The following is a 53,238-nucleotide window of genomic DNA, read 5'->3' as shown; positions in this document are numbered from 1 at the left end:
GCAGCCTGATCGACACCAAATCCCCGGATCTGCGTGCCCTGCGCCTGCTGTCGTTCTCGTTCATTGCGGTGCTGCTGGTCTTCAGCGCCATATCCGGCAAGCAGCCGCACTATGTCGTGCCGGCACTACCATTCGCGACCATTCTGCTGGGCTACTTCATGGCCGAGATTTCAGTCGCCAGGCTGAGGGCTACGGCCTTTGTCATGCTTGCCCTTTTCGCCATCGGCCACGCCGCCGCCTCGGCAACCGTGTTCAAACGCTACGATCTCACGCCGCTGGCGAGCTTCATCGACGAACGAAAGGACGCGGACTGGGCCGTCGCTTACGACTATCAGGGCGAGGTCGGTTTCCTTGGGCGAATAGAGAAGCCATTCGAGAACGCCGACAAGCCTGAGGAATGGCTCAAGTCTCATCCCGGCGGCTACGTCATCGAAAAGCAATCGAAAGATCCGGGCACATCCGAACAGATCGCCTTCCGGCAGCCGGTGGAACGCGGCTATCTGGTCGTCCTGAAGGGACAGCACTGAACGTTTCGCCGGACGCCTATCCCAGCGGCTTCTCGAAGATCAGCGCCGGCAACCCCGAACCGCCGCCGCAATCGGCTGTGCTGCCGACCGGCAAAAATCCCTTCGAACGGTAGAAGGCGATGGCCGGCACGTTGGCCTCTTCCACCTCGACGCGCAACCTGTTCGCCTCGGGAAAGCTGGCTTCGACCTCGTCCAGCAAGGCCTGGCCGATGCCTTGCCGCTGGCAGGCCGGCAGTACATAGAGCTGGTTCAGCAGCACGATCTTCGCATCCGTCGTTGCGGCGGCAAAAGCCATGCCGCCGATACGCTTGCCGTCATCGGCGACCAGGAATTCCGAGTTCGGCCTTGTCAGCCGCGCCTTGAGCGAGGCGATCGAATGCCAGTCGTCGGTAATTTCGGTCACCCGCTGGGCGCCATAGATCGTGTCGTAGGTTGCGTGCCAGGTTTCGACCAGCAGCGCGCGGACGGCGGCAAGGTCACGTTCGCTGGCGGTGCGGACGAACATTGTTCTATTCGATACCGAGCTTGGCCTTGACCAGATCGTTGACCGCCTGCGGGTTGGCCTTGCCGCCGGTGGCTTTCATCACCTGGCCGACGAACCAGCCGGCCATGGTCGGCTTGGCGCGAGCCTGCTCGACCTTGTCGGGGTTGGCGGCGATCACCTCGTCGACCGCTTTCTCGATGGCGCCGGTGTCGGTGACCTGCTTCATGCCGCGGCTTTCGACCAACTGGCGCGGATCGCCGCCCTCGTTCCAGACGATCTCGAACAGATCCTTGGCGATCTTGCCGGAGATGGTGCCTTCCTTGATCAGGTCGATCACGGCACCGAGCTGCTCCGGTGTTACAGGAGCATTTTCAATGCCCTTGCCGGCCTTGTTAAGCTGGCCGAGCAGGTCATTGATGACCCAGTTGGCGGCAAGCTTGCCGTCGCGGCCCGAGGCCACCTGCTCGAAATAGTCGGCGATCGGCTTTTCCGACACCAGGATCGAGGCGTCGTATGTCGACAGGCCAAGTGAGGAGATCAGGCGCGCCTTCTTGTCGTCGGGCAGTTCCGGCAACTCCTTGGCCAGCGCGTCGACATAGGCCTGGTCGAACTCCAGCGGCAAAAGGTCGGGATCGGGGAAGTAGCGGTAGTCATGCGCCTCTTCCTTGCTGCGCATCGAGCGCGTCTCGCCTTTGACGGCGTCGAACAGCCTGGTTTCCTGATCGATCTTGCCGCCATCCTCGAGGATGGCGATCTGGCGGCGCGCCTCGAACTCGATGGCCTGGCCGATGAAGCGGATCGAGTTGACGTTCTTGATCTCACAGCGCGTACCGAATTCGCCGCCGGGCCTGCGAACGGAGACGTTGACGTCGGCGCGCATCGAGCCTTCGTCCATGTTGCCGTCGCAAGTGCCGAGATAGCGCACGATGGTGCGCAGCTTGGTGACATACGCCTTGGCCTCGTCGGCGGAGCGCATGTCCGGCTTGGAGACAATCTCCATCAGCGCCACGCCGGAGCGGTTGAGATCGACATAGGACATGGTCGGATGCTGGTCGTGCATCGACTTGCCGGCGTCCTGCTCCAGGTGCAGGCGCTCGATGCCGATCTCGATGTCCTCGAACTCGCCCTGCCGGTCGGGACCGACCGAAATGACGATCGTGCCTTCGCCGACGATCGGCTGCTTGAACTGCGATATCTGGTAACCCTGCGGCAGGTCGGGATAGAAATAGTTTTTCCGGTCGAACACCGACTTGTGGTTGATCTGCGCCTTCAATCCGAGGCCGGTGCGGATCGCCTGCTTGACGCATTCCTCATTGATGACCGGCAGCATGCCGGGCATGGCCGCGTCGACCAGACTGACATTGGCATTGGGCGCCGCGCCGAAAGTCGTCGACGCCCCGGAAAACAGCTTTGCTTCCGAGGTCACCTGCGCATGAACCTCGAGGCCGATGATGACCTCCCAATCGCCGGTGGCGCCGGGGATAAAACGTTTGGCGTCGGGCGTGCGGGTATCGATAAGGGTCATGGTGGCCTGCGCTTTTGGCTCGCGAAAACTGCGATTTTCGCGAATTTGGGTAATCGGTCTTCGCTAGTGCAAACCGCTTCGCGAGACAAGCGCCCAAAGCAGCGCAGAGCAGCGGGCTGGCTTTTCAGCCGCTTTCGGCCGCTCGGCACCGATAGAATGAACGCCGCCGGCCGGTATTCCGGTCGGCGGTCCTTTCGTCAGGTCAGGCCGTTGCGATATAGGCCCTGATTTCGTCGGCCTCGCGCTCGACATCCTCGATGCGGCGCTTGACCACGTCGCCGATCGACACGATGCCGTCGAGCAGCCCATCCTTTTCCACCGGCAGATGGCGGAAACGGCCTTTGGTCATGATCTCCATCACCTCGTTGACCGTGTGGTTCTCGTTGCAGATCTTCACTTTCGGCGTCATCGCCGAGCGTACCGTTATATCAAGTGCGGCAGCGCCTTCCCTGGCAACGACCCGCACGATGTCACGCTCGGAAAGGATGCCGACGATCTTGCGATCGCCATTGGTGATGACCAGTGCACCGATCTTGTGGTCGGCCAGGATTCGAATGGCTTCGCTGAGCTTTACATTCGGCCCGAGCGTGAACACGTCATGGCCTTTTCTCTCGAGAATTGCCTTAACCGTCATGGCGTCCTCCTCCTCCTGCTTGGCTAGCCAGCTCCCGCCCTGACCGGCTTCACATAAGAGTGAACATCGTGCGCCGTGATCGGTTGCTTTTCAAGTGTGCCAGTGGGGTGGGCCAGTGGGGTGCCCCAATAGAGTGCGCTAGTCGGGGGTGCGCTGGTCGTCGGGGATCTCCCATTCAGGCGCCCGCCAGCGCCGGTCGAACCAGCGCAACCCGAAGAAGCCGGCGACGAGGCCGCCAATGTGCGCTTCCCAGGCGATCTGGCCGGGTTCTCCGAGCCCGAGACCGTAAAGGCCGGTGGCGAGATTGATGACCATCCAGGCGCCGAGAAAATTGACGACGCCGCGCATGCGCAAAACGATTGCGATCGGCAGCACGGGACCGGCAAATGCCGCCCTGCCGGAGGAGCGGTCGGTACGGAACCCGAAGCGAGCCGCCGCACCCATCATGCCCGATATCGCCCCGGAAGCGCCGACCAGCGGTGCTTCGCCATATGGATGGACCGCCCAGAACAGCACCACCGCGGCCAGCCCGGTGGCGGCGAAAAACAAGGCGAACCAGAACCAGCCGAGACGGTTGGCCAGCGGCGACCCGAAGGCGGCCAGCGCAACCATGTTGATGGCAATGTGGGCAACGCCACCATGCATGAAGGCATAGGTGAAAGGACGGGTGAAGAGGAACCAGTCGAAACCGTATTGGCGGGTGTAGAGGACCGGAATGAAGGCGCCGTCGGTGAGCAATGTTATCTGCTGCTCTTCGGTCAGCACATATTGCTGCAGCAGGAAGACGGCAACGCAGATGCCGATCACCGCCAGCACCGCCGGTGGCAGGTTGAACACCGGCTCGCGGCGCGGCGGCGGCGCCTCCTCGGTCTGTTCGGTCTCCAAGGGGCCGGCCGGTTCGCTCATATGCTCTGATCCAGGGATTTGCGTGTCGCGAGCATCTAGGCCATGCCCGGACAAATCACAAACTACGAATCACAAAGCGCGAATCACAAACCGCGAATCAAAAAGAAGCCGTCCAAGGTTTCCCTTGAACGGCTGGTCGAGCCCCCTGCTCCCCTAAAACTATTGACCGAAGTGCTGTTGGTCGTCGCGAAACGACCGCTTCTGGAGTGGTTTTGGTGTGCCATGGCGAGCCTGTGCGCGCAACGTAAACCATTTGTTAACCTTAACGTCCCCGACCCGTGAACAAGTCTTAACGACGCTGGCACGCATCCTGCTCCGGAACGCATGTAGGTCATCGGAGGGCGCCCTTTCTGTTCACCGATGGGACCATCAGACGGCAGAATGCGCGGAGTTTCATAGCATGAACCAGAACGGATCAATCGCGCTGTTCCATTATTGGAATCGCCTGCGTGGTGGACGTCCTGCCCCAAAGCGTTCGGAGGTCGAACCGGCCGACATCAAGGCGCTTTTGGCCGACACCTTCATCCTGGAAAGGGATACGCGCGGCGAAGCGGTGTTCCGGCTTGCCGGCACCAGGCTTTGCGCCGGCTACGGCCGCGAGCTCAAGGGGTTTTCGTTCCCCTCGCTATGGCGTGAGAAGGACCAGCGGCTGGTGTCGCGCCTCATTCACGGCGTTTTCGAGCAGAAATCCGTGGTGTCGATCACTTATGAGGGATTCAGCCGCAACGGCCGTTCCAACCACTTCGAACTGCTTGCGCTGCCGCTCGATGGCGGCGTCGAGAACCCGCGCTGCCTCGGCGTCATCAGCGCCGTGGAAAAGCCGTTCTGGCTGGGCGCCGACCCGATCACCGATGCGCTGATCGATGCCATCCGCGTCATCGATCCCGACAAGGACCCGATGTTCCTGAAAAACCGGCCGGAAATATCCGTTCCGTCGTTGGCTCCCGAACTCGAAGCGCCGGAGACCATCTCGGCGCTCGGTCGGTCGCGCCGTATCCGCCACCTCGTCGTGTTCGACGGCGGGCGCGAGCAATAGTCTCCAAGCCGGCGCTAATCTTAACTATCGGGGGCCCACTTTTCCCCTTTGTTAACCTGCTTGGCTGTAGTTTTTGCCGAGATTCCACGCACGACGCGGGAATGCCAACGGGGTGTAGGCAGTCATGAGGTCAGCGGCGGTCGAATACGCACCGTCCCGCGCCGAAAGGCGTAACTTTCAGCGCGTCCGGGTCAAGATCTACGGGCGCTTCATGCTGGAGGACCGCACCGAGCACCCTTGCCAGGTCGTCGACATGTCGCCGGGCAATGTCGCGTTGCGCACCGAGCGCGTCGGCATGCCGGGCGAAAAAATCATTGCCTATATCGATCATATCGGCCGCATCGAGGGCGTGGTGACGCGCACCTCGCAGGACGGCTTCGCCATGACCGTCATTGCCTCGGATCGCAAGAAGGACAAGCTTGCCGCGCAGTTGACCTGGCTCGCCAACAAGCATGAACTCGACCTGCCGGAAGACCGTCGCCACGAACGCGTGGCGCCGCGCAACCCGACAAGCGTCCTGCAACTCACCGACGGGCGCCAGTATCAGTGCCGCATCATCGACCTGTCGCTGTCGGGCGCGGCGGTCGAGATCGACGTCAAGCCGGCGCTCGGCATCCAGGTCATGCTGGGCACCATGCGTGGCCAGGTGGTGCGTCATTTCGAGGATGGCGTCGCCATCGAATTCGCCGTCATCCAGCGCCCGGAAACGCTCGATTCCGAGTTCAACGCCCCGCGCGCCTGAACGATCGGCAACAGGCAGCAAAAACGAACCGGCCCTGCGCGGCCGGTTTTTTGTTGCCGGCGTTCCGCCTGCCTCTCCAGCTTGTAGCGGCACGCAGCAAATCCACGGCTCCACCCGGAAATCCGCGCCCCGACACCGCGGTTTTACGCCGAGACCTGAACGATTTTATATTAAAATAGGTCAAATTTTACGCGTATTCTATTGAGCTTTTACTCAATGTCTACTTCGGGTTTTTGCGTCAAATAAATCCAGCGCTGTCATTGTCTCCTCAAACGGGGAGACTGACCAATGGCGAAGATTTGGGGCAAGCTGTTGCTCTTGGCAATGGCGATGCAGCTTTCCGCTTGGGGAACGGCGCAAGCAGCAGGACCGGCCTACATGCACACTGGCGGCCGCACGACACAGCCGGTCGGTCACTACGAATTCTGCCAGAAGCTGCCGCAGGAGTGCGCTCAGCGCACGCCGAAGCAGGCACCGGTCGAACTGACCCGCAAGCTGTGGGCGGCGATCGTCGACGTCAACAATTCGGTCAACACCCGGATCGTGCCGCGCACCGATATGGAAATTTGGGGTAAGGAAGAGGTCTGGTCCTATCCCGACAGCGGCTTCGGCGACTGCGAGGACTATGCGCTGGAGAAGCGCCGCGAATTGATGGCGCTCGGCGTTCCCGCCGGCAATCTCTTGATGACCGTGGCGCGCCAACAAAATGGCGACGGCCACGCGGTGCTGACCGTGCGCACCAGCCTCGGCGAGTTCATCCTCGACAATCTGGAGTCCAAGGTGCTGTCCTGGACCGACACCGACTATACATACCTGAAGCGCCAGTCCGACCAGAATTCCGGCGTGTGGGTGACGATCAACGACGGTCGCGCCGACGCGGTTGCCAGCGTCCGCTAGGACGCCATCACAGAGGTCAAGCACATCGAATAATGCGACGTGCCTAACGAGAAAGCCCGGTCGAGTCCCCACCCTCCCCGTCCCCAACGACCGGGTTTTAAGGAGCCGGCCCCGTCCCCGGGCCGGCTCCACCATTTCTGGACCATGATCCCGAACCGGAGGACCGCGTCAGCGAAAGCGAGAAACGATTTTTTCTGCGCTGACCTGCCGTTCGGAAAAGATCATCGTCAAACAGGAATAGAGTTCAGGCCTCTTTCAGCCCGGCCTTGAAGCGCTTGCCGTTGGCGACATATTGCGCGGCCGAGGCGCGCAGCTTGGCGACCGCGGCATCGTCCAGCGTCCTGATCACCCGCGCGGGGGAGCCGACGATCAGGCAATTGTCGGGGAACTCCTTGCCTTCGGTGACCAGTGCGCCGGCGCCGACCAGGCAATTCCTGCCGATCCTGGCGCCGTTGAGCACGATGGCGCCCATGCCGATCAGGCTGTTGTCGCCGATCGTGCAGCCATGCAGCAAGGCGCGGTGGCCGATCGTGCAGCCCTGCCCGATCCTCAGGGGAAAACCGGGATCGGTGTGCATCACCGTGTGTTCCTGGACATTGCTGTCGGCACCGACGACGATCGCCTCGTTGTCGCCGCGGATGACTGCGCCAAACCAGAAGCCGGCATTGCGGCCGACGCTGATGTCGCCGATCAAGGTCGCATCGGGCGCAATCCAGTTGCTGCCGGCATCCTCGAAGCGGGGCGCTTTTCCGTCGATTGCATAGGTCGGCATTTGCAGTCTCCGATTCGTCGCAGGCCGGGACAAACCCTAGAACAATCCGAGGAAAACCGCGTGCCGGTTTTCCCCCGCAATTGCCTCAAGGCAAATACCGCGCCAGCGATTCCACCGAAAGCTGAAGCGCACCGGGAGAGCCAATGCCCCAGGAGGCAATGGCGATCAGCACGATGCCCAGCGCCAGCGCCCAGGCGATCACCGTGCAGCCGCAGGACACCAGCATCAGCATCGAAATACGGCCTTCGCGCCGCGCATCGAGCGCATCGTTGGCGAGCATGAACGGACCGGCGCAAGCGGTCGCGGCCAGCGAGCGCAGGATGTACGCCGGCGACACATAAGGCTCGGCAAAGGCAAGCCGGCGGCCCGCCGCCAGTTCCATCACGGACCCGGTAAGCCCGCAGGCAGTGAGGCCGACGGCAGAAGCGAAGAGAACGGGCAGCAGCAGGCTCATCTTTACCTTCCGTTTACCATGAGATCGCACAGTCGCGTCCAGCGCAGCAAGAGCCGTGCCACGGCATGTGTGCCGCCCAGGGACAGACGGCGGCGACGATGGGGATTGCGATGAAGCAGGCAGCGACCGCCGAAGGGTTCAACGTCGTCGATTCCGTGCTGATGAAGCGGGTGTTCTATGCCTTTGCCGCACTGGCGCTGCTGTCGCTGGCGATCAGCCTTGGCGGAAAATGGTTCGGCCGCTCGATCGCCATGGCCGGCTACACCGACGACACCACAGTCCACAGGGTGGTGATTGGCAACAATGTCATTGCCGTGCCGGCCAACGCCATCCGCTTCCTGCAGGCGCGGCGCGACGGCATCGCTTCGCGCCTCGACCTTTATCTGCGCTATCCCCAGATGGACGGCTACAGCGAAGCCGCACGCGAGGATTTCAACCACACGGGCACGGCCAAGAACATCATCTTCCTGTCGTTCGAACCGCAGATGATGTCGCGCGACATGAGCGGCCGTTTCGCGCCGATCTATAGCGCGCTGATCAGCCAGCCCGGCGCGCCCGGCCCCGGCGGCACGACGATTTACGGCTTTAGCGAAAAATCAGGCTATCTCAACGAGGTGCTTGCGGTCGCCGACCGGGCCGGCAAGGACCCGTTCGTCGTCCGCTGCCTGAGCGGACCGAGCGCCGAGGAATCGCTGGCGCCCTGCGAGCGGGACATTCAGGTCGGCGACAGCCTCAGCCTGACCTACCGCTTTCCCCGGGAGTTGCTGGGCAACTGGCCAGCGCTTGACGCCGCTATCGTCGCCGAGGCCACGCGCGTCCTGAAGACGGGGCGCTAGCCTGCCTCTGTTCGGGCGAAGCGAAGCGGCGCAGAAGTTTACGAACGTTGGCGGGACAGCACCCCCCTCTGTCCTGCCGGACATCTCCCCCGCAAGGGGGGAAATTACGCCCCCATCACTGCTTTCGCCAATTATCGAGGTTGCAGAAGAAGAGCCGAGGAACTGCCGATCTCCCCCCTTGCGGGGGAGATGTCCGGCAGGACAGAGGGGGGTGGGAAGGATCGCCGAGGCTTGCTCTTCATCTCCCCACTTCGTTGGAGATAGGCAACTCCGATCCCCAGTTCCGCGATCAGGCCAGATCGATGTCGAGGATCGCCATCGAGAAATTATAGTCGCCGTCGTCTTCGTCCTTGAAGACGATGCCGAGGAACTCGTCGCCGACATAGACCTCGGCCGAATCTTCCTTGCGCGGCCGCGCCTTCACCTCGAGTTTGGGATTCTGGAAGACGCGCTTGAAATAGGCGTCCAGCTTTCTGATTTCGTCCGGCTTCAAAAGTCTTCTCCGATCGTCGGGCTTGCTCGTTGGAACGCGCTTCTGGCACGTCGACAATGGCGATGTAAAGGCAAGCCGGCTGGATAGAACGCGAACCCTGGGGCCGGATGATTTCAGGTCGAATCCAAATCGCCTCTAAATCAAGGAGGTAGAGCATGATGTCGTCCGAAAACCGCCTCACACTTTTCGGCATCATGCTCCAGGGGCAACGGCGCCGGCAACCGGACTCAGTCCGGCACGCCGGGTGTTGCAAATCAGATGTCGAAGCTGACGACCTGGTCCATCGATTGCGACGGCAAAAGCTGGTCCATCTGGCGCGAAGGCTGGTCGCAGCCGGTCTCGCCGACGACGCGGGCCGGTACGCCGGCAACCGTCTTGTTGTGCGGCACCGGCGACAGCACGACCGAGCCTGCCGCGATCTTCGAGCAATGGCCGATCTCGATATTGCCGAGAATCTTGGCGCCGGCGCCGATCAGTACGCCGTAACGGATCTTGGGGTGACGGTCGCCGCCGGCTTTGCCGGTGCCGCCCAGCGTCACGCCATGCAGGATCGACACATCGTCCTCGATCACCGCCGTCTCGCCGACGACGAGGCCGGTGGCGTGGTCGATGAAGATGCCCTTGCCGATGCGGGCGGCCGGGTTGATGTCGGTCTGGAACACCGAGGACGAGCGGCTCTGCAGATAGAGCGCGAAATCCTTGCGGCCCTGATTCCACAGCCAATGTGCCAGCCTGTGCGTCTGGATCGCATGGAAACCCTTGAAATAGAGCACCGGCATGATGAAGCGGTCGCAGGCCGGATCGCGGTCGTAATAGGCCTGGATGTCGACACGCACGATCGACGACCATTCCTTGTCGTCGGCCAGCATCGACTTGAACGTCTGGCGGATGAGGTCGGAGCCGATGTCCTGATGCGCGAGCCGCTCGGCGAGCCGATGGATGACAGCTTCCTCCAGGCTCTCCTGGTTGAGGATGGTCGAATAGAGGAACGCCGCCAGAAGCGGGTCGCGGTTGACCGCTTCCATCGCCTCGTCGCGGACCGAACGCCAGATCGGATCGACCGGCTGGACCATTGTGGGGCGGGAAATGCTGATGCTGTTCATCGACGTCTTGTCCTGCGTCCTGGCCGCTTGCCTATTCTCCGGCGGCACATATAAGCCAGATCATAGCACGATTGAACTCAATTTTCCTTAGTGCTCGGTGAAATGGATTTGGTTCACGGAAATTCAAGCCGCCATGGAAAACGAACCCTTGATCGACGCTCCGCTGAAACGCGCGCTCTCCGCGCTCTATCAAGCTCCGGATCGCCACTATCACAACCTCGCCCATATCGAGGCGTTGCTGGCGCTGGCGGACGAATATCGAGCATCGCTGCATGATTCCGGCGCCGTCGAAGCCGCAATCTGGTTCCATGACGCCATATATGACAGCCGCGCCAAGGACAACGAGGCCAGGAGTGCAGCACTTGCGCAGGACAAACTTGCCGCCCGCACCGATCCGGAGCGCCTCGGCCGCATCGCGGCGATGATCGTCGCCACTGCCACGCATGAACTGCCCAGCCTTCAACCACGGGGCCTTGCCGATGAGAACGCCCTCCACGACGCAGCGCTTTTCCTCGACATGGACCTGGCGATACTGGGTGCGTCAGCCGACGCTTTCGACGCCTATGAACAAGCGGTCCGACGCGAATATGGCTGGGTCGAGGAGCCTATGTGGCGCGCCGGCCGCGGCGCGATTCTCAAGACTTTCCTCGCGCGCCAGCATATTTTTCACACGCAGGAATTCCGCCACAGGTTCGAGCCCCAGGCCAGGCAAAACCTGGCGCGGTCTCTAGAAACGCTCAAATCCTAATCCGGAAATGTCCCCATGCGCTGCGCATAGGCTTTGAAACCGGCGCGCCTGTAGACCGATTGCGCGGCCGGATGGTCGTATGTGTCGGTATGAAGCCAGACCCTTTGCGGCGCCCGCGACCAGATGGCGCGAAGCGCCTGGTCGAGCAGGAACGGGCCGAGCCTGCGACCCTGGAAGGCGGGAACCAGCCCGAAATGAACCAGCTCGACCTCAGGCTGGCCGACGCCGTTGAATTCGCACAGGCCAGCGGCCTCGCCCTCGACGCGCAGCACATGGATATGTGTCGAGGGCAGCGCCAGCAGGCGCTCGAGGTCTTCCGCCGGCATGCGCAGCCGCTGGTCCCACTGCACCGGCTCGCCGACAGCGCGGTAGAGGTCGATGTAAGCGGCGCTGTCCAGCCTTTCCAGCGCCACCGTGGTCGCTGCTGCAGGGCTGACGCGTGCAGGCGCCAAATCGCGCGGGCGCATGTCCATATAGGTGACGAGAAGGTCAACCAAAGCGGCACCGCCTCCGGCTGCAAGCCAGACGAAGATCGATCACCTGAAGGCGCCAACGGACTTGGTCGCCGCCCAAACAAAGAACAGGCCGATCACCAACGACAGCCCGTTGAGGAGGATACCGACGATGCCGAGGACATGATTGTCGTTTGAACGTCCCAGTGCCATCAAGCCAAAAACCACGCCGGTGATGTGCGCCAGCGGCGCCGCAACGAGAAACACCACCAGAAAAACCCCGCCGAGGACGTTTTGAGCGGCCAGCGACGCCTCGCCTGGCATCAACGCCAGCGTGACCACCGCCGCAAAATCCATTGCGAACGCCAGCAGGGCCAGGATCACCGAGCGTTTGCCCAAGCTGCTCCGCCCCACCACGCCGGGCATTGCTATCGTGCTTCTTCCCCATCCGGCCATTACTCGTCCCCGATCAGGTGAAAGCGCCTATCGTCGATGCCATTGCCACAAGCAGCAGGAAGCCAACCGCCAGGGAGCCGCCGTTGAGCAGGATGCCGACGACCCCAAGCACGCGGCTATCGTTCGAACGCACCAGCGCCATCAGCCCGAAAATCAATCCGGCAATATGCGCCAACGGCCCTGCCAGCAGGAAAACCGCCATGAAGAAACCCGTGGCGATGTTCTGGGCACGCTCGGATGCGTGGGTCGGCAGCGCCACCATTGTGGTCAGCGCTATCACACCGGCACCGAAGGCGAGCAGCGCCAGGATGACGGAACGCTTGCCGAACTTGCTTGTCACGACGGGGCCCGGCAGAGCGTCGGCGCTTCTTCCCCATTGTGCCATTGTTTGCCACCCCTCGCCGGCCGCCCAATCCATATCGCCCGAAAATCGCTTACCGGTTAAAGCGGATTCTCGGCATAAAACTCCAAAACCCGCTGCTTGAAGGTCTTGTCGCCCACCGCCAGCATATGGTCACGGCCGTCGATGTGAAATGACTTGGCATTCGGCATCAGCGCGGCGAGCTCGTCGGGCGAGCCGCCGATATCGTCTGTCGTCCCGACCGCAATCAGCGTCGGTTGGGCGATGCGCGTCATGTCGTGTTCGCTGAGCAGTTCGCGCGACGTGGCGATGCAGGCAGCCAATGCCCGGCGGTCGCTGCGCGTCTGATCGGCAAAGGCGCGAAAGGAGCGACCGCGCGGATGGCTGGTGGCGGCCGGATCGTCGGCCAGCAGCGCCTCGGCGATCGGATCCCAGTCGCCGACGCCGTCGACCATGCCGATGCCGAGGCCGCCGAAGACCAGCGTCGCCACCTTGTCGGGATCGGACAGCGCCAGGAACGCCGCGATGCGCGCGCCCATCGAATAGCCCATGACATGCGCGCGGCCGATGCCGAGATGGTCGAGCAGGGCCGCCGCGTCCGAAGCCATTTTGGCCGGGGTGTAGTCGGCCTCGTCATAGCTTTTCGACGACGAGCCGTGGCCGCGATTGTCGAAGGCGATGGCGCGATAGCCGGCATCGTTCAGCGTCTTGAACCAGCCGGGCGATACCCAGTTGACATAGTGGCTGGAGGCAAAGCCGTGGATCATCAGCACCGGATCGCCCGCCCCCGACGCCGGCAGGCGGTCGAGGAAGGCGAAGTCGAACCCGTCATGGGAGAAGAATTGCATCGGGAGCGGCTCAGCCGGCGCCGGGCGTGGGCGCGTTGCCCTTGTCCGATGGCGGCATGCCGGGGCCGTACACCGTGCCGACGGCCGGATGGCGCAGCAGATCGCCATGGTCGATGCCGTTTTTGGCGGCGGTGCCGGCCTTGAGCTCCAGCACGAAGCGCACTGGCACACCCGGCGAGATGACTGCATCGGACAATGGAGTGCCGTGCTTGACGGCCCGGACCTTGCCGTCCTGTCCAACAAAGATCAGGTCGAGCGGCATCGGCGTGTTGTGCATCCAGAAGCCGACCTGCTTCTGCATCTCGAAGACGAACAGCATGCCATGATTGTCGGCCATATCCTGGCGATACATCAGGCCGGCCTCGCGTTCCGAGTCGGTGTCGGCGACTTCGATCGAAAAGGATTTATCGCCGCCTTTCGTCGCCACGACCAAGGGTGTCGGATCGACGGGAAGGATCATCGCCTGACCGCCGGCGATCGTCTGCTGGGATGCGGTCGGCTGCCCGGAATAGAAGTAAGCGCCTGCGGCTACCGCAACGATGACGCAGAGCGCGCCCGCTGTCAGCCAGTTCCTGTACGCCATTGGAAATCCTCGACCAAAGACCATGATCCCTAAAAGTGGTCTCAGGTATTCGGATAAGATCGTGGTGAAACCAAGAAAGAGCCGTCCTGATTTCCTCAGGAGGGCTCGCGTCCTAATGCGCGACCGGCAAGGTGCCCATATCGGGGTGAATCTCGGCAGCCATGAGGCCCTTGTCACCGCGTCCGAAACGCACCAGCACGACCTGTCCGGGCCTGAGCTCGGTGATGCCATAGCGGCGCAGCGTCTCCATATGGACGAAGATATCCTCGGTGCCCTCGCCGCGCGTCAGAAAGCCGAAGCCCTTGGTGCGGTTGAACCACTTGACCAGCGCCCGCTCGAGCCCGCTTTCCGGCGTCACCGCCACATGGGTGCGCTGTTCCTGCATCTCGGCCGGATGGACCGCCGTAGTGGTGTCCATGGACAGCACCCGGAACGCCTGCAAACCACGGTCGCCGTGCTTGACAAGGCACACGACACGCGCGCCCTCCAATGCAGTCTGAAAACCGTCCTTTCGAAGGCAGGTGACATGGAGGAGGATGTCGCCCGAAGAACCGTCATCGGGAAGTATGAAACCGTAGCCCTTGGCCACGTCGAACCATTTGATGGCGCCGGCGATTTCGACAAGGTCGGCGCTATCGCCGCCACTGTCACTCTTCAGGGCGTCGTCAAGGTTCTCATCCCGCCTCGTGAAAGAGGCCTTATCCCCCATAAGAACGCCCCCTTTTTTTCAAGAAAACCGCAAGTGATTCTTGACATTAGATTAACACCGCCGCTTCCGGGGTGTGCAAGACCTGCCGTGCCTTTTTTCGCGGTTGAATACAGGAATAGCTGACTTGTTGTTTGCCGGCGTCGCTGCCGACAGCAATGACGATCCATCAAGGCGGTCAACCGGTCGGCAATTTGCAAGGGATTTCGCCGAAATCGGCAACCACTTGTGTCCGGCGCTTTTGTCAGAGCCATCTGATTTTTCCAAAACCGGTGACCACTTTCAGTCCGATGCTCGTTGCCCTTCGGCGGGGTGGACCTTATGTTGCCTCGCAACCCAAACATCCCCGAGGAAATCCCATGCGCTACCTCCACACAATGGTCCGTGTCGCCGACGTCGATGTCTCGCTCGATTTCTACTGCAACAAGCTCGGCCTTAAGGAAGTGCGCCGCTACGAAAACGAGCAGGGCCGATTCACGCTGATCTTCCTCGCCGCCTCCGAGGATGTAGAAAGCGGCATCACTGAGAAGGCGCCGCTGATCGAACTGACCTACAATTGGGACCCGGAGGAGTACAAGGGCGGACGCAATTTCGGCCACCTCGCCTATGAGGTCGACGACATCTACGCCACCTGTCAGCATCTGATGGACAATGGCGTCATCATCAACCGGCCGCCGCGCGACGGCAACATGGCCTTCGTCAAGTCGCCGGACGGCATCTCCTTCGAACTGCTGCAGAAGGGCCCGGCCAAGCCCAAGGCTGAGCCGTGGGCATCGATGCCGAACACCGGCACCTGGTAGCGATCACGCCATCTTGAGCGAGGCGGCCGCGCCGACAAGCCGGCCCCTTTGCCATTTCGAGCAACGGCACCTATTTACCTGCCTGTCGCGCCAGCCAAGCAAAGCCAGTGCCTCACCCAGGAGAATTCATTTATGCCGACCAGCCGTGCCGATGTCTCCACCGCGTATGCCAGCCGCTATTTGCAGCAGTTGTGCAAGCACTGGGCGCACAAATTTCCCGTCGAGTTCGATCCGAACCACGGCACCATCGATCTGTCACTCGGCCGCACGGTTCTCGATGCCGATGCGGCAGCGCTGCATATCACGGTGTCGACGGATGAAAGCGGATCGCTGGAGCGCATGGAGAGCGTCGTTGCCGATCACATCAAGCGCTTTGCCTTCCGCGAGGAACTGACTTTCGAGTGGAAGCAGGCTCCGGCGACCTGATCTGCTGTCAGCCGCAACGCCGAACGCCGGAAGCTGCCAGCCCCGGACAACGTTATGGCGTCACTTGGTTGCGACGCCATCTGAACCGTCGGAACGACGGATCGCTCAGAACTTGTAGTTCAGGCCGATCTTGATCGTATGGGCGTCGATCTTCACCTTTGCGTCGTTGCCCTCGATATCTGTCAAACGGACCTTGCCGAAGTCGAAGTACTGGTATTCCAGCTTCGTGGTCCATTTGTCGGCGAAGGCCCATTCGACACCGCCACCGATCGTATAGCCAAAGCGGCCTCCGCTCCTCGATGCGCTGCTGTCCAGGTCGGGCACCCCGTCAAAATCGAAAGTATCGCCATAACTCAATTTGTAGTGAGTCGCCGCCGCGCCGCCCTTGGCGTAGATCAGCAGCCTGTCGGTGGCGTAGCCCAGACGTGCCGTCAGATCGCCATAGACGCCCAGTTTCGCCGATCCGAAATTGTCCGGCTCTTCGACGATAGTCCTGTCGCCGTCGAGGCCGAGATAGCCCAGATCGGCTTCGACGCCATAGACAAATGCTCCGAACTGCCAGTTGTAACCGGCCTGAACGCCGCCGAGGAAGCCGTCGGTATCGACGTCATGGGTCTGACCAAGCTCCTCGTCGAAGAAGGAATCCGTCTGGTCGACCGCGTCACCGCGTCCCCAGCCATAGCCGGCGTTGATGCCGACATAGCCACCCGACCAGACAAACCCTGCCGGTACGGTCTCAATCACGTCGGCGGCGAACGCCGCGCCGCAAGCCGAAATCAGGAAAGTGGATGCGAGAAGCAGACCTTTCATGAAACTCCCCAATGCGTCGGAAAGAGCATAGCACAGACATGCAGTATTGATTAAGCTGCCCAGGCCGGATAATCGAAAATTGTTGCATAAAAACAACTGTTTAGCCGAGACTTAATTAGCATCGCAACCGCAACGCAGATTTAAGCGATTCAAAGCGAACGCGCCATCTGCAGCAGCGCCAGCACCGACCGCCAGTTGCGCGCGGTGCCTGGCACTTTCAGCACGCGCGGGATCAGCCCGGCGAACACCGATTTGCCCAGCCCGTCTGGCGCCTTGAGGTAGAGCACGTCGCCCTTGACCTCGAAGCTTTCCGGGCCGGTGCATTTTTCGGCAAGCCTGGCGATCTCGTCCGCCGTCGGCTGGCGCTCCAGCGTGTAGGCGTGAAGCTTGGTCGGATCGCCGGCGACTTCCGGATAAGGATTCTCCTTCACCAACCGTTCGAACCAGGAGAGATCGCGCACCATGATGCGCGAGTGAAAGCCCCATTTTTTCTCGAACGCCGTTTCGATTTGTTTCGCCAGCGTGGCGGCGTCGCCCTTCCTGGCCCGGAACACGACATTGCCGCTCTGTACATAGCTGGCGACGTCGGTGAAACCTAGCGCCTCGAATAACGCCCGCAACTCCGCCGTCTTGACGATGCGGTTGCCGCCGACATTGATGCCGGAAAACAGCGCGACGAAGACAGTGCCGCTCATATGATGAACCCCGCCAGGGTCTCGTTGTCGGTGATGTCCTGATAGTGCACGCCCTCGGCCTCGAAATTCGCCCTCAGCAAATCGAAGTTTCGCCGGTCTTTGGTTTCGATGCCAATAAGCACAGAGCCGAAATTGCGTGCCGATTTCTTCAGATATTCGAAGCGGGCGATATCGTCGTCGGGACCGAGCAGTTCGAGGAAGTCCCGCAGCGCGCCCGGCCGCTGCGGAAAGCGGATGATAAAATATTTCTTCAGCCCCTCGAAGCGCAGCGCCCGCTCCTTCACGTCGGGCAGCCGCTCGAAATCGAAATTGCCGCCCGACACCACCGCGACGATGGTCTTGCCGCGGATTTCCTTGCGCGAAAAATCCTTCAACGCGTCGATCGCCAAGGCACCGGCCGGCTCCAGCACCACACCTTCGATGTTGAGCATCTCGATCATGGTGGCGCAGAGCCGGTTCTCGGGGATCAGCCGCACCGCCTGAGCGGCGAACTCCTTGAGGTGGCGCAACGGCTCGCGGCCGATCTCGGCCACCGCCGCGCCGTCGACGAAATTGTCGACATTGGCGAGCCGGACGCGCTTGCCGCTGGCGAGGCTCTGATGCAGGCTCGGCGCACCGGCCGGTTCGCAAAAGACGTAGCGGGCGTCACGTTGCTGATCGGCGAAATAGTGCGTCACCCCCGCGGCCAGGCCACCGCCGCCGACCGGCAGCATGATGATGTCGGGCATGCGCGCGCCCGGCATCTGGTCGGCAATCTCATAGGCGACCGTCGCCTGCCCCTCGATAATATCCTTGTGGTCGAAGGGCGGCACCATATGCGCGCCGGAACTTTCGGTGAATTCGAAGGCGGCGCGGTAGCAGTCGTCGAAGAAGTCGCCGACCAGCCTGATCTCGACGAAATCGCCGCCGAACAGCCGCGTCTTGTCGATCTTTTGCTGCGGCGTCGTCACCGGCATGAAGACCACGCCCTTCTTGCCGAAATGGCGGCAGACGAAGGCAAAGCCCTGCGCATGGTTGCCGGCCGAGGCGCAGACGAACAGCTCGGCCTCGTTGCCGGCGGCAAGCGCCTTGCGGAAAAAGTTGAAGGCGCCGCGGATCTTGTAGGAGCGCACCGGCGAAAGATCCTCGCGCTTCAACAGCACCCGAGCCCCCGTCTTCTTCGACAGATAGTCGTTTTCCTGCAGCGGCGTTTCGGGAAAGATCTCGCGGATCGCGGCTGCGGCGGTGGCGACACGGGAGGAGAAACTGTTCATGGCGCCGTCACCTCTGGATCGAATGGTTCGAAGGCGAAGCCTATTGCACAATTCGCCGTTTGCAGCCACCGATGCGGCGCGGCCGCTTTGACGCGCCAGCAGGAATCCATTGGAGCCATCTTCATGCCTGTTTCGGCTGTCGCCCTGAAGACCATAGACCTTCCTGAATTCGGCGAACCAACAGTGATGCCGCTAGTTCAGCGGCGGACCTACGAAGCGCGCATCGAGGCTCTGCTGGCGCGCGGCGCCGAGGCCGGGCTCGACGCCTTTGCCGTCTATGGCGACCGCGAGCACGCGGCCAATGTCGCCTATCTCAGTGGTTACGATCCGCGTTTCGAGGAGACGCTGCTGGTCATCGTTCCCGGCAGCCAGCCAAAACTTCTCGTCGGCAATGAGGGTTGGGGCTATGCCGAAATCTGCGACGGGCCTTACCAGCGCGTCCTCTACCAGACCTTCTCGCTGCCGGCGCAGCCACGCGACCGCTCGGCCTCTCTATCCGACACGCTTGCCGCCTGCGGCCTGAAAGCCGGCCAGAAGATCGGCGCCATCGGCTGGAAGCCGTTCGGCCCCGGCGATGGCGGCTTTGGCGAGACGACGCTCGACCTGCCGTCCTTCATCGCCGGTACGCTGCGCACACTGGCCGGCGACAGAGGCGCGGTGGTCAACGCCGCCAACCTGTTGATGAACCCATCCGACGGCCTACGCGCCATCAACGAGGCAGACCAATTGGCGTCCTTCGAATTCGCCGCGACCTTTTCCTCGCAGGGCCTGCGCAATGTGCTTGGGAATATTGAGCCCGGCATGAGCGAATTGCAGGCCGCGCGGCTGATGGGGATCAACGGCCTGCCCCTGTGCTGCCACCCGATGCTGTCCGCCGGCAGGCGTGCGCCCTACGGCTTGCCTAGCCCGCGCCTCGACATCATCAAGCGCGGCGATCCCGTCACCATGGCCTATGGCATCCAGGGCTCGCTCAACGCCCGCGCCGGCTTCCTGGTCGAGAGCGCGGCCGAACTGCCGCGCGAGATCGACGACTATATCGACAAGCTGGTCGCGCCCTATTTCGCCGCCGTCGTCGACTGGTACGAGACCATCGGCATCGGGGCTGCCGGCGGAGCGCTTTGGAAAGCCGTGCATGACCGCATAGGGGACCCGTTCTTCGGCGTCTCGCTCAATCCCGGCCATCTCGTCCATATCGACGAATGGATGCATTCGCCGGTGTTTTCCGGCTCGGACATCAAACTGCGGTCCGGCATGGCGCTGCAGGTCGACATCATTCCGGCGACCGGAACCAGCTATTTCACCACCAACATCGAGGACGGTATCGCGCTTGCCGATGAGGCGTTGCGCGAGGAGATCGCGGCCCGCTATCCCGAGGCATGGCGCCGCATCGAGGCGCGCCGCGCCTTCATGGGCGATGTGCTCGGCATCAGGCTCAAGCCCGAGGTATTGCCCTTCTCCAACATCCCTGCGTTCCTGCCGCCATTCTGGCTTTCGCGCAACAGTGCGATGACCGTGGCTCGACGCTGACCACATTTCGGCTGGACACGACTTACTTCTGCCGCACTCTCACTGTCCGGGAGGTGCCGCGGGGGTATATGGGCCTTTTGGCCGGAGTGGAATTTTTGACGTGCGTTTGAAGACGATTTGCATTCTTGCACTTGCCCTGTTGATCGCCGGCTGCGGCGGCCGCAAAACCGAGGAACTGCTCGGCAGCGCCGTCATGTCCACGCCGGTGACCGAAATCTCGGGCAATCACTCGATCTTCATTGCCACCACACGCAAGAAATCCGACGATCCCAACAAAGTTTTCGACGGCGAACGCTCGGCGACGCTGAACTACGCCCGCGTCACCGTCACCGTTCCCGGCACCCACCAGACCGGCCAGATCGAGCGCCGCTCGCGCGGCAAGTCGAACGACCCGGCGAAATACTTCATGGCTTCCGAGGTCGTCGGCTACGATGCGCAGCCTCAATTCTCAAGCGCGCTCAACGCCGACATCGCCGCGCGCGGCGGCCGCGTCATGGTCTTCGTGCATGGCTACAACACCGGCTTCGACGACGCGGTCTACCGCCTGACCCAGATCGTCCACGATTCCGGCTATCCCGGCACGCCGGTGCTGTTTTCCTGGGCATCGGGCGCCAGAACCACCGACTATGTCTATGACAAGGAAAGCGCCAGCGCCGCCCGCGATCAGCTGGAGGTGACATTGCGCATGCTGCAGCAGTCCGGCGCGCGGCGCATCGACATCGTCGCCCACTCGCTCGGAACCTGGGTGACCATGGAAACGCTTCGCCAGATGGCCATCACCGGCGACCGCGATCTCGGCGGCAAGCTCGGCGATGTCGTGCTGGCCTCTCCCGACATCGACGTCGACGTCTTCAAGAGCCAGATGCGCCGCTACGGCAAGCCGGACAAGCCGTTCATCCTGCTGCTCTCCGACGACGACCGGGCGCTGCGGCTCTCAGGCCTGATTGCCGGCTCGCGGCCACGCGTCGGCGACTACAAGGATGCCGCCGACCTCGCCGCTTATGGCGTCACCGTGGTCGACCTTTCCAAGGTCAAGGGAGGCGACAGCTTCAACCACACCAAGTTCGCCGACAATCCCGAACTGGTGAAGATGATCGGCCAGCGGCTGCGCGAGGATGACGGCTTTGCCAGCGACCAGACGGTGACCGACCGCATCAGCGCGCTCGGACAATAAGGCTGTCGCCTTGCGGCGACCGTCGCCGCGTGAGGTCGCGAATGCCGACCGGCCCGCTCACTTTCAACTGGACCGGACCGGTCTCTGCCTCTACGACATTGAAATCGGCGCCAATGCGCCAGCGGGAGCCCGCGTGAACGAGCGATGGAAGACTGTCCTGGTCCTTGCGTTCGCGCTCGCTGCCGCCGGCTGCGCCGGCCCGAACACCCATGACCTGTTGAACGAGACGACGGTTTCGGTGCCTGCCTCCGACATCGCGGCCACCCACGAAATCTTCGTCGCCACCACCCGCAAGCAGGCGACCAAGGACCCACGCCAGGTGTTCGATGGCGATCGCTCGCTGACCACCAGCTACGCCCGCGTCGACGTCACCGTGCCGAAGGTCCACCAGGTCGGCGCCATCGAGCGCGCCAAGGGCTCGGCCAATTCGAACCCGGCCAAGCAATTCACCGCCACCGACGTCGTGCGCTATGGCGACGCCTCGCAATTCGCCAAGGCCGTCGGTGCCAACATCACCATGAATGGCGACCGCGCGCTGGTCTTCGTCCACGGCTTCAACAACGGCTTCGACGATGGGGTCTACCGGCTGACGCAGATCGCCCACGACACCGAATATCCGGGTACGCCGATCCTGTTTTCGTGGGCTTCGAGCGGCAAGACCACGGGCTATATCTACGACAAGGACAGCGCCAACGCCGCGCGCGACGACCTCGAAGCGACGCTCAGGATGCTCGCCAAGACAAAGGTCAAGAGCATCGACATCATCGCGCATTCGATGGGAACCTGGGTGACGATGGAAGCGCTGCGCCAGCTCGCCATCACCGGCGACCGCGATCTCGACGGCAAGCTCGGCCGTGTTGTCCTGGCATCGCCCGATATCGATGTCGACGTCTTCAAGAAGCAGATGATCCGCTACGGCAAGCCCGACAGGCCGTTCGTCATCCTGCTTTCCGCCGACGACCGTGCTCTGAGACTGTCCAGCCTGCTATCCGGCGACAAGCCGCGCGTCGGCGACTACGGCAACGCCGCCGACATTGCCAGTTACGGCGTCGTTGTGGCCGACCTCAGCCAGATCAAGGGCGGCGACCGCCTGAACCACGCCAAATTCGCCGACAACCCGTTCCTGGTGCAATTGCTCGGCGACCGTCTGCGCGCTCCAGCCGGCCTGGCATCGGACGAACCCACGCAGGGCCAGATCGACAATCTCGGCCGAGGCCTCGGCAAGGCAGTCGGATCCGTCGCCGAGATCATCATCACCACGCCATTCAAGGTGCTGACCATCGCCACCGGCGGATGAGAGCCAAGCACCGGGGCTGATCTCAGATAAACAAACCTACCTTCTGGAACGTCGTCACGTCGATCAGGCCGACATCGGAAATCCTGAGTTCCGGGATGACGACCAGCGCCAGCAGCGAGTGCTGCATGTAGGCGTTGTTGAGCGAGCAGCCCATCTTGCGCATCGCCTCGGTCAGTTTCTCCGCCTTGGCCGCCACGATTTCCGCCCGCTCGTCCGACATCAGCCCGGCGATCGGCATTTCGACCAGCGCAAGCTCCTTGCCCTTCGAAAACAGCACCACGCCCCCGCCGACCTCGCCCAGCCGGTTGACGGCCAGGGCCATGTCTTCCTTGTTGGTGCCGACGCAGATGATGTGGTGGGCATCATGTGCGACGCTCGACGCCATGGCGCAGTCGCCCATATAGCCGAAGCCTGAGACGAAGGCATTGGTGACGCCGCCGGTGCCGCGGTGGCGCTCGACCAGCGCGATCTGGCAGATGTCGTTGCGGCGGTCCATGGCGACCAGCCCGTCCTCGACCGGCAGGTCGGCCTCCAGCGCCCGCGTCGGCGCCTGGTTTTCGATCACGCCGATGACCCGCACCCGCACCTCGTTGGCGCCCTTGGGCGCCGCAATGTCGAAGTCGCCTGGCTTCAGCTTCTTGCCGAGCTTGACGGTGTTCTTCGCCGATTTGGGGTAATCATAGGCCGGAATGTCGATCTCGAGCTTGCCGCCCTTGGCCAGCCTGATACCGCGGCCATAGACCTCGTCGATGGTCATGGCGGCAAGATCGGAGACGATCAGCAGATCGGCCAGCCGTCCCGGCGCGATCGAGCCCAGTTCGCGCTCCAGCTTGAAATGCTGGGCGGTATTCAGCGTCGCCATCTGGATCGCCGTCACCGGCTTCAATCCCTGTTGGATGGCGTGGCGCACCACCCGGTCCATATGGCCTTCATGCACCAGCGTGCCGGAATGGCTGTCGTCGGTGCACAGGATGAAGTTGCGCGGGTCGAGACCGCTCTCGGTCACCGCCTTGATCTGCGAGGCAACATCGTACCAGGCCGAGCCCAGCCGCAGCATTGCCTTCATACCCTGGCGCACACGGGCGATTGCGTCCTCGGCGCGTGTGCCTTCATGGTCGTCCTCCGGCCCGCCGGCGACATAGCCATGGAACGGCAGGCCGAGATCGCGCGACGCATAGTGGCCGCCGACCGTCTTGCCGGCCTTGATCGTTGCGGCGATCTCGCCCGACATGACCGGATCATTGGCCACGACACCGGGAAAATTCATCACTTCGCCGAGCCCGATGATGTTTTCCCAGGTCATCGCCTCGGTGACATCGGCGACCGTCAGTTCGGCCCCGGCATGCTCCAGACCCGGCGCCGACGGCACGCAGGACGGCATCTGGACGTGCACGTTGATCGGCATGGCGACGGCCTCGTCATGCATCAGCCGCACGCCGGGCAGGCCCAGCACGTTGGCGATCTCATGCGGATCGATGAACATCGAGGTGGTGCCGTGCGGGATGACGGCGCGGCAGAACTCGGTCACCGTCACCATGCCGCTCTCGACATGCATGTGCGCGTCGCACAGGCCGGGCACGAGATAGCGGCCGCCGGCGTCGACCACCTTGGTGCCCTGGCCGATGGCATGGCTGGCATTCGGCCCGCAATAGGCGAAGCGGCCGCCGGCAACGGCGATGTCGGTGCCGGCTATGATTTCGCCGGAGTGCACGTTCACCCAGCGGCCGTTGCGAATGACGAGATCGGCAGGCTTGCGCCCCGTCGCGACGTCGACCAGATGCGTCGCCATCTCGGTCCAGGGCTTGGGTTTCGTCGCCGACGGCTGCTTGGCCATGAAAGACTCCTGTTTGCCAGACTGTGCCAAGCCGGCAAGGTTTTGGCCAGCGATCACGGACGAAATCCGCTCGATGAGAATTCGCCGGCGGATGCGCTGCACCTGTTCACACCGGCGAGCGTCACGGCGGTCATTCAGTTTGGCTTGTGCCGGCACTTATGCTACTATTCTGCCGACGGTGCTGATTTGCGCCGACGACCCGCCGCGAGGCGGGTTTTTGTTGTGATGAGGCCGAAACCTCCTGAGGTGAAGTCATGACCCGGTTCCTGAAAGCACTCGCCTTCGTCACCCTGTTCCTGATCTCGGCCGGCTTTGCATCCGCCGAGGAACGTTGGCAGACCTTGCCCGAACCGGCGGCCATGCCCAAGCCTGAACAGAGCGGATATGCGCCGGTCAACGGCATTCAGATGTACTACGCCGTTTTCGGCGCCGGTGATCCGATTTTCCTGATCCATGGCGGCCTTGGCCATGGCGACATCTGGGCAAGCCAGGTGGCGACCATGTCCAAGACGCACAAGGTTATTATCGCCGACAGCCGCGGCCATGGCCGCTCTACCCGCACCGAGCAGGCTTACGGCTATGACCTCATGGCGTCGGACTATCTTGCGCTGCTCGACTATCTCAAGATCGACAAGACCGCTCTTGTCGGCTGGAGCGACGGCGGCATTATCGGCATCGACATCGCGCTGCATCATCCGGAGCGGCTGACACGGCTCTTTGCGCAGGCCGCCAATGTCACCACCGATGGTGTCGATCCGGGTGTGCTGACCAACAAGACCTTTGCCGCCTATATCGACCGCTCGGGACGCGACTACAAGAAACTGTCGAAGACTCCCGACCAGTACGATGCCTTCGTGGCGCAGATCAGCCACATGTGGGAGTCGGAGCCGGCCTGGACCAAGGAACAGCTCGGCAAGATAACCACGCCGACCGCGATCGTTGCCGGCGACCATGACGAGGCGATCAAGCGCGAACACACCGAATACATGGCCTCCGTCATTCCGGGCGCCAAGCTCATCATCCTGCCCAACGCCAGTCATTTCGCCATGCTGCAGGCGTCGGACGAATATAGCCAGGCGGCGCTGGACTTCATTGACGCCAAATAGCGCCCCCAGCTAGAGCACCCCAGCGCAGCAACGGGTGCTTCCGATTGTTGAACAATGGGTTCCGTTTTGCGGCGAATAGGATTACCTTCCGGCAAGGCGCCTTCTTAACCGCCTTTTCGGAGAACTCGATGCGCTGTCTGACCATTGCCAGTGCCGGATTTCTGATTGCTCTGGCCGCGCCGGCATTCGCCGCCGACCCGATGGCGGTGACGATGACCGAACCAGGCTTCGACTGGACCGGCTACTATGCCGGCCTGCAGGCCGGCTACGGCTGGGGCCAGTCCGACATATCAGTGACGGAAGGCGCGCCGTTTTCCATCTCGCCCGACATTGACGGCGGTTTCGTCGGCGGCCATGTCGCCGGCCTGTGGCAGTTCGATCAGGCGGTGCTCGGCGCCGAGGCGGAGCTCAGTTATTCCGCCATCGACGGTACGGCCGTATCAGGCCTTGGCAGCACATTCCGCACGGACATCAAGTGGTTCGGATCTGTCAACGCCAAAGCGGGCTTCGCCATCGACCGCGTGCTGGTCTACGGCGTCGGCGGCGTCGCCTTTGCCGGCATCGAAACGTCGCAAGTCGCGGGCGCGTCGTTCGCCGGCACACGCACGAATGTCGGCTGGACCTTGGGTGCCGGGGTCGACTATGCGCTGACCGACAAATTCATCGTCGGCGCGCAATATCGCTATTATGATTTCGGCTCCGAGCACTATGACGTGGCGGAACCCTTCAACGATCGAGATCAGGATGTGAAACTGAACGCGGTCGGTATCAATCTCAGCTACAAATTCTGAGCGTTCTCGGCGACTGAAATTTTCGCGACAACCAATTGTTTGAAATCACGAACCACCTTTCATGAGTTCGAGATTCGGCAAAAGATGGCTTGACGGGTTTTCGCTGGCGTCTGAAAAGGGCTGGCCTGCGGACGTGGCGGAATTGGTAGACGCAAGGGACTTAAAATCCCTCGATCTCTGATCGTACGGGTTCGATTCCCGTCGTCCGCACCAATTGAAATGCTTAGGATTCGTTCTGTACGAACTCACTGGCTACCATAGAAAAGGCCGACGCGGGTAGCCGCAGGGGCAGCCGGGATACAAAGCCGGAAACTGCCATGCTGGATTTTCATGACTTGGTCGCTCATAGGGAAGCTCTGCTAAATCAGCAGTTGAGGCCGAGATGCAGGAAAGCCTAAGCCTAGACTTCAAGACACCTGCGGTCGGCAAACAGGGGCCCGCTTTCACACCTCAAGAACAACCAACTAAGGATGGTCGGGCGGCGTTGGCAAAAGCACTGTCAGCCTTCATCAATTCGGCCGGTGGTGTTTTGGTGTTCGGTATTGGCTGCCGTAAGGACATGAGAAATACGTGTGGTCCGGCCTTGACGGTCATAATGAGATCAGGATGTGGCTGCACAACGTCTCAAAGACCTTTGCGAGCCGGCCACCTATTGGCCAGGGCAATCCTCTTCGAGTGTAAGCCGCAACTCACAGACCTTTTCATATCGATGCCACTGGGGGGCTTGGCTTTGATAAAATCGCATTGGCAGAGAAGAGGGACAAAACTGAAGAGTTTTTAACACTCTTGCTGGAATACCTGCTGCAACACTCCTGTCGGTGGCAACCGACCGCGCGGCCAGGTCAAGGCACTCCCTTAGGAGCCGGCTGGGGCCGCAGCGGCCTCAACCCGGTGGGCATGCTCCGTCGCGATTTTAAGAAGAGTTGCAGCCGTTTCCTGTGGCGTCCAACCTTGCGCTTCTGACGCAGTCACCAAGGCCGCAAACGCGGCTTCTAATGCGACTTCACAGTTCACCCCACGGTCTGGGCTATCCTCTGGCAATATCGGGGGTTCGACGGATTGGGACATGGTGACTTCTTTCAAAGGGGAAAACCCGCCGCCCCAGCCTTTTGCCACTTGAAAATTTCAGCAAAGGATCATTCCAGCTATCAGCAGCGTGATTAGAACTGACAACGGCACGGCCAGAAGACCGACCAACTCAACATTTCTTGTGTTTTGTCGCTTGTCCATCTTCGTCGCCCGCATGTCGTTGGCTTTGGCATCTTGCCGTCAACGTGCAGCTGTTGGAACCAACCACAAGTGCCGCTGATCGGAGATTCAGTCGGTGCTGCATATTAGCAACACATTGTGGAACGATCGGGCGGCATCAGCCAATTGCTTTTGAATGCGCTTGCACTTGCTTCGTACGATTCCGTACAGTTTCCCCCATAGGGGAGGCGGCCGATGGACCATGACGAGGAAGGCTACAGCATTGACGCCTTCGATTTCGATGTGGTGTGCGAGACCTTCAGGAGATCCGTTCGGGAGTTGAACCTGGCTGAAGAGCATTGGGTAGACCACGCGAAGGCGCTGCTACGGGAATTCACCGACAGCGCACCTGATGACGACATGATTAGCCGGATCGTCGGGCGCTAGTGGCCTATACAGCGGTAGTTGGTTAGAATCGTACCCCGGTCCTGCCACGGAAACCTTTTCCAAGGTTTGCCGCGTCATAGAGGCATCACAGAAGCTCCTGGAACAGATTGCCCAGCGCGGAGGGCCCTATAACGAAAAAGCTCGCCCCCGTGAGGCAGCGGGCAGTTTTGGGAGAAACAGAAATGGGAACAATGGACCCCCGAATTGCCAACGGGCCATCGCCAATGCCGTCAGAGAGCCCTGCCTGGACGTGTGGCGTCCTGTCCGGCCCTCGCCATTGATTTCGTCGGCAAGCTTGTCTTTGGCCTCGTGATAGGTCTTGAAGTTGGCATCGGGATGGCAATCGCCGGCTGCCAAGGATGCCGGCCGCTGGCCGACCCATCAGTTAGGCGTCCGTAGCCAGAGCGTTATAAAGCAGCAAACACGCCAGGATAGGAACGGCGCTGCCTAGCAGCTGGTCTGCCGTGAGGCCGGAAAAATAGACAAGATGAAACGTCACCATCGCTCTACCAATCACGGTTCGGAACACTGCCGAATTAACCGTTAGCCGACGCTAATGTTCCGCTCTGGACTCACTACCGCTTTGGAAGAATCCTGCCGCAGCGATCAGCGCCCCGCCCGACCTTGATCTCAACGTCGGTGCCACAAGGCTTTCCTTCGTTCGCATGGTTCGCAGAGATTAGCACGATCGCATACTCTCATCTCATCCGGCGTCGTCTCCCTCACAAAGCAGCGCCGGTAAGGCTCGGCGACCTTCTTGTTTGTCCCGTGTGCCAAATGAGGTCGCCGGGCCTGCCGTTGCTCATCTTTGCTGGTGGCTGCTCCTGATGGCTGCGCTTGGCGCCGTCGCCCTACTGCTACCTGCGGGGTAAGGCCGGCGAGCCCTCTTGTCAGGCAGTCCGGCATGTAGGATTATAGTCCTCGTTGCGGCGACCCCTCAATGGAGAGCGCCAATGGCCAGAACCAAACCTTCGGAACAACTTTCCCGGGCTGAAATCGAGCGCTTCCTGGCGGCAGCCGAAGCGCTGCACAGGAGCATCGTCGGGCCGCTCCTGGCGTACTGCGGTGAGCACTACCAAGCTCTACGTGATGTCCATGGACCCCTGTTGAAGTCGATCGACACCATCACCGGCCAGAAGGCGAAGTTCATCCAGTGGAACGGGACAGGACCGGCACAGCCCCGGGACAAGCCTCCGGGCTAAGTCTCCTCCCGGAAGTCCAGCAGCTTGGCATGGCGAAGCTTCTCCTCGCCCTTCAGGAACCGCACGCGGCCGACCAGGCCCGGCTTTAGCCATTCGGCTTTGTCACTTTTGAGCCCTTTCGGCGCCGGCCCGCCAATCTTGCCTTGCACGCGGTCCCATAGGCGCTGGCGCTTGTCCGCCTTGAAGGTGACGAAGGCGCCGCCGGCATAGTGGCCTTTGTCGGCCATCAGCACCATGGCAGGCTTGCCGGGCTCGCGCTGCACGCCGATGATGTCCATCTCCTTTTCGGCATAGCACTTGATCTTGCGCCAGTTCGTCGTCGGACCCGACCGATACTTGCTGCCCTTCCGCTTTGAAACGATACCTTCAAGCCCAGCCTGGTCGACCAGGTAAAAGACGGCGTCGCCAGTGCCCGGCATCGCTTCGCTGAACTGAATTCGGCCGCCGTCCGGGATCAACGCCCGGAGTATCTCGCGACGGTCTTCCACCGGCGTGTTCCGCAAGTCATGCCCGTTCAGGTGCAAGAGGTCGAATGCTAGCAGATACAGATCGCGCGACGGCTTGCGGCTGGTCGCGGCTAATTGATGCGCATGGAAGTCGGATAGGCCAGCCTCATTGATCGTAATGGTCTCGCCGTCGATGATGAAGTCTTTCGCCTCGATCGCTTCCGCCTCACCGGCAAGTTGGATGTAGCGGCCCGTCCAATCATAACCGTTCTTGGTGATCAGCCGAATCCCGTCATCATCCTTGATGACCTGGGTGCGGTAGCCATCGAATTTGATCTCATGAATCCAATCATCGCCCATCGGCGGCGTGTCGACCAGTTCGGGTTCCATGGGCTTGATGAATTTCAGACGCATGCACTGACTCTCAGAACTGCGACTTCAATTAGCAATTGCTAAATTAGTTCCGGAACATTTTAGACGAATTGGATGTTTGAAGGGCTATGAAGATCGAAGCCGACCAATGCCGGGCAGCGCTGACGCTCATCCGGCGCACAATGGAAGAGCACTGTCCTCCTGGCGTGCTGCCGAGCGAAGAGATGGTCAATGGGCTCTATGGTCCGGAACTGATCCATGAGGCGGAAGCCATTGCCGCCGGCATCGTCGCAACCATTGACCAGCTGCAATTGCCCGTGATGAAACCGCCGTCCCCTAGTATCAAATAGAGACCGACACAGGGAAGGTCGCTTGGCCGCGCGATCGTGGGCTCGCAACGACCTGCGAGGCGATGCCGGCCTCACCAAGGGTTACAGCCCCTCGACCAGCAGCGAAGGCGGCTCGCGGCAGTGCAACGCCCGAAGTGTTTCGAGACGACGATGTCCACCGAGCGTAGCCAGCGCGCGTTGTGCTGCACAAGGACCGAGGCAGCGGCACGGCCGCCCGGGCTACTCCAAAGGCGGCTCTTCGCTCTGTGGAGCCAAAACGGTGATATCCATCCTGGCGATTGTCGATGCGGCGCGCCCCTGGGCGCCAGAATCCGTGTCGCCACTTTCTGCCGCCATTGCCTTGGCGCGATGTCCTACGCTGTCTGCGCTTTTGCCTGGCGCAAATCCTTCGCCCGGTTCTGTCTTTGCGGGTTTCGGTCGAGTTTCAGCTGCCTGCCGATGTTGGTTTCCAATCGCCGAGACCATTGATACCTCCCCTTGATGAGGCCGCGACTGTACCTGTCAAGGCTGTAGCGAGGCTGATCACTTAAGTGGTCGGGTTGCGCCCGCTCGTAGTGGCCCTCCGATCACTGGGCTCTCGATGCCTTGGCGCTCGCGGACGTCTGGTCGGGTGGGAAGTTCAAACTCAGCCGCCCTTTGCGGCACCGGCTTCGCCCGACAACTAGGAACGATTTCGGCCGCCATGTGTTACGCAATCATGAATCTCGCGGATCCCGGATCAACAATGGCAACCGATCTTTTCACGATGCAACTCGCTGATGCTCAGCAGCGCATCAAACAGACCGAGTTCGCGCTGGTACTCAGCGAGAAAATGGTGGCTGAGAACCTCGCTTTATCCAGCAGGATACGATCGGCGAGGCGGCGTGTCCTGAAGGCCGGAAGGCCTCTGGCGACAGTCGACTCAACAAGCTGAAAGAGTTCTTCAAATGATCTCGACCCAGTCCGGACGTGGGAGAGCTTGCCGGTAACCTTAGCGGTAATCGGCCGAGTCGCAGCAGGAAGCGCGCCGAAAACTTGCTGGACGAAGATTGCGGCGTCGCTATGAATCCCGCCTTGTGTTGCCGAATCCGATCTGCGCAAAGGCGCATGGCCGAGACCAGGCAGCGGCTCACGAAGATTGATCCCAGCAGGACGAATTGACCGCTACGGCTCAGTTGAGACGGCACTTCGAAATCACGACTCCCTGCTGAGCTATCAGTTTCCCTCGATCTCTAATCGTATGAGTTCTGCGCACCACCCTTCGCTCTTCGAGCTTCGGGTGGCACGCCACCGAGTAGCCGTCAAACGTCGAGATAGCCGGCGGCGACGAGCATTGCCTTGTATCGTTGGGCAAATCGGCTGGGCAAACGGCTGAGGTAAGCTGACGCGCCAATATCCCAATGCGCGCCCAGTTCGCGGTCGAAGGCAGCCGGGTCGAATTGCAGCAAGCCGCTGCGTGGGTAGACCGTGAATTCTCCGAAGATCGGCTCCCCCTCCTCCTCGTAGAAATCGACACGCACCATGTCGAACTCGCTGCCGAGCGCCTCGGCTGCCTCGATCATCCGCGCCAGGCTCTTGGGAGGGGGAATTTCCAGGCTCGAGTCGATCGCGCCCTGGACGATGTTCAGCGGGCGCCAATCGCGATCCAGGTGGGCGGTATTCTTGGCCGTGGAACGGAAGGCGACGACGACGATGTAGGCGACGCGGCCAGCCAGCACACAGAATTTGTAGTCGACCGGGTCATAATCCTGGTCCTTGCCGACAAGCGCTTCGACGAAAACCCGCCGCTCTATGTGCGCATAGCTGCGCTCCAGCTTGCGGGCGCCATAGGTTTGGCCAAGGTATTCCGTCATCTCGGCAATGATCGCCTCCCGGTCGGCGTTGGCCGGATCGCGAACGATGACATTCATGGCGCAACCGTGGTTGCATTTGACGGCGTATGGGATTTTCAGGTCATCGAAGGGGATCTGGCGCGGATCGTCGCCCTGCCACAGCACCTCCGGGATGGCGAGCCCGGGAAGCCGCTCCCTGACGATTTCCTTGGACTTGAGCTTGTCGAGAAGGCCGATAAAGCGAGGATCGTCATCGAAAATCTTGCGCCAGTGGACCTTTTCCGTGAACGTCACCGGGGCTGCAAAATTCGGCAGATGCCGCATTCGCTCAAGGAAACGCTGGGTCAACCGGCGATAGCGGACAAGCAGCGCGGCGTTCAGCAACAGGAGAGATGCCCGCGCGCTGTTTCGCTTCAGCCATGCCTTTGCGCCACGCGCCATTCCGGTGTCCTTGCAACTTGCGCAACTTCATCCGCGAAGTGGACGGCCACCCTGCCCGCAGCAGTGAGGCACGTCGAGCTTCGCCGAGCTAGCCCTTCATCGGGTACAGTTTCAAATGCTGGATCAGGATGATCGTCTTGGCGTCGATGATGCGGCCGTCTGAAATGCCGGCCAGCGCTTCATCAAGCCGCATTTCCAGAACCTCGATGTCCTCGCCCTCGTCGGCCGCGCCGCCGCCGGCCGAGATGCGGTCGGCGGGTGAATAGCGCGCCACGAAGAACCACAGCCGTTCGGTGACGCTGCCCGGGCTCATATAGAGGGAAAACAGCCGCTCGATGTTCTGTAGGCGATAGCCGAGCTCTTCCTCGGCCTCCTTGAGGATGGCGGTTTCGGGATCGTTTTTGTCGAGCAGGCCGGCGCAGGCCTCGATCAGCGGTTCGCGGTGGCCGGTGACGTAGGCGGGGTAGCGGAACTGCCGCACCAGAAGCACCGTCTGACGCTCGGGATCGAAAGGCAGGATCACCGCGCCGTCGCCACGATCGTAGGTCTGGCGAATCTGCGTCTCCCACTGCCCGTCGCGCCGGCGATAATCGAGGACGGTCTTCTTCAGGACCGCCCAGTCGTCGGACAGGACTTCCTCCGAGCGGATGCGGATACGATCTTCCATGATGAGCTCCAAGCTGTCGGCGCCATGGCGTAACCGCGAACGGTTTTGCGCGCAACCGAAACGGCGAAGCTTTCACCGCCTCGTGTCTGGTGCCGGCAACTGCCATCGCCTAAATAGCTGCAGTCCCTCTCCGGAGTTTTTTGATGACCGCAGCGCTTTTCCAGCCGATCGCCCTCGACGGCCTGACCTTTCCGAACCGTATCGCGGTGGCGCCGATGTGCCAGTATTCCGCCGAAGACGGCTCGGCCAGCGACTGGCATCTCTATCACTGGATGAACCTGGCGATGTCGGGCGCCGGCATGGTCACCGTCGAGATGACCGACGTCGAACGGCGCGGCCGCATCACCCATGGCTGCCTCGGCCTCTATTCCGACGACAACGAGGCGGCCGCCCGGCGCACGCTGGATGCAGCAAGGCGCGTCGCCGCGCCCGAGACGAAATTCGGCATTCAGCTTGCCCATGCCGGCCGCAAGGCATCCAACCGAAAGCCCTGGGAAGGCGGCGGCCCATTGCAGCCGGGCGAGGATCCCTGGCAGACCGTCTCGGCCTCGGCCATCGCCTATGACACCGGCTGGAATGTGCCGCATGCGCTGGAGGAGGATGAAATCCTGCAGCTCATCGAGCGCTTCACTCAAGCCGCGAGGCGCGCCGAGCGCGCCGGCTTCGACTTCCTCGAGTTGCACGCCGCGCACGGCTATCTGATCTTCCAGTTCCTGTCGCCGCTTTCCAACCAGCGCACCGACCGCTGGGGCGGCTCGCTGGAAAACCGCATGCGTTTCCTCATCGAGATCGCCAAATCGGTGAGGAAGGCAGTTCCAAACCTGATGCTTGGCGCCCGCCTGTCGGTGAAGGACTGGGTCGGTGGCGGCTTCGAGGTCGAAGAGGCGATCGAGGTGGCCAAAGCCTTGAAGGCGCTTAATGTTGCATATCTCTGCTGTTCGAGCGGCGGCAATTCGCCGTTGCAGAAGCTGCCGACCGGCCCCGGCTATCAGGTGCATCTGGCCGAAGCGGTGCGCAAGGGCGCCGGCATCCCGACACGGGCTGTCGGCCTGATCGACGATCCCGCGCAGGCAGAGGCGATCGTCGCCGACGGCCGCGCCGACATGGTCGCGCTGGCCCGCGCCTTCCTCGCCGATCCGCGCTGGGGCTGGCGCGCCGCCGCCACCTTCAGCGAAAAAATCCATCCCGCGCCACAGCTCGCCCGCTCGGTGACCACGATGCAGCACTGGACGAAGGGCTGAACAGGCAGTGCCGACGGTGGTCGCGCTGTCGTTCGCCGCGTCGTCTCCGGTCGGCGCGCAATATTGCGAAGGCACGGTGCACGGCCTGTCCAGGCACTACGATCTCGATACCGGCAGCGGGTTTCTCGCTATGCGCGCACGGCCGAACTTGTCGTCGCGCATGATCGGGCAATTGTTCAATGGCGACCACACCGAGATTTTCGACCGCCGCGGCAACTGGTACCAGGTCGAAATCGGCGGACGGACCGGCTGGGCCAACGCCCGCTGGCTGCGCAACGACTGCGGTTACTGAGACCAACGATTGCGGTTGGTGAGACGTTTGGGCGCAGGCTGACGGCCATTTTTGCAACCATATTGGCTGCTTTGCGTTGCGGCCATCATGGATAACAAACCTTTTGAAACCCCGGTCGTGGTCGAACTCGGCCATGTCGGCAAATATCGCCAGATCCGCAGCACCCAGGAAGCGGCGGAGTGTCTGATGACGGTGTGGCCGCTCAATCGCGGCCCGCGCCATCGTGATGCTCTCGACACTTGCCTCAAAGTGCTGGAAGGTTATCGTTCGACGGCCGATGCACGCAGGGCCTTGATCGAAGCGGCCAAGGAATCGGAAGTGCTGGTTCCCGAAGACCGGCTGCCAGACGCCAAGTTGCATTGAAGCCCAAATTGCAATGAAAAACGGGCCGCATTGAGCGGACGGACGAACCGGAGGATTTCATGGCGAAGCTGACTTACAAGATCGTCGAGCATGACGGGGGCTGGGCCTACAAGGTCGGTTCGACATTCTCGGAGACATTCCCGACCCACCAGGATGCGCTGCGCGCCGCCGAGATCGCCTCGGCCGAACAGCAGATCGCCGGCGCCACGGACGGCATCCAGTATGAGGATGCCGAAGGCAAGTGGCACGACGAACTGGCCGACGGCCGCGACCGGCCGCAGACTGAAGTTTCCGACTGATCTTTGCCCCTCAGCTTTCGCTGCCGGCCGTTGATGCTCGCCTAAGCAATTCCCTGGGGAATTGCGTCAAACAAACAGGCGGGACATCCTGCCCGGTCAGTCGAAGCCGCGGCTTGATCACTTGCCGCAATATTGATCGTTCACGTTGGGCCTCACATTTCCGTAGGGTCCTGACGGGTCGGAGGCGCACGGCCCCGTAGCGCCATAGCCTTGGCTGCCGTCGGCATTGATGCTGCCGGTGGTGCTCTGGTCGACGGTCGATGACTGCTCGTTCCCGAACGGCCACCAGCTGTGATCGTTGGAATACGTGCCGTCCGATGACTGCGCCATCGCCGATGTGGCAAGACCTATCGTCAGCACGGATGCTGCAAAAACTTTCCTGTACATTGAATTACTCCGTATCTGCCGCCTTGGGTGCGACACGGGGTAAAACCGGATATCAGCCGAATGGTTCAGTGAAATTGTTGTGAGGCTGTGGTGAGGTCTTGGCCGGCGAATGTCCGCTCGGCAATGCGCTTGATGAAGGTGATGACGCGGTCCGGCTCGTCGAATTGCGGCATGTGGCCGAGGCCTTCGACCGTCTCGAAATCGAGCCCTTCGATCCTGTCCTTCATCGGCTCCCCATGTATGCGCATGGCGATGACGCGATCGGCTGTCCCGAAGAAAATGCCGGCCGGCATGGCGATCTCTTCATAGCGCTCTTCGATGCGGCCAAGATCCTGTTCGACCGCTACGAAATCGGTGGAGGTTGCATGGAAATGGCTTGGCCTCAGCCCGAGCCATCCGCCGCCATCGATCATGTAGTCGGCGGGAACGGCCTGCGGCGCGAAGATGAACTCCAGTGTCTGCCGCGCATATCTGAGGCTTGTCGGTATCGCGACGGTGTAGGCCATGATCCAGCGCCAAAGCCGCGAACGGATATAGAGCAGGCCCGCTTTCTCGCGGGCGCCGGCTTCCAGATGCGTCAGCGGCGCCAGCAAAGCGATGCCGGAAATCGCGCCGGGATGCTCCACGGCCAGGGTCAGCGCGACGGCGCCGCCCAGGGAGTGCCCGACCACAAGCGGCCTTTCCAGCGTTTCGATGAAGCGCCTTATGATCTCGGCCTGCTCAGGCAAGCGGCCGGTGGCTCCTTTGGCCCGCACCGAATAGCCCGATCCCGGCCGGTCGAGCGCGATCAGCCGGCAACCGGGGCCAAAGCGCTCAAACAGCGTGTGGCGAAACTGGTGGAGCTGCGCGCCAAGTCCGTGCACGAACAGGATCGGCCGTCCCTCGCCCGTTTCGACATAATGGATGCGGCTGCCGTCGATCTCGACGAAGTTTCCGCTGGCCGGCACCAGCCTTCCGGCCTTGGCGGCAATCCAGAGCGTAGCGGCCACCAGGCAGGCCACGATGACGAGAGCCAGCACGGACAGGCCGGCGACAAGCCAAAGCAGAATCGATACCAGCATGTTTCACCCGGGAAGCGGACCGGCGCGCACCATCACCCACTGACGAACGCTCGGCAAGGCAGATGGCGGCTTGTGTCGGCATTGCCGCCAGTTCGATGGCGCGCTATCTCAGGCGACCTTCTTTCTGCCCCAGGCGACCTTGTCTGCCAATGGGCCTGTTTGCCGGAGCCTTCCATGCCTGAAATCGTCACTGCCGCCATGCTTGTCATCGGCGACGAGATTCTGTCCGGCCGCACCAAGGATAAAAATATCGGCCACCTCGCCGACATCATGACGGCCATCGGCATCGACCTGAAGGAAGTGCGGATCGTTCCCGACGAGGAGGACGAGATTGTCGCTGCGGTGAATGCCGTGCGCGCCCGCTACACCTATGTCTTCACCACCGGCGGCATTGGCCCAACGCATGACGATATCACCGCCGATTCGATTTCCAAGGCTTTTGGGGTGCCGTGCGAATACGACGCCAAGGCCTATGCCATGCTGGGCGAGAGCTATGCCGCGCGCGGCATCGAATACACCGAGGCCCGCAAGCGCATGTCGCGCATGCCGCGCGGCGCCGACCATATCGACAATCCGGTCTCCGTCGCGCCCGGCTTTCGCATCGGCAACGTCCATGTCATGGCCGGCGTACCGGCGATTTTCCAGGCCATGCTCGACAATGTCGTGCCGACGCTGAAGGCCGGCACCAAGATGCTGTCGGCCACCGTCCATTGCCCGTTCGGCGAAGGCCTGATCGGTGGTCCCCTGGGCGATATCCAGAAGGCGCATCCCGACACCATCATCGGCTCGTATCCGAAATATGGCGACGGCAAGTTCTGGACGGAGCTGGTCGTCCGCGCCCGCAGCCAGGAGGCGCTGGATTCGGCACGCAAGGACGTCGAGGCGATGGTGGCCGGCTTCACCGCCGCCAATTGACCCTGGGTTCGCGGCCCATCGCCGGGCCGGAACCAAGCACCGCACTCCCACGTTTTCCCTCGGGCGCAGCACGCGCCGGCAGATTTGAGGGATTTCGCATGCGCTTCAAGACCATCGTCGCCATATTGCAGAACGAACAGGACGCCGAACGCGTGCTCGACTGCGCCATCCCGCTTGCCGACCGGTTCGAAAGCCATCTCATCGGCATCCATGCCGAAGCGCTGCCCGTTCCCTACACCTCGGCAACCGGCTTCCCCGACACCGAGTTCCTGCAGGTCTCCGCCGACATGAACCGCGAGCGCGCCGAGAAATTGCAGGCGCTTTTCGTTCGGCAGATCGAGAATTCCGGCCTTTCCTTCGAATGGCGCAGCCTCGAGAGCTTTTCCGGCGACAGCGCGCTGACGGGTATTTCCAGCGTGCGCGCCGCCGATCTGATTATTGCCGCGCAGCGCGAGACCGGAGGCGACCAGAGCGCCGATGTCGACACGCTGGTTTACGATGCCGGCCGGCCGGTGCTGGTGGTGCCGCATGAGGGGCCGTTGGTCACCACATTCAAACATGTGCTGCTGGCCTGGAACGGCAGCAAGGAGGCGGCGCGTGCCGCCTTCGACGCGCTGCCCTTCATCATCGAGGCCGAGAAAACCGACATTCTGGTCATCGATCCGCCGGATACGCTGGATGACAACCCGGAAGCCGCCGGCGCCGAGATCGCCGCGGCACTCTCCAGGCATGGCGCAACGGTCAGCGTGTCGGTGCAAAAATCGGGTAATGCTTCGGTCGATGACGTCATCCAGACCCGGATCGCCGAGACCGGAGCCGACCTTCTGGTGCTCGGCGCCTACAGCCATTCCTGGCTGCGTCAGCTTTTGTTCGGCGGCGTCACGCGCACCGTGTTGCGCAGCGTGCCGGTTGCGGCCTTTTTGTCGCGGTAACTCCACAGACTGGCCCCGCCCTTGCCAATGCCCTGACTTTCCAGTTAATTCCGCGCGCATTCCACAATGGTGCGCGCGGAGTGCAGAATGTCCCTTCCCGAAAAAGCCTTTCCGGTCTCCTGGGACCAGTTCCACCGCGATGCCCGGGCGCTCGCCTGGCGGCTTGCCGGCGCCAACAAGGGACAGTGGAAGGCCATCGTCTGCATCACCCGTGGCGGCCTGGTTCCCGCCGCCATCATCTCGCGCGAACTCGGCATACGCGTCATCGAGACGGTCTGCGTCGCCTCTTATCACGACTACACCAGCCAGGGGCAGTTGCAGGTGCTGAAGGAGATCACCCCGGCGCTGCTCGCCGATGATGGCGCGGGCGTGCTGATCATCGACGACCTCACCGACACCGGCAAGACGGCAGGCATCGTGCGCGCCATGATGCCAAAGGCGCATTTCGCCACCGTCTACGCCAAGCCGAAAGGCAGGCCGCTGGTCGACACCTTCATCACCGAAGTCAGTCAGGACACCTGGATCTACTTTCCCTGGGACATGGGTTTCACCTACCAGAAGCCGATCGCCGACGATCACGCAGGCTGATTCGCGCCAGCCCCATTTCTGCCCAGACGGCCAAACCCGCCCCGTCTGCTATGAAAACAGGCACTGGAAGGGACATATTCTGTCGAATCGACAGCTGTTGGCGGAGTTTGACGGGTCGGTGTGATGTTTTTTACTTTTAAGACTTACACTTGTCGGTAAGATTCATACGGCGGCTAACGATTCTGAGGGCTGGGGTAGCTTTCACTGATGCTGACGACACCGGCGACACACGATCATCTGGCTGAAAGGGTCCGCAAGCTCTTCGGCACTTCGCCTTGTCGCCTGCAGGTTGCCGCTTTGCCATGGCGCAATAACGAAGACGGCGTCGAGATCATGCTGATCACCAGCCGAGACACCGGGCGTTGGGTGCTGCCGAAGGGCTGGCCCGAGGCCAGGGAGCCGCTCTGCGAGGCAGCGGCGCGCGAGGCGGGCGAGGAAGCCGGATTGCGTGGCAAGATTTCGCTTTTCGAGGCCGGTCGTTACTTCTACGCCAAGGCCCTCGCGTCCGGCGAGGAAGTCCCTTGCGAAGTGCTGGTGTTTCCGCTGCAGGTCGAGCACGTTGCCGACCGCTGGAAGGAAAAGCGCGCGCGCACCCGCAAATGGGTCAATGGGGCCGAGGCCGTACGCATGGTCAACGAACCGGACCTCTGCCAGATCATCGCCCATTTCTGCGGCGATCCCGACAAGTTCGTCGTTAGAGCCTAGCTCACAGCCACCGCTGCATAGTCCTGCGCGCCCGCACCGGTTCTTGCCCCGATTCCGGGCTCGGTGCTTCGCTCCGCGCGCCAGCAATCCGACACTATAAATCCCTCCCCTTCAGGCCAAGCTTAGCCACAGCTTGACATGCAGGCATTTACCTGCATATTGTGTCTTCAAGATGAGTGAGACCAATGGACGCCGACAAGGTTTTCAAAGCGCTGGGCGACCCGACCCGCAGAATGCTGCTCGATCTTCTGTGTGAGAAGAACGGCCAGACGCTGGGCGAGCTTTGCCAAAACCTCGACATGGCAAGGCAATCCGCGACCCAGCACATCGATCTTCTGGAGGCGGCCAATCTGATCAGCACGGTCAAGCGTGGCCGCGAGAAGCTGCATTTCATCAACCCCGTGCCGCTGCACGAAGTCTACGAGCGGTGGGTGCGAAAATTCGAACGGCAGCGGCTGAGCCTGCTGCACGACCTGAAACAAGAACTCGAAGGAGACGACCAATGACCCGGGAAACCACCAGTTTTGTCTACGTGACCTACATCAGATCGACGCCACAAAAGGTGTTCGAAGCCATCACCAGGCCCGATATCGCCAAGCGCTACTGGGGCCACGAAAACGTCTCCGACTGGAAGCCCGGCTCGAAATGGGAACACATCCGCGCCAATGAGGAACGGACCGTCGAACTCGTCGGCGAGGTCGTCGAAATCTCGCCGCCGACACGCCTGGTCATGAGCTGGGCCAACGCCTCGCAGGCCGACGATCCCACCAAGCACAGCCGGGTGACGTTCGCCATCGAGGAATACGACACCATGGTCAAGCTGACCGTCAGCCATGACGAGCTCGAAGCCGGCAGCGGCATGGCCAAAGGCATCAGCCAAGGCTGGCCGGCCGTGCTGTCCAGTATGAAATCCTTCCTCGAAACCGGCACGGGCATCGACCTTTTCGCCAAGCCGAAATCGGCCTGAAGCAACCGCGGAGAACGACGATGACCAAGCACTTTACCGGCGGCTGCGCCTGCGGCGCGATCCGCTATGAGGCCAGCGGCGAGCCGATCTTTCAGAACCACTGCCAATGCCTCGATTGCCAGAAGCGCAGCGGTACTGGCCATTGTTCCTATGTGACCTTCGGCCGGCGCACTGACGTAAAGATCACCGGCGAGCCGAGCACATGGCGGATGATCGCCGACAGCGGCAATGAAAAAGCCCAGGCCTTTTGCCCGACCTGCGGCACGCCGGTCTACGTAACGTTCGTCGCCATGCCGGAGGTGACGGCGATCCAGGCCACGAGCCTCGACGATCCCGGCCAGTTCGACCCGCAGGCGGTCACCTACACCGTGCGCGGCCACGTCTGGGACACGATCGACCCAGCGCTTCAGCCATTCGAGCGAATGCCTGGATGAACCAAGCAGAGCCCTATCCCTCGGATAGGGCTCTGCGTTCAACTCAGATCACCAGGCCCTTGGTCAGTTCCAGCGCCTGCCGCTGGAACAGGCGGCGGTAGATGCCGCCCTTCAGCCGGATCAGCTCGTCATGCGAGCCTTCCTCGACGATCTTGCCACGGTCGAACACGAGCAGCCTGTCCAGCGCCCGCACCGTCGACAGACGGTGCGCGATGACCAGCGTCGTGCGGCCGACCATCAGCCGCTCCATCGCCTGCTGGATCAGCACTTCCGATTCCGAATCGAGGCTCGATGTCGCCTCGTCCAGGATCAGGATGCGCGCATCCGCCAGGAAGGCGCGCGCGATCGCCACCCGCTGGCGCTCGCCGCCCGACAGTTTCACGCCGCGTTCACCGACCAGCGTGCCGTAGCCCTTCGGCAGGCCGGTGATGAAGTCGTGCGCGCTGGCGAGCTTGGCGGCATGCTCGATCTCGGCCTGCGTGGCGTCCGGACGGGCATAGGCGATGTTTTCCGCCAGCGAGCGGTGGAACAGGATGGGCTCCTGCTGGACGATGGCAATCTGCGCGCGCAGCGACGCCTGTGCAACCTGGGAGATGTCTTGGCCATCGATCAGGATCCTGCCGCCGCTGACATCATAGAGACGCTGGATCAGCTTCACGAAGGTCGTCTTGCCCGAGCCGGAATGGCCGACCAGTCCGACCCGCTCGCCCGCCGCTATCTCCACCGAAAAGTCGCGGTAGAGCGGCAAGCGATGGCTACCATAGTGGAAGGTGACGTTATCGAAGGCGATGTGGCCATGCGTGATCCGGATCGGCTTGGCGCCGGGCCGGTCCTCGACGCCGAGCGGTTGCGACTGGAAATCGACCAGTTCCTCCATGTCGTTGACCGAACGCTGCAAATTGCGGATATGCGTGCCGATGTCCCTGAGGTAGCCCTGCAGCACGAAGAACGAGGTCAGCACGAAGGCGACATCGCCCGCACTTGCCTGGCCCCAGGCCCACAGCATCAGCGACAGGCCGATTACTGCCGTCCGCAGCACCAGCAGCATGGCGCCCTGCGTCGTGCCGTTGATGGTGCCGCGCACCCAGGTGCGGCTGGTCCGCGCGCGCCATTTGGCGACGACCTTGGCAAGCCGCGCTTCCTCGCGCGTCTCGGCGCCGAAACCCTTGACCACGGCATTGCAGCTCACGGCATCGGCAAGCGAGCCGCCAAGCCGCGTATCCCAGCTGTTGGCGAGCCGTGCCGCGGGCGCGACATAGCCGAGCGACAGCAGCGCCGTCACGGTGATGAACAGCAGCGAGCCGACTGCCACGACCAGCCCCATCAGCGGCCAGAACCAGCCGAGCAGCAACGTCGAGCCGACCAGCATGGCGACCGACGGCAGCAACGCAATCAGGATGGTGTCGTTGAGCAGGTCGAGAGCCCACATGCCGCGCGTGACCTTGCGCACCGTCGATCCGGCAAAGCTATTGGCGTGCCAGTCGGTTGAGAAGCGCTGCACGCGATGGAACGCGTCGGCGGCGACGTCGGCCATCATCTTCAGCGTCAGCTCGACAATGCCCATGAAGGCCAGGTTGCGCAGCACCACGCCGGTCAGCGCCAAAGCGATGAGCGCGGAGAACGCCGCCATTGCCGCATTCCACGCGACATCGTCAGCCAACGCACTGCTGGCGACGGCGTCGACCAGCCGGCCGGAATAGAGCGGCGTCAAGACGTCGGCCAGGGTCGACAGCAGGAAGCTGCCCATGATCAGCGAAAGCCGCCACGGCTGGCGCCGCCAGTGGCTGAGCGTGAAGCCAAGAACGCTGCGAAAGGCGCTTGCACGCAGATCGATTCGAAAACGAGCCATGATGTCATCCGGGCGCAAATCTGCCCGGTCCCGGTAAGGTCTGAAAATTGAAAACCGCGCTGGGCAATTCGCCCGGGGCTGCGGAGGTTCGGCATAGGTGGCGGCGCGCCCCGGTTTGTCGGGTGGCGACCGGCATCGGCAGAAGCCTGTACTCGACCCGGCATCGGTGCGAAGGACAAACCTTCGCCGGACGCCAGTGAGACCTAGACTTCGCGGCCTCGCATTACCATGTAAAATACTGCCATTCGGACCTCCCGCAAGATACTTGCGGAGCGGTCCTTATAGAGACGCCATGAAGGATCGCCAAGGCCGGGCACGTGGCAAAGCGTAACTGGCCGAACCAGTGAGGTTATTTTGCAACAACAGCCGGCCAACCCCCTCGCCTGAGCCTCATTCCGGGTTGCGATCGAGGCGCATGTAGCGGCCGTCGGTCGATGCCTTGAAGCCCAGCTTCTCATAAAGGCAATGCGCGTCACTGGTCGACAGGCTCCAGTGCGAGACCGTGCTGAGTTCAGGGTGGTCGATGAGCGCCCGCACCAGTTGCGTGTCAATGCCTTGGCCGCGATGCTGCGGCCAGATGATGATGTCGGCGAGATAGGCAAACACCGTACGGTCGGTGATGGCCCGGCCAAAACCGACTTGGTTCCCGTCGATATAGGCCGCGGTGCAGAACGAGTTGGCAAAGGCGCGGCGATGAAAGTCATCGCTGCGGCCGGCGCCCCAATAACTCGCCATCAACAGATCGGAGGTCGCCCGGAAATCGATCCGTGACATGTCGAAGCTGATCTCACAGTCGGGCATGGTGCCTCGCAAAGAATGGAGGGCGGCCGAATTCAGTCCGGCCGGTGATTTGGCTGCCCACGTGGCGCGCTTATGGCACCACGAGATAGGCCTTCTGGTCGGCGATCGCGATGGTCACGTCGGTGCCGGAATTGAACTCGACGAAATCGAGCTCCATCCCGTCGCTGAAGATGACGCCGCCCCTGCTCTGCCGCGAAGAAACCACCAGCGGCCGGTCGCGGGTGATGACGCCATGCACAAGCGACACGCCGGTCGTGTTGCTCGGAAACGGTTCGCGCACCGAAAAGAACAGCTGTTCGCCTTCGCGGTCATAGCCTTGCGGCGGCACGGTCGGCACGGAGTTGTCACCATAGGCCGCGGCCAGTCCCGCGGCGCCCGCCATAACCGAGCGCAGCCAGCCGGTAGAGCCGGCGCCCGTGGAGATGATAATGCCGCTCGACGACTGGCGCTCGGTCCTGCCGCCATAGGTCAACTCGTAACGCGCCGAGACATGCGTCGAGGCGCCAACGAACAGATCGTTGAAGGCGATCAGCCGGCGTCCGTCATTGGAGCGCGCTTCGGCCATCACCACCGCCTGGCGCTTCGCCTTGCCGGCGATCGTCAGGCCGAGGACCTTTTCGGTATCGTCGGCATTCCACGGCAGCAACACGCCGTCGAAAAGCGCCGGGTTCGGGTTGATGCCGATCAGCGGCTGGTACGGGAGGTACTTCGCGGTGTTGGACACCAGCCCGTCCTGACCGAGCGCGATCACCGCGTCGGAGCCGAATTCGAACTGCGGGACCAGTTCGCGGTCGAGCCGCAACTGTTTGAGGCCTTGGGGAAGCGAACCCATCACCCGGTCGAGCGCCTGGTGATAGACGTCATGCGCCGCCTTGACCGGGTCGAAATTCATGCCGGCCTGCCGGAGATAAAAGCGCGCCTGTCCCTGCGTGTTGAAGCGCGTCGTCAGCTCCTCCAGCTCGGTCTTGCGGGTGACGACGATCACCCGGTCGATCGGCCTGCCGCTCTGGTCGCTTGCCACCCGAGCTTGCCTTTCAGGACCCGGCTTTCGGAGTGGAAAGCTGGCTGAGCGCGCTGGTGAGCATATCAGGCGTGATCGACAGATTGCCGACCGAACCGCCCTTTTCCGCCCAGGCCTTGAAGGCCATCGCCGTGAGCACGTGCGCCGGCGCCGACGAATAGACGGTGAGTTCGAGCTGTTGGGCCTTGGCTTCCGCCTCGGCAAGCGTCAGCTTGTTGCGCGCCTCGGTATCGACCAGCAGCTTGTTGCGTTCGGCAAGCTCGATTTCGGTCGCCAGCTCGCTCTGCTTGATCTCGCGCTCCTTCTCCACGCCCCAGGCACGGCGCCCATAGATCGCGGCATCGGCCTGGCGCTGCAGCGCCTCGCGATATTCGGTCTGGAGCGCATTGCGGATCTCCGGCGTCGGCTGGACCGAGGTGATGTGAACCTCCTCGATCGACAGGCCGGCGGTCGCGGCAATCGGATCGTTGCGCAGGAGTTCGGCGAGATTGCCACCGAGCTTGGTCACCTCGGCCAGCGCCTGTTCCAGCGTCATGCTCGAAACCACCGCGCGGGCGCGGCTCTGTATCGCAAGCACCAGGCGCTCGGCGATCTTCTCCCGGCCGTCGCCGACGACGTCGGCACGGCTGAGCTTGGCGCTGAAATCAAAACCTTCGGCTGCCTTGAGTGGATCGATGATGCGGTAGCTGACCGACCCCTGGATTGCCAGATCCTGGAAATTCGCCGTCGTCTCGGTGAAGATGAAGGGGTTATCGAGCGACGTCACCGGCACCATCGCTATCGTGGTGCCGAACGTGCCGTACCAGAAGGAGATGCCGCGCCCCTGCTCCCTGATCTTGCCGTTCTTGAAGCGCAGGATGTGATACTCAGGTGTTCCCTTGAAATAGCTGATAAACATGCGTCCCCCAAGGTTCATCAATTTAATCAGATGTTTAGCCGCGATCCCTGAAACGGTTGGTGATGGGATAGCGGCGGTCGCGGCCAAAATTCTTCCGGGTGATCTTCACACCCGGCGCCGCTTGCCGGCGTTTGTACTCGGCAATGTAGAGCAAATGTTCGACGCGCGTCACCGTCGCCCGGTCGTGGCCGCGCGCCACGATGTCGTCGACGCCCATTTCGTTCTCGACCAGGCATTCCAGAATGTCGTCCAGCACCGGATAGGGCGGCAGCGAATCCTGGTCGGTCTGGTTCTCGCGCAATTCCGCCGACGGCGCCTTGTCGATGATATTCCTGGGGATCACCTCGCCTGAGGGACCGAGCGCGCCCGGCGGCACATGGCTGTTGCGCCAGCGCGACAGCGCATAGACCTGCATCTTGTAGAGGTCTTTTATCGGGTTGAAGCCGCCATTCATGTCGCCATAAAGCGTGGCGTAGCCCACCGACATCTCGCTCTTGTTGCCCGTGGTGACGACCATCGAGCCGAACTTGTTGGAGATCGCCATCAGGATCGTGCCGCGCGCGCGGCTCTGCAAATTTTCCTCGGTAATGCCTTCCTTGGTGCCCTCGAAAAGCTGCGTCAGCGTATGCAGAAAACCCTCGACCGGTTCGAAGATCGGCACGATGTCATAGCGGCAGCCAAGCGCACGGGCGCAATCCTCGGCATCCTTCAGCGAATCCTCCGAGGTATAGCGGTAGGGCATCATCACCGCCCGCAGCCGCTCCTCGCCGAGCGCATCGACGGCCAATGCGGCGCAGATCGCCGAATCGATGCCGCCGGAGAGACCCAGCACGACGTTCTTGAAGCCGTTCTTGTTGACGTAGTCGCGCAGGCCGAGCATGCAGGCGCGGTAGTCCGCCTCCTCGCGCTCGGGGATTTTCGACATCGGCCCTTCCGAGCAGACCCAGCCGTCAGAGTTTTCTGCATCTTGCGCGCCTGCGGCGACGCGGTTGCGCTTCCAGGTGGTGACATCGACAGTTTCCTCGAACTGGCTCATCTGGAAGGCGAGCGTCTTGTCGGCGCCGATGGCAAAAGAGGCGCCGTCGAAGATCAGCTCATCCTGGCCGCCAATCTGATTGGCATAGATCATCGGCAAACCGGTCTCGATGACCTGGCGGATAACAACCTGATGGCGCACGTCCATCTTGGCGCGGTAGTAGGGCGAGCCGTTCGGCACCAGCAGGATTTCCGCGCCGCTTTCGGCCAGGGTTTCACAGATGCCGACGTCGCCCCAGATGTCCTCGCAGATCGGAATTCCGATGCGCACACCACGGAAGTTGACGGGTCCCTGAGCCTCGGGCCCGGCCTGGAAGACGCGCTTCTCGTCGAACTCGCCATAGTTTGGCAAATCGAGCTTGTAGCGCTCGGCGAGGATCTTGCCGCCATCGGCGACGATGATCGAATTGTGGGTGCCGCTCTTGCGCTTCAGCGGCGTGCCGATGATGACGCCCGGCCCGCCATCGGAGGTATCTCCGGCGAAGTCCTGCGCGGCCTTCTCGCAAACCTTGAGGAAGGCCGGCTTCAGCACCAGGTCCTCCGGCGGGTAACCGGCAAGGAAAAGCTCGGTGTAGAGCACGATGTCGGCGCCCTGGCGGGCGGCATCCGCCCTTGCCTCACGCGCCTTGGCAAGGTTGCCGGCGACATCGCCGACCGTCGGGTTGAGCTGGGCAACGGCGATGCGCAGAATATCGGGTGCGGTCTTCTGGGTCATGCCTGCGGTTTAGCGCGGCAAATTTGCCCGGGCAATGGCGTTCGTTTGGACCAATTCGGTGATCAGTCATCGCCCATATATTCGCGCAGCGATTGCGGCGAATGGTTCTCTCCGATCGACATCGCCAGAATGCGCGAGATGTGCCGGCGCGGCAGGCCGGTTTCCTGCGCCCATTTGTTGATCTGCGCCTGAATCCTGTCGAGATCCCTCTTCGACGTCGGACTTTCGGCGATGTCGAGGCCGGCGTCACGCAAAGCCGCGACCATATCGGCCGAGATGACGAAGGCGTCCCATTGCAGCCAGCGCAGGAAATACTGGCCGGTGTTGCCGCCAAGCCGGCTGCCATGCTTGCCGAGATACGCCATCAGCCCGACCTGGTCGTCGTCAGGCCACTCCGCGAGGAATTTGCCGAAACCGCCATGTTCCTTCGACACACGCTCAACGAAGGCGGCGTTGTCGCGGACAGATTTGATCTTCTGCGGGTTGCGCACGATGCGTTGATCAGCCGTCAGGTCGTGCCAGAAGTCATCAGGTTGAAACAACAGCCGTTTCGGCTGGAAATGGAGAAACGCGTCCTCGAACCCGGGCCATTTCTGTTCAATAACGCGCCAGACGAAGCCGGCGGGAAACACCCGCTCGGCCATTGTCGAGAGGATACGATCGTCCGTAATGTCAGCCACGGCGGCATTTTCAGGCGCCGGCCCGAGCAGCGAGGTCAGCACCGCGTCGCCGCCTTTGCGTTTTGCAGCACGGGCGCGAATCTTCGCGAAATCGGGCATCCTGCATCCTCGCGCCGCGCTTTTGACGAAACGCCATCTTCCTATATGCAAACGAGGCTGCCAAGCCGACGCTTTTCCTATGGAGACATCCATGCACAAGACCGTGCCAGAACTGGCCAACCGCTGGCTGAAGCGAACGCCGGAGGGCCTCAGCGAGCTCGAGCGGCGGGTGTTGCAGAGCACTGTCGACCGCAAGCCCATCTCGCAGGATATCAACGACAGCCTCACCGGCCTTCAGGGCGCCGGCGACCGGATCGCCGATGCCATTGCCCGCATCGGCGGCTCGTGGACGTTCATCCTGTCCTTCATTGCTTTCCTGGTGCTGTGGATCGGCGCCAATTGGTGGCTGCTCGGGCGAGACTCGTTCGACCCCTACCCCTTCATCTTCCTCAACCTGGTGCTGTCGATGATCGCCGCCTTGCAGGCGCCGGTGATCATGATGTCGCAGAACCGACAGGCCGCGCGCGACCGCATCGACGCCGCGCATGACTATGAGGTCAACCTCAAGGCCGAGATCGAGATCATGGCTCTGCATGAAAAGCTGGACGAACTGCGCCACAGCCAGATCATCGGCGTGCGCGAGGACATCGCGCGCCTGGCCGAACAGGTGAACCGCATAGACGAAAAACTGTCGGGCCGGCAAACCTCTCAATGACCGGGATCGTCCATCACCTCATCGAGCAATATGGGTTGATCGCGGTTTTCCTGGGCTGTGTCGCCGAAGGCGAAAGTGCGGCCATCCTCGGCGGCTTCTTCGCCCATCAGCATGTCTTCATCCTCTGGAAGGCTTTCCTCACGGCCGCCATTGGCGCCTTCGTCGGCGACACGTTTTTCTTCATTCTCGGCCGCAGCTTTGCCGACCATCCCAGGGTGCTGAAACTGAAGGCGAGGCCCGGCTTCAACCACGCCTACCGTCTCGTCTCGTCCCATCCCAACATCTTCGTCCTGTCCAACCGCTACATCTATGGCCTGCGCCTGGTCGGCGGCATCGCGGCCGGTTTCGCCAGCATTTCGGTAGCGCGCTTCGTTATCCTCAACGCGGTGTCGTCGCTGGTCTGGGCGGCTTTGTTCTGCGGCATCGGCTACGTCTTCGGCCTCGGCGCCGAGCAGATGATAGGCAAGGCACTGCTCCATCACGAACGGCTGCTGATCGCGCTTGCCATAGGTCTGGGTGTCGCCATCCTTGCCTGGCTCATCGCCCGCACCGTCGCCGGCAAGGAGCGCGCCAAGGACGCCCGCGACAGCGAAACCACATCGTAAGGTTCAGTCGTCGTCCTCGACCAGAGCCCGGTCGCCGCGATCGAGGATCAGCGGGATGATGAGATCTTCCTCGTCGGCCAGATGCCGCTTCAGCATGGCGATCAGCCGGCTGTTCTCGTCCGCATAGGCCTCGGCGGCGAAGCGCTGCCTGTCCTCGCTCTCCTCGAGCGTGCGGATGAAGGCGTTCGCCGTCTCGACGTTGCGCTCCAACCCCTCATGAATGGTGTGATGGTCGGCATCGAGGATTTCGAAGCCGCGGTTCAGGCGCGGCTCCGCCTTGGCGAAAGCCGGGAAATATTGGTAGTCCTCGACATTGTGGTGGCCGTCGAGATTGCCTAGAAAGTGGTTCAGCCGCGGCGCGAACCAGCGGGCGAAATCCGGCGCCGTCAGCCTGCCTTCGCGATAGTCGCCAATGCCGTTGGTGAGCATGCCGCCCAGCTCTCGGAACATATCGTGCCGCTGCAGCCACATGTTTGCCATGCCGTGGATGTTGGCGTGACCCTGCCATGTCTCGCGCGGATATTTTTCCGCCAGCCAGCGCAGGTCTTCCGGCAGGCCGGCTCTTTCAAGCAGCAGAAAATTGGCTTCCACGACGTCAGTCTCCTTTGGTGACTAACATATGGGAGCGTTCAGATCAGATCGGTAGTCCCGTGATGCGCTCGATGAGGGCGATTCCCCAGACGCCGGCGACGATAACAACCGAAATCAGCACCGCCAGCGAGCCGCAGTCCTTGGCGAGCTGGATGTCGACGTTGAACTCGCGACTGAAGGCATCGCAGGCTGCCTCGATGCCGGTGTTCAGCACTTCGACCATGATGAGCAGCAGCACCGCGCCGATCAACAGCGCGTAGCCGCGCCACGAGACCGAGACGAACCAGCCGAGCGGCAGCGCCAGCACCAGCAGCATCAGTTCCTGCTGAAATGCCCTTTCGCTGGCGGCGAGCTTGCGAAAGGCTCGCACAGAATTGAAGTAAGCACCGATCAGCCGCTGCATGCCGCATCCCCTTCGAATCACCGGCAGGGGATATCGCAATGGCTGGATCAAGGGAATAAGGCAGCCGCCGCAAAATCACTCCTCCGCAACCTTGATCGTCGGCGTCGACTTCTCGAACTGCGGCAGTCCATCGTCGATCGTATAGTAATCGCCCTTGTCGCCGACAAAGATGTGGCATTGGCCTTCGAGCCCGGTCGGGTTGTCGAACGATCCGGCCAGAACTGAGACATACGCATTCTGACCCGGCTTCCAGAACAGCACCGAGCCGCAGATCTTGCAAAAGCCGCGCTTGGCAAAGGAAGACGATTCGTACCAGCTGATGTTGTCGGCGCCGGTTATCGTGATGTCGCCGTCGGCGACGTTGGTCGCGGCGTAAAAATGCCCGCTCTGCTTGCGGCACTGCGAACAGTGGCAATAAATGACGCCGCGCAACGGCCCTCGCGTCTGGAAACGCACGGCTCCACACAGGCAAGATCCGCTGTGGTTGTTGCTCATCCCTACCTCCACCAGCCATCGTCCACGGCTTCGCCGCTGGCCGAGAGGATTTCAGTTTTGCCGCAGCCGGGCACCGGCAAATGCGACATGGGGTGGGCGTGTTCGGACCTGACCTCAGGATCTTTGCAAACCATTTCTGCAGCCTGCGGTAGAACGGACGCGTTACCTGGCGGCACATTAAGGAAACTTTAGCGCCGGCGCATCTATGGTCGTTGCCAAGCGAATGTCGCGATTGGGGACGTGTCTTTCGCAGGATGATCCGAAATACGGCTGGCACTCTCCGGTCGGCGGCATCTCGCACGGTCTGCGATGGTTCCCAGAGGCAGAGTGAACAGAACATGCAGCCGGCAGCCGTCCAGACCGACCGAAACAGCGACATTGCAACAGCCGTTGTGGCGACCATGCGTCAGCTCGGCGTGCTTGGCCTGCCGCGCAATTACGAAATCTTCTACGAAGCACTGAAAGGCACCAATCGCGAACTCGGCCTGGCCGTCGTCGCGCTGGGCAACCAGCCGACGCAGGACGATCTCGACCGCATCGGCCGCGCTTTCTTTGCCCAGCATCACGGTCCCGGCATTGTCGAGCAGGCGCGCGACGTGCTGGCCAGGGAACTCGAGGACATCGCCTTGCTGCTGCGCAGCGAACGTAGCCATATCGAGAAATACGGCAAGATCCTCGATGAGACATCGAGTGGCCTCGCCAACCGCAGCCTGCTTTCGCAGGATCTGCTGCAGAAGGTCGCCAGCGCCATGGCGGCGGCCACCAACTCGACCCTCGACCACGGCAAGCAGGTTGCAACCACGCTGAGCGACAAGACGGCGGAACTGGAGAGCGTCAAGTCGAAGCTTGAGGAGTACAAGCGGCTCGCCGACACCGACCCCTTGACGCATATCTGGAACCGCCGCGCCTTCGACAAGCAAATCACGGCGATTTACACCTCCAACAAGGGGATCCTGTTCAACGCCCTGATCCTTGCCGACATCGACCATTTCAAGGGTGTCAACGATCGCTACGGCCACCCGGTCGGCGACAAGATCATCCAGATCGTCGCTGAAATCTTCCAGACCAGCATCCGTGAAGACATGTTCGTTGCCCGCACCGGCGGCGAGGAATTCGCGCTGATCGTCGAGGGCGCCAGCGAGGATACCACTTACGAGATCGCCGAACGCATCCGCGTGCTGATCGAACAGACGCCGTTCACCAGCAGCCAGACCGGCGCCAATTACGGCACGGTGACCGTTTCCATGGGCATCTGCATGGCTTCCGAAGCGGAAAGCCCGGAGGATCTTTACACCAAGGCGGACCGGGCGCTCTACCGCTCCAAGGTTGGCGGGCGCAACCGCGTCACCCGGCACTCGACAATGGCCGGCCGCACCGGCAAGAACTGGCTGCTCTACAAGAAAGACTGACGCTTCGGCGTGCAGCCAATTCCCGGGCACAGGCAAATTTATCGGATCCCGCCTCTTTCCATATGAATTTCCGTGGACTATATTTTCCATGGAAAGAGAGAGGCCATGTCTGTTACACCACCCAATGCTGCCGCCCCTGATCTGACCGCGAAGGCGGCCGAAAACGCGGTTCTGACCAAGGCCACGCTGCGCGCCGCCGAACTCTTCGATATAACCGCCAGGGTGCTTGCGTCGATCATCGGCGTCTCGGAAGCCACGGTTTCACGCATGCGCAGGCAGGAATTCCTGCTGGAGCGCGGCACCAAGCCGTTCGAACTCGCGGTGCTGTTCGTGCGGCTGTTCCGTTCGCTCGATGCCATTGTCGGCGGTGACGAGACGATAGCCCGGGCATGGCTGAAGAACGCCAACACGGCTTTCGATGGCAGCCCGCTTGAAAAGATCCTCACTATTACCGGGCTTGTCGATGTCATTGCCTATCTGGACTCCCGACGCGCTCTCGTCTGAAGCCGTCCGGCTCGACGGCAAATACTGGCGCATGGTCGAGGCGCAGCACCGCGTCTCGACGCTGAAGATCGTCGACACGCTGGACGAACAGGCG

Annotated in this window: 65 protein-coding genes and 1 tRNA gene (2 of these 66 only partly in view); 34 read left to right on the top strand and 32 right to left on the bottom strand. The window is 62.0% G+C overall.

The window, feature by feature from the left end:
• Positions 1–527: the final stretch of an ArnT family glycosyltransferase gene (locus NKI32_RS07230; protein WP_352513671.1), read on the top strand. The gene continues 874 nt to the left of window position 1, outside the view; the window shows 527 of its 1,401 coding nt (coding positions 875–1,401); the start codon falls outside the window, past its left edge; it ends in the stop codon at positions 525–527.
• Between the two features lie 16 nt (positions 528–543).
• On the opposite strand, the gene NKI32_RS07225 is transcribed toward NKI32_RS07230, so the two are convergent.
• From NKI32_RS07225 to NKI32_RS07210, 4 genes are all read right to left on the bottom strand, one after another.
• Positions 544–1,032, bottom strand: coding sequence for a GNAT family N-acetyltransferase (locus NKI32_RS07225; RefSeq protein ID WP_352513670.1), 489 nt, complete (start codon positions 1,030–1,032; stop codon positions 544–546).
• Between the two features lie 4 nt (positions 1,033–1,036).
• Positions 1,037–2,536, bottom strand: a complete 1,500-nt coding sequence (gene gatB / locus NKI32_RS07220) for an Asp-tRNA(Asn)/Glu-tRNA(Gln) amidotransferase subunit GatB (protein ID WP_352513669.1) — start codon at positions 2,534–2,536, stop codon at positions 1,037–1,039.
• 202 nt (positions 2,537–2,738) lie between these two features.
• Positions 2,739–3,170: a CBS domain-containing protein gene (locus NKI32_RS07215; protein ID WP_023667498.1), complete on the bottom strand. Its 432-nt coding sequence runs from the start codon at positions 3,168–3,170 to the stop codon at positions 2,739–2,741.
• A gap of 138 nt (positions 3,171–3,308) precedes the next feature.
• A complete protein-coding gene (locus NKI32_RS07210; protein ID WP_353002398.1) occupies positions 3,309–4,076 on the bottom strand; it encodes a rhomboid family intramembrane serine protease in 768 nt (255 codons plus the stop codon).
• A gap of 400 nt (positions 4,077–4,476) precedes the next feature.
• On the opposite strand from NKI32_RS07210, the gene NKI32_RS07205 reads away from it, so the two are divergent.
• The 3 genes from NKI32_RS07205 (at position 4,477) to NKI32_RS07195 (ending at position 6,751) form a co-directional block, all read left to right on the top strand.
• Positions 4,477–5,112: a PAS domain-containing protein gene (locus NKI32_RS07205; RefSeq protein ID WP_023695380.1), complete on the top strand. Its 636-nt coding sequence runs from the start codon at positions 4,477–4,479 to the stop codon at positions 5,110–5,112.
• A gap of 124 nt (positions 5,113–5,236) precedes the next feature.
• Positions 5,237–5,854, top strand: coding sequence for a PilZ domain-containing protein (locus tag NKI32_RS07200; protein WP_023667501.1), 618 nt, complete (start codon positions 5,237–5,239; stop codon positions 5,852–5,854).
• 288 nt (positions 5,855–6,142) lie between these two features.
• Positions 6,143–6,751: a transglutaminase-like cysteine peptidase gene (locus NKI32_RS07195; protein WP_352513667.1), complete on the top strand. Its 609-nt coding sequence runs from the start codon at positions 6,143–6,145 to the stop codon at positions 6,749–6,751.
• Positions 6,752–6,995: 244 nt separating this feature from the next.
• Here the strand turns inward: NKI32_RS07195 and NKI32_RS07190 are convergent, their stop codons facing one another.
• Together NKI32_RS07190 and NKI32_RS07185 are read right to left on the bottom strand one after the other, a co-directional pair.
• Complete coding sequence (locus NKI32_RS07190; protein WP_352513666.1) at positions 6,996–7,523, bottom strand: gamma carbonic anhydrase family protein; 528 nt, start codon at positions 7,521–7,523, stop codon at positions 6,996–6,998.
• Between the two features lie 85 nt (positions 7,524–7,608).
• Positions 7,609–7,977 carry a DUF6949 family protein gene (locus tag NKI32_RS07185; RefSeq protein ID WP_352513665.1) on the bottom strand — a complete coding sequence of 123 codons (369 nt, stop codon included), beginning with the start codon at positions 7,975–7,977 and terminating at the stop codon, positions 7,609–7,611.
• Between the two features lie 110 nt (positions 7,978–8,087).
• Here NKI32_RS07185 and NKI32_RS07180 point away from each other — a divergent pair, with 110 nt between their 5' ends.
• Complete coding sequence (locus tag NKI32_RS07180; protein WP_353002395.1) at positions 8,088–8,813, top strand: hypothetical protein; 726 nt, start codon at positions 8,088–8,090, stop codon at positions 8,811–8,813.
• 289 nt (positions 8,814–9,102) lie between these two features.
• Here the strand turns inward: NKI32_RS07180 and NKI32_RS07175 are convergent, their stop codons facing one another.
• Both NKI32_RS07175 and cysE read right to left on the bottom strand, forming a co-directional pair.
• The gene (locus NKI32_RS07175; protein WP_006200852.1) at positions 9,103–9,306 is read right to left on the bottom strand and encodes a DUF3126 family protein; all 204 of its coding nucleotides are present in this window, start codon (positions 9,304–9,306) and stop codon (positions 9,103–9,105) included.
• A gap of 254 nt (positions 9,307–9,560) precedes the next feature.
• Positions 9,561–10,409: a serine O-acetyltransferase gene (cysE, locus tag NKI32_RS07170; RefSeq protein WP_023667506.1), complete on the bottom strand. Its 849-nt coding sequence runs from the start codon at positions 10,407–10,409 to the stop codon at positions 9,561–9,563.
• Between the two features lie 133 nt (positions 10,410–10,542).
• Here cysE and NKI32_RS07165 point away from each other — a divergent pair, with 133 nt between their 5' ends.
• Positions 10,543–11,157 carry an HD domain-containing protein gene (locus NKI32_RS07165; RefSeq protein WP_023725759.1) on the top strand — a complete coding sequence of 205 codons (615 nt, stop codon included), beginning with the start codon at positions 10,543–10,545 and terminating at the stop codon, positions 11,155–11,157.
• Here the strand turns inward: NKI32_RS07165 and NKI32_RS07160 are convergent.
• The 6 genes from NKI32_RS07160 to NKI32_RS07135 form a co-directional block, all read right to left on the bottom strand.
• Positions 11,154–11,654 carry a GNAT family N-acetyltransferase gene (locus NKI32_RS07160; protein WP_023725758.1) on the bottom strand — a complete coding sequence of 167 codons (501 nt, stop codon included), beginning with the start codon at positions 11,652–11,654 and terminating at the stop codon, positions 11,154–11,156. The genes NKI32_RS07165 and NKI32_RS07160 overlap by 4 nt on opposite strands.
• 39 nt (positions 11,655–11,693) lie before the next feature.
• The gene (locus NKI32_RS07155) at positions 11,694–12,008 is read right to left on the bottom strand and encodes a hypothetical protein (RefSeq protein WP_023822943.1); all 315 of its coding nucleotides are present in this window, start codon (positions 12,006–12,008) and stop codon (positions 11,694–11,696) included.
• Between the two features lie 70 nt (positions 12,009–12,078).
• Positions 12,079–12,405 (bottom strand): hypothetical protein, encoded by a 327-nt coding sequence (locus NKI32_RS07150; RefSeq protein ID WP_156933418.1) that lies wholly within the window; start codon positions 12,403–12,405, stop codon positions 12,079–12,081.
• 101 nt (positions 12,406–12,506) lie between these two features.
• On the bottom strand, positions 12,507–13,274 hold the full coding sequence (locus tag NKI32_RS07145; protein WP_023725755.1) for an alpha/beta fold hydrolase: 768 nt from the start codon (positions 13,272–13,274) through the stop codon (positions 12,507–12,509).
• A gap of 10 nt (positions 13,275–13,284) precedes the next feature.
• Entirely contained in the window at positions 13,285–13,857 is a 573-nt protein-coding gene (locus tag NKI32_RS07140; protein WP_352913630.1) for a DUF192 domain-containing protein, read from the bottom strand.
• A gap of 112 nt (positions 13,858–13,969) precedes the next feature.
• Positions 13,970–14,566 (bottom strand): cold-shock protein, encoded by a 597-nt coding sequence (locus tag NKI32_RS07135; protein WP_031193130.1) that lies wholly within the window; start codon positions 14,564–14,566, stop codon positions 13,970–13,972.
• Positions 14,567–14,922: 356 nt separating this feature from the next.
• Here NKI32_RS07135 and NKI32_RS07130 point away from each other — a divergent pair, with 356 nt between their 5' ends.
• Positions 14,923–15,363, top strand: coding sequence for a VOC family protein (locus NKI32_RS07130; RefSeq protein WP_023667513.1), 441 nt, complete (start codon positions 14,923–14,925; stop codon positions 15,361–15,363).
• A gap of 132 nt (positions 15,364–15,495) precedes the next feature.
• Positions 15,496–15,789 (top strand): DUF2218 domain-containing protein, encoded by a 294-nt coding sequence (locus NKI32_RS07125; protein ID WP_023702485.1) that lies wholly within the window; start codon positions 15,496–15,498, stop codon positions 15,787–15,789.
• A gap of 105 nt (positions 15,790–15,894) precedes the next feature.
• Here the strand turns inward: NKI32_RS07125 and NKI32_RS07120 are convergent, their stop codons facing one another.
• The 3 genes from NKI32_RS07120 to ilvA form a co-directional block, all read right to left on the bottom strand.
• On the bottom strand, positions 15,895–16,599 hold the full coding sequence (locus tag NKI32_RS07120; RefSeq protein ID WP_352625781.1) for an outer membrane protein: 705 nt from the start codon (positions 16,597–16,599) through the stop codon (positions 15,895–15,897).
• A 149-nt stretch (positions 16,600–16,748) separates the two neighbouring features.
• Positions 16,749–17,294: a DUF1697 domain-containing protein gene (locus NKI32_RS07115; RefSeq protein WP_352625779.1), complete on the bottom strand. Its 546-nt coding sequence runs from the start codon at positions 17,292–17,294 to the stop codon at positions 16,749–16,751.
• Positions 17,291–18,547, bottom strand: coding sequence for a threonine ammonia-lyase IlvA (gene ilvA, locus NKI32_RS07110; protein ID WP_023715803.1), 1,257 nt, complete (start codon positions 18,545–18,547; stop codon positions 17,291–17,293). The genes NKI32_RS07115 and ilvA overlap by 4 nt, the downstream gene beginning before the upstream one ends.
• A gap of 123 nt (positions 18,548–18,670) precedes the next feature.
• Between ilvA and NKI32_RS07105 the strand changes: the two genes are divergently transcribed.
• From NKI32_RS07105 to NKI32_RS07095, 3 genes are all read left to right on the top strand, one after another.
• Entirely contained in the window at positions 18,671–20,074 is a 1,404-nt protein-coding gene (locus NKI32_RS07105; RefSeq protein ID WP_353002390.1) for an aminopeptidase P family N-terminal domain-containing protein, read from the top strand.
• 100 nt (positions 20,075–20,174) lie between these two features.
• The gene (locus NKI32_RS07100; RefSeq protein WP_023695396.1) at positions 20,175–21,248 is read left to right on the top strand and encodes an alpha/beta hydrolase; all 1,074 of its coding nucleotides are present in this window, start codon (positions 20,175–20,177) and stop codon (positions 21,246–21,248) included.
• 133 nt (positions 21,249–21,381) lie between these two features.
• Positions 21,382–22,545 carry an alpha/beta hydrolase gene (locus tag NKI32_RS07095; protein ID WP_023725749.1) on the top strand — a complete coding sequence of 388 codons (1,164 nt, stop codon included), beginning with the start codon at positions 21,382–21,384 and terminating at the stop codon, positions 22,543–22,545.
• A gap of 22 nt (positions 22,546–22,567) precedes the next feature.
• Here NKI32_RS07095 and ade read toward each other — a convergent pair whose 3' ends face one another.
• Positions 22,568–24,379 carry an adenine deaminase gene (gene ade / locus NKI32_RS07090; RefSeq protein WP_353002388.1) on the bottom strand — a complete coding sequence of 604 codons (1,812 nt, stop codon included), beginning with the start codon at positions 24,377–24,379 and terminating at the stop codon, positions 22,568–22,570.
• 254 nt (positions 24,380–24,633) lie between these two features.
• On the opposite strand from ade, the gene NKI32_RS07085 reads away from it, so the two are divergent.
• The 5 genes from NKI32_RS07085 to NKI32_RS07065 all read left to right on the top strand — a co-directional run bounded on the left by NKI32_RS07085 (position 24,634) and on the right by NKI32_RS07065 (position 29,113).
• Positions 24,634–25,485 (top strand): alpha/beta fold hydrolase, encoded by an 852-nt coding sequence (locus NKI32_RS07085; protein ID WP_352983869.1) that lies wholly within the window; start codon positions 24,634–24,636, stop codon positions 25,483–25,485.
• A 128-nt stretch (positions 25,486–25,613) separates the two neighbouring features.
• Positions 25,614–26,276 (top strand): outer membrane protein, encoded by a 663-nt coding sequence (locus tag NKI32_RS07080; protein ID WP_352983872.1) that lies wholly within the window; start codon positions 25,614–25,616, stop codon positions 26,274–26,276.
• A 127-nt stretch (positions 26,277–26,403) separates the two neighbouring features.
• Positions 26,404–26,489 (top strand) — tRNA-Leu (locus NKI32_RS07075).
• A 1,230-nt stretch (positions 26,490–27,719) separates the two neighbouring features.
• Positions 27,720–27,911 (top strand): hypothetical protein, encoded by a 192-nt coding sequence (locus NKI32_RS07070; protein ID WP_023667524.1) that lies wholly within the window; start codon positions 27,720–27,722, stop codon positions 27,909–27,911.
• 953 nt (positions 27,912–28,864) lie between these two features.
• A complete protein-coding gene (locus NKI32_RS07065) occupies positions 28,865–29,113 on the top strand; it encodes a hypothetical protein (protein WP_023734430.1) in 249 nt (82 codons plus the stop codon).
• On the opposite strand, the gene NKI32_RS07060 is transcribed toward NKI32_RS07065, so the two are convergent.
• Positions 29,110–29,973, bottom strand: a complete 864-nt coding sequence (locus NKI32_RS07060) for an ATP-dependent DNA ligase (protein WP_353002386.1) — start codon at positions 29,971–29,973, stop codon at positions 29,110–29,112. The two genes, NKI32_RS07065 and NKI32_RS07060, sit on opposite strands and share 4 nt — an antisense overlap.
• 86 nt (positions 29,974–30,059) lie before the next feature.
• On the opposite strand from NKI32_RS07060, the gene NKI32_RS07055 reads away from it, so the two are divergent.
• Complete coding sequence (locus tag NKI32_RS07055; protein WP_023681532.1) at positions 30,060–30,281, top strand: hypothetical protein; 222 nt, start codon at positions 30,060–30,062, stop codon at positions 30,279–30,281.
• Between the two features lie 724 nt (positions 30,282–31,005).
• Complete coding sequence (locus NKI32_RS07050) at positions 31,006–31,194, top strand: hypothetical protein (RefSeq protein WP_023688348.1); 189 nt, start codon at positions 31,006–31,008, stop codon at positions 31,192–31,194.
• A gap of 367 nt (positions 31,195–31,561) precedes the next feature.
• Here NKI32_RS07050 and NKI32_RS07045 read toward each other — a convergent pair whose 3' ends face one another.
• Entirely contained in the window at positions 31,562–32,533 is a 972-nt protein-coding gene (locus tag NKI32_RS07045; RefSeq protein WP_352511600.1) for an ATP-grasp fold amidoligase family protein, read from the bottom strand.
• A gap of 88 nt (positions 32,534–32,621) precedes the next feature.
• Positions 32,622–33,200: an NUDIX domain-containing protein gene (locus NKI32_RS07040; protein WP_353002383.1), complete on the bottom strand. Its 579-nt coding sequence runs from the start codon at positions 33,198–33,200 to the stop codon at positions 32,622–32,624.
• A gap of 143 nt (positions 33,201–33,343) precedes the next feature.
• Here NKI32_RS07040 and NKI32_RS07035 point away from each other — a divergent pair, with 143 nt between their 5' ends.
• The 4 genes from NKI32_RS07035 to NKI32_RS07020 all read left to right on the top strand — a co-directional run bounded on the left by NKI32_RS07035 (position 33,344) and on the right by NKI32_RS07020 (position 35,395).
• Positions 33,344–34,441: an NADH:flavin oxidoreductase/NADH oxidase gene (locus NKI32_RS07035; RefSeq protein WP_353002381.1), complete on the top strand. Its 1,098-nt coding sequence runs from the start codon at positions 33,344–33,346 to the stop codon at positions 34,439–34,441.
• 7 nt (positions 34,442–34,448) lie between these two features.
• Complete coding sequence (locus tag NKI32_RS07030; RefSeq protein ID WP_353002379.1) at positions 34,449–34,733, top strand: SH3 domain-containing protein; 285 nt, start codon at positions 34,449–34,451, stop codon at positions 34,731–34,733.
• An 84-nt stretch (positions 34,734–34,817) separates the two neighbouring features.
• Positions 34,818–35,096: a DUF982 domain-containing protein gene (locus NKI32_RS07025; protein ID WP_032891817.1), complete on the top strand. Its 279-nt coding sequence runs from the start codon at positions 34,818–34,820 to the stop codon at positions 35,094–35,096.
• 59 nt (positions 35,097–35,155) lie between these two features.
• Entirely contained in the window at positions 35,156–35,395 is a 240-nt protein-coding gene (locus NKI32_RS07020; RefSeq protein WP_023667535.1) for a DUF2188 domain-containing protein, read from the top strand.
• A gap of 117 nt (positions 35,396–35,512) precedes the next feature.
• Here the strand turns inward: NKI32_RS07020 and NKI32_RS07015 are convergent, their stop codons facing one another.
• Positions 35,513–35,782 (bottom strand): hypothetical protein, encoded by a 270-nt coding sequence (locus tag NKI32_RS07015; protein ID WP_352650251.1) that lies wholly within the window; start codon positions 35,780–35,782, stop codon positions 35,513–35,515.
• A gap of 65 nt (positions 35,783–35,847) precedes the next feature.
• Positions 35,848–36,843 carry an alpha/beta fold hydrolase gene (locus tag NKI32_RS07010; RefSeq protein ID WP_353002377.1) on the bottom strand — a complete coding sequence of 332 codons (996 nt, stop codon included), beginning with the start codon at positions 36,841–36,843 and terminating at the stop codon, positions 35,848–35,850.
• 174 nt (positions 36,844–37,017) lie between these two features.
• Between NKI32_RS07010 and NKI32_RS07005 the strand changes: the two genes are divergently transcribed.
• From NKI32_RS07005 to NKI32_RS06975, 7 genes are all read left to right on the top strand, one after another.
• Positions 37,018–37,758: a competence/damage-inducible protein A gene (locus NKI32_RS07005; RefSeq protein WP_023667538.1), complete on the top strand. Its 741-nt coding sequence runs from the start codon at positions 37,018–37,020 to the stop codon at positions 37,756–37,758.
• A 98-nt stretch (positions 37,759–37,856) separates the two neighbouring features.
• Complete coding sequence (locus NKI32_RS07000) at positions 37,857–38,690, top strand: universal stress protein (protein ID WP_023735339.1); 834 nt, start codon at positions 37,857–37,859, stop codon at positions 38,688–38,690.
• Positions 38,691–38,777: 87 nt separating this feature from the next.
• Entirely contained in the window at positions 38,778–39,278 is a 501-nt protein-coding gene (gene gpt, locus NKI32_RS06995; protein WP_023667540.1) for a xanthine phosphoribosyltransferase, read from the top strand.
• A gap of 207 nt (positions 39,279–39,485) precedes the next feature.
• On the top strand, positions 39,486–39,983 hold the full coding sequence (locus NKI32_RS06990) for an NUDIX hydrolase (protein ID WP_352538227.1): 498 nt from the start codon (positions 39,486–39,488) through the stop codon (positions 39,981–39,983).
• Between the two features lie 185 nt (positions 39,984–40,168).
• Positions 40,169–40,489 carry an ArsR/SmtB family transcription factor gene (locus NKI32_RS06985; protein ID WP_023741436.1) on the top strand — a complete coding sequence of 107 codons (321 nt, stop codon included), beginning with the start codon at positions 40,169–40,171 and terminating at the stop codon, positions 40,487–40,489.
• On the top strand, positions 40,486–40,950 hold the full coding sequence (locus NKI32_RS06980) for an SRPBCC family protein (RefSeq protein WP_352740017.1): 465 nt from the start codon (positions 40,486–40,488) through the stop codon (positions 40,948–40,950). Before NKI32_RS06985 ends, NKI32_RS06980 begins: the two co-directional genes overlap by 4 nt.
• Positions 40,951–40,970: 20 nt before the next feature.
• The gene (locus NKI32_RS06975; RefSeq protein WP_353002374.1) at positions 40,971–41,384 is read left to right on the top strand and encodes a GFA family protein; all 414 of its coding nucleotides are present in this window, start codon (positions 40,971–40,973) and stop codon (positions 41,382–41,384) included.
• 43 nt (positions 41,385–41,427) lie between these two features.
• On the opposite strand, the gene NKI32_RS06970 is transcribed toward NKI32_RS06975, so the two are convergent.
• From NKI32_RS06970 to NKI32_RS06945, 6 genes are all read right to left on the bottom strand, one after another.
• Positions 41,428–43,233: an ABC transporter ATP-binding protein gene (locus tag NKI32_RS06970; RefSeq protein WP_353002372.1), complete on the bottom strand. Its 1,806-nt coding sequence runs from the start codon at positions 43,231–43,233 to the stop codon at positions 41,428–41,430.
• Positions 43,234–43,623: 390 nt separating this feature from the next.
• Positions 43,624–44,034, bottom strand: coding sequence for a GNAT family N-acetyltransferase (locus tag NKI32_RS06965; RefSeq protein ID WP_353002370.1), 411 nt, complete (start codon positions 44,032–44,034; stop codon positions 43,624–43,626).
• A 70-nt stretch (positions 44,035–44,104) separates the two neighbouring features.
• A complete protein-coding gene (locus NKI32_RS06960; RefSeq protein ID WP_027050400.1) occupies positions 44,105–45,055 on the bottom strand; it encodes a diacylglycerol kinase catalytic domain-containing protein in 951 nt (316 codons plus the stop codon).
• Between the two features lie 13 nt (positions 45,056–45,068).
• A complete protein-coding gene (locus NKI32_RS06955; RefSeq protein ID WP_353002368.1) occupies positions 45,069–45,953 on the bottom strand; it encodes an SPFH domain-containing protein in 885 nt (294 codons plus the stop codon).
• Between the two features lie 34 nt (positions 45,954–45,987).
• Positions 45,988–47,703, bottom strand: coding sequence for an NAD+ synthase (locus NKI32_RS06950; RefSeq protein ID WP_353002366.1), 1,716 nt, complete (start codon positions 47,701–47,703; stop codon positions 45,988–45,990).
• 62 nt (positions 47,704–47,765) lie between these two features.
• Positions 47,766–48,482, bottom strand: a complete 717-nt coding sequence (locus tag NKI32_RS06945) for a DNA-3-methyladenine glycosylase I (protein WP_353002363.1) — start codon at positions 48,480–48,482, stop codon at positions 47,766–47,768.
• A 91-nt stretch (positions 48,483–48,573) separates the two neighbouring features.
• Between NKI32_RS06945 and NKI32_RS06940 the strand changes: the two genes are divergently transcribed.
• Positions 48,574–49,137 carry a DUF1003 domain-containing protein gene (locus tag NKI32_RS06940; protein WP_023691179.1) on the top strand — a complete coding sequence of 188 codons (564 nt, stop codon included), beginning with the start codon at positions 48,574–48,576 and terminating at the stop codon, positions 49,135–49,137.
• Positions 49,134–49,742 carry a DedA family protein gene (locus NKI32_RS06935; protein ID WP_023688331.1) on the top strand — a complete coding sequence of 203 codons (609 nt, stop codon included), beginning with the start codon at positions 49,134–49,136 and terminating at the stop codon, positions 49,740–49,742. Before NKI32_RS06940 ends, NKI32_RS06935 begins: the two co-directional genes overlap by 4 nt.
• Positions 49,743–49,745: 3 nt before the next feature.
• On the opposite strand, the gene NKI32_RS06930 is transcribed toward NKI32_RS06935, so the two are convergent.
• The 3 genes from NKI32_RS06930 to NKI32_RS06920 all read right to left on the bottom strand — a co-directional run bounded on the left by NKI32_RS06930 (position 49,746) and on the right by NKI32_RS06920 (position 51,231).
• A complete protein-coding gene (locus NKI32_RS06930) occupies positions 49,746–50,333 on the bottom strand; it encodes a hemerythrin domain-containing protein (RefSeq protein WP_353002361.1) in 588 nt (195 codons plus the stop codon).
• 43 nt (positions 50,334–50,376) lie between these two features.
• Positions 50,377–50,736, bottom strand: coding sequence for a diacylglycerol kinase (locus NKI32_RS06925; RefSeq protein ID WP_023667554.1), 360 nt, complete (start codon positions 50,734–50,736; stop codon positions 50,377–50,379).
• 75 nt (positions 50,737–50,811) lie between these two features.
• On the bottom strand, positions 50,812–51,231 hold the full coding sequence (locus NKI32_RS06920) for a GFA family protein (protein WP_023725736.1): 420 nt from the start codon (positions 51,229–51,231) through the stop codon (positions 50,812–50,814).
• Positions 51,232–51,569: 338 nt separating this feature from the next.
• Here NKI32_RS06920 and NKI32_RS06915 point away from each other — a divergent pair, with 338 nt between their 5' ends.
• From NKI32_RS06915 to NKI32_RS06905, 3 genes are all read left to right on the top strand, one after another.
• Positions 51,570–52,640 (top strand): GGDEF domain-containing protein, encoded by a 1,071-nt coding sequence (locus NKI32_RS06915; RefSeq protein WP_023681555.1) that lies wholly within the window; start codon positions 51,570–51,572, stop codon positions 52,638–52,640.
• A gap of 105 nt (positions 52,641–52,745) precedes the next feature.
• Positions 52,746–53,144, top strand: coding sequence for an antitoxin Xre/MbcA/ParS toxin-binding domain-containing protein (locus tag NKI32_RS06910; RefSeq protein WP_353002359.1), 399 nt, complete (start codon positions 52,746–52,748; stop codon positions 53,142–53,144).
• Positions 53,104–53,238 carry the 5' portion of an RES family NAD+ phosphorylase gene (locus tag NKI32_RS06905; RefSeq protein ID WP_023734445.1) on the top strand. Its footprint extends 636 nt past the window's final position, so only the first 135 of its 771 coding nucleotides appear in the window; the start codon lies at positions 53,104–53,106; its stop codon lies off the right edge, out of view. The genes NKI32_RS06910 and NKI32_RS06905 overlap by 41 nt, the downstream gene beginning before the upstream one ends.

Source organism: Mesorhizobium sp. M0761 (assembly GCF_040320205.1).
Classification (GTDB): domain Bacteria; phylum Pseudomonadota; class Alphaproteobacteria; order Rhizobiales; family Rhizobiaceae; genus Mesorhizobium.
This window is presented reverse-complemented; position numbering and strand designations above follow the sequence as displayed.

Bases quoted from the DNA above. Each gene is read 5' to 3' on its own strand.
- NKI32_RS07120 (WP_352625781.1), bottom strand. From the start codon at position 16,599: ATGAAAGGTCTGCTTCTCGCATCCACTTTCCTGATTTCGGCTTGCGGC.
- NKI32_RS07060 (WP_353002386.1), bottom strand. From the start codon at position 29,973: ATGCGTCTGAAATTCATCAAGCCCATGGAACCCGAACTGGTCGACACG.
- NKI32_RS07040 (WP_353002383.1), bottom strand. From the start codon at position 33,200: ATGGAAGATCGTATCCGCATCCGCTCGGAGGAAGTCCTGTCCGACGAC.
- NKI32_RS06955 (WP_353002368.1), bottom strand. From the start codon at position 45,953: ATGTTTATCAGCTATTTCAAGGGAACACCTGAGTATCACATCCTGCGC.
- cysE (WP_023667506.1), bottom strand. From the start codon at position 10,409: ATGAACAGCATCAGCATTTCCCGCCCCACAATGGTCCAGCCGGTCGAT.
- NKI32_RS07180 (WP_353002395.1), top strand. From the start codon at position 8,088: ATGAAGCAGGCAGCGACCGCCGAAGGGTTCAACGTCGTCGATTCCGTG.
- NKI32_RS07205 (WP_023695380.1), top strand. From the start codon at position 4,477: ATGAACCAGAACGGATCAATCGCGCTGTTCCATTATTGGAATCGCCTG.
- ade (WP_353002388.1), bottom strand. From the start codon at position 24,379: ATGGCCAAGCAGCCGTCGGCGACGAAACCCAAGCCCTGGACCGAGATG.
- NKI32_RS07065 (WP_023734430.1), top strand. From the start codon at position 28,865: ATGGCCAGAACCAAACCTTCGGAACAACTTTCCCGGGCTGAAATCGAG.
- NKI32_RS07000 (WP_023735339.1), top strand. From the start codon at position 37,857: ATGCGCTTCAAGACCATCGTCGCCATATTGCAGAACGAACAGGACGCC.
- NKI32_RS06965 (WP_353002370.1), bottom strand. From the start codon at position 44,034: ATGCCCGACTGTGAGATCAGCTTCGACATGTCACGGATCGATTTCCGG.
- NKI32_RS06970 (WP_353002372.1), bottom strand. From the start codon at position 43,233: ATGGCTCGTTTTCGAATCGATCTGCGTGCAAGCGCCTTTCGCAGCGTT.
- NKI32_RS07115 (WP_352625779.1), bottom strand. From the start codon at position 17,294: ATGAGCGGCACTGTCTTCGTCGCGCTGTTTTCCGGCATCAATGTCGGC.
- NKI32_RS07200 (WP_023667501.1), top strand. From the start codon at position 5,237: ATGAGGTCAGCGGCGGTCGAATACGCACCGTCCCGCGCCGAAAGGCGT.
- NKI32_RS06915 (WP_023681555.1), top strand. From the start codon at position 51,570: ATGCAGCCGGCAGCCGTCCAGACCGACCGAAACAGCGACATTGCAACA.
- NKI32_RS07190 (WP_352513666.1), bottom strand. From the start codon at position 7,523: ATGCCGACCTATGCAATCGACGGAAAAGCGCCCCGCTTCGAGGATGCC.
- NKI32_RS07035 (WP_353002381.1), top strand. From the start codon at position 33,344: ATGACCGCAGCGCTTTTCCAGCCGATCGCCCTCGACGGCCTGACCTTT.
- NKI32_RS06920 (WP_023725736.1), bottom strand. From the start codon at position 51,231: ATGAGCAACAACCACAGCGGATCTTGCCTGTGTGGAGCCGTGCGTTTC.
- NKI32_RS07005 (WP_023667538.1), top strand. From the start codon at position 37,018: ATGCCTGAAATCGTCACTGCCGCCATGCTTGTCATCGGCGACGAGATT.
- NKI32_RS07225 (WP_352513670.1), bottom strand. From the start codon at position 1,032: ATGTTCGTCCGCACCGCCAGCGAACGTGACCTTGCCGCCGTCCGCGCG.
- NKI32_RS07020 (WP_023667535.1), top strand. From the start codon at position 35,156: ATGGCGAAGCTGACTTACAAGATCGTCGAGCATGACGGGGGCTGGGCC.
- NKI32_RS06910 (WP_353002359.1), top strand. From the start codon at position 52,746: ATGTCTGTTACACCACCCAATGCTGCCGCCCCTGATCTGACCGCGAAG.
- NKI32_RS07140 (WP_352913630.1), bottom strand. From the start codon at position 13,857: ATGGCGTACAGGAACTGGCTGACAGCGGGCGCGCTCTGCGTCATCGTT.
- ilvA (WP_023715803.1), bottom strand. From the start codon at position 18,547: ATGAACAGTTTCTCCTCCCGTGTCGCCACCGCCGCAGCCGCGATCCGC.
- NKI32_RS07145 (WP_023725755.1), bottom strand. From the start codon at position 13,274: ATGCAATTCTTCTCCCATGACGGGTTCGACTTCGCCTTCCTCGACCGC.
- NKI32_RS06980 (WP_352740017.1), top strand. From the start codon at position 40,486: ATGACCCGGGAAACCACCAGTTTTGTCTACGTGACCTACATCAGATCG.
- NKI32_RS07070 (WP_023667524.1), top strand. From the start codon at position 27,720: ATGGACCATGACGAGGAAGGCTACAGCATTGACGCCTTCGATTTCGAT.
- NKI32_RS06935 (WP_023688331.1), top strand. From the start codon at position 49,134: ATGACCGGGATCGTCCATCACCTCATCGAGCAATATGGGTTGATCGCG.
- NKI32_RS07010 (WP_353002377.1), bottom strand. From the start codon at position 36,843: ATGCTGGTATCGATTCTGCTTTGGCTTGTCGCCGGCCTGTCCGTGCTG.
- NKI32_RS07165 (WP_023725759.1), top strand. From the start codon at position 10,543: ATGGAAAACGAACCCTTGATCGACGCTCCGCTGAAACGCGCGCTCTCC.
- NKI32_RS07130 (WP_023667513.1), top strand. From the start codon at position 14,923: ATGCGCTACCTCCACACAATGGTCCGTGTCGCCGACGTCGATGTCTCG.
- NKI32_RS07210 (WP_353002398.1), bottom strand. From the start codon at position 4,076: ATGAGCGAACCGGCCGGCCCCTTGGAGACCGAACAGACCGAGGAGGCG.
- NKI32_RS07185 (WP_352513665.1), bottom strand. From the start codon at position 7,977: ATGAGCCTGCTGCTGCCCGTTCTCTTCGCTTCTGCCGTCGGCCTCACT.
- NKI32_RS07105 (WP_353002390.1), top strand. From the start codon at position 18,671: ATGCCTGTTTCGGCTGTCGCCCTGAAGACCATAGACCTTCCTGAATTC.
- NKI32_RS06940 (WP_023691179.1), top strand. From the start codon at position 48,574: ATGCACAAGACCGTGCCAGAACTGGCCAACCGCTGGCTGAAGCGAACG.
- gatB (WP_352513669.1), bottom strand. From the start codon at position 2,536: ATGACCCTTATCGATACCCGCACGCCCGACGCCAAACGTTTTATCCCC.
- NKI32_RS06985 (WP_023741436.1), top strand. From the start codon at position 40,169: ATGGACGCCGACAAGGTTTTCAAAGCGCTGGGCGACCCGACCCGCAGA.
- NKI32_RS07055 (WP_023681532.1), top strand. From the start codon at position 30,060: ATGAAGATCGAAGCCGACCAATGCCGGGCAGCGCTGACGCTCATCCGG.
- NKI32_RS07085 (WP_352983869.1), top strand. From the start codon at position 24,634: ATGACCCGGTTCCTGAAAGCACTCGCCTTCGTCACCCTGTTCCTGATC.
- gpt (WP_023667540.1), top strand. From the start codon at position 38,778: ATGTCCCTTCCCGAAAAAGCCTTTCCGGTCTCCTGGGACCAGTTCCAC.
- NKI32_RS06975 (WP_353002374.1), top strand. From the start codon at position 40,971: ATGACCAAGCACTTTACCGGCGGCTGCGCCTGCGGCGCGATCCGCTAT.
- NKI32_RS07195 (WP_352513667.1), top strand. From the start codon at position 6,143: ATGGCGAAGATTTGGGGCAAGCTGTTGCTCTTGGCAATGGCGATGCAG.
- NKI32_RS06925 (WP_023667554.1), bottom strand. From the start codon at position 50,736: ATGCAGCGGCTGATCGGTGCTTACTTCAATTCTGTGCGAGCCTTTCGC.
- NKI32_RS07015 (WP_352650251.1), bottom strand. From the start codon at position 35,782: ATGTACAGGAAAGTTTTTGCAGCATCCGTGCTGACGATAGGTCTTGCC.
- NKI32_RS07135 (WP_031193130.1), bottom strand. From the start codon at position 14,566: ATGGGGGATAAGGCCTCTTTCACGAGGCGGGATGAGAACCTTGACGAC.
- NKI32_RS06950 (WP_353002366.1), bottom strand. From the start codon at position 47,703: ATGACCCAGAAGACCGCACCCGATATTCTGCGCATCGCCGTTGCCCAG.
- NKI32_RS06990 (WP_352538227.1), top strand. From the start codon at position 39,486: ATGCTGACGACACCGGCGACACACGATCATCTGGCTGAAAGGGTCCGC.
- NKI32_RS07215 (WP_023667498.1), bottom strand. From the start codon at position 3,170: ATGACGGTTAAGGCAATTCTCGAGAGAAAAGGCCATGACGTGTTCACG.
- NKI32_RS06945 (WP_353002363.1), bottom strand. From the start codon at position 48,482: ATGCCCGATTTCGCGAAGATTCGCGCCCGTGCTGCAAAACGCAAAGGC.
- NKI32_RS07050 (WP_023688348.1), top strand. From the start codon at position 31,006: ATGGCAACCGATCTTTTCACGATGCAACTCGCTGATGCTCAGCAGCGC.
- NKI32_RS07080 (WP_352983872.1), top strand. From the start codon at position 25,614: ATGCGCTGTCTGACCATTGCCAGTGCCGGATTTCTGATTGCTCTGGCC.
- NKI32_RS07125 (WP_023702485.1), top strand. From the start codon at position 15,496: ATGCCGACCAGCCGTGCCGATGTCTCCACCGCGTATGCCAGCCGCTAT.
- NKI32_RS07045 (WP_352511600.1), bottom strand. From the start codon at position 32,533: ATGGCGCGTGGCGCAAAGGCATGGCTGAAGCGAAACAGCGCGCGGGCA.